We start from the raw sequence: 57671 nt of genomic DNA, 5'->3' as shown, positions 1-57671 counted from the left end.
ATGGACGGCGCTCGACGCGACCCTGGACCTTCGCTTGCCCTTTACATCACCCCATTGGGTTCTGAACTGGTGGCGCTTTTTTCGGCGCAGGCATTTGGCGGCAAGGGATGAGTTGAACTGTTATGCTGTCCGGGATCACGACGGTTCGCTCATTGCCGTCGCGCCCATGTTCATTACCCATCGTCCCGGTTTCGGCCCGTTGCGGCTGCGGGAACTACAGTTTTTCGGCGCCGACGCCTATGTGACCGAGTGGCGCGGCGTTCTCTGTCATCCCCGCCGACGGCGAGAAGTCATTGCGGCGCTCGCGGCCAAGATCCATGAAGAACGACCCGCCGATTTCGTTCAGTGGCGCGGACTTCCAGACGAACTGGATCGAAACGCCTTTCCAAACGCCCTGCCTGGAGGATTTGAAGTCGGCGATCAAATGACGACCAAGGTCTTCCATCTCGATTTGCCCACGAGTTGGGACGGCTTTCGTCAAGCCTTGCCGCGCAACATCAAGGAATCCCTGCGCAAGTGTTACAATTCATTGGCGCGCGACAATCACCGGATTCGCTTGAACGTCGTCAGTTCGGCGCAGGAAACGGACGAAGCCCTGGACAAATTCTTCCAGCTTCATTCCCGGCGGGCGGACGCATCAGGCGTGATTGACCATCCCAACGTGTTTGCAACGCCTCATGCGCGGGACTTCCTGCGCGCCGTGTGTCACGATTTCGCGCACGACAATCGGCTGCGAATCTTTCAGCTTGTCATTGGCGAGCAAGTGGTCGCCACGCGAATCGGCTTCCTGATGGACGACCAGATCTTCATGTATTTTTCCGGCTACGATCTCGATTGGGCGCGTTACAGCGTCATGACGACGACCGTAGCCGAAGCGATCAAATGGTCGATCGGCGCCGGGCTGCGCGTCTTCAATCTTTCCACCGGCGAGGATGTTTCCAAGACGCGCTGGCGCCCCGAGCGGACGGAGTTTTTTGGCGGCTACACCCTTTACGGACTCGGTTTGGGGCGGCTCGCCATCTCGGCGATCCACGCCGTCCGTTCACGCACCGCGTGAAATCGGCCATTTCATCCGCTCGAACTTCAATCATGACGACGCCGGCTCCGCGAGCATCAAGATCCGATCCCCCTCTTTCTGAAGGAGGAAGCGTCGAAGGAATTCGACGAGGTCCCATCGCGAATAACAGACGATTCCCGCGTCATTGATTCAAAAGTTTTCGGATCGTCGGGTGACGCCGGCATATGGGTCGAAATGGGATAGCCGCAGTTGCATCTGCTCCATCCCTTCCTCCCACGCGAATCCTCAAGCGGGAAGAAGGGAGAAAAGTCGCGCCTAGGGCAAATCTAATTGAGCGCAGCGCCAAAACTTATTTTGGCGCGAGCACCATGATCATCTGGCGGCCGTCGAGCGAGGGCTCCAGCTCGATCTTGGCGATGCCGAGCGTTTCGGCCTTGACGCGCTCCAACACTTTGAAGCCGAGATCCTGGTGAGCCATTTCGCGACCGCGGAAGCGCAGCACGAACTTGACCTTGTCGCCTTCCTCGAAGAAGCGTTTTACCGCCTTCATCTTGGTCTCGTAATCGTGGTCGTCAATGCCGGGACGCAGCTTGATTTCCTTGATTTCGACGACTTTCTGTTTCTTGCGGGCCTCGGCGGCCTTTTTCTGCTCGTTGAAACGATATTTGCCGTAATCGAGGATTTTGCAAACGGGAGGACTGGCGTTGGGGACGATCTCGACAAGATCGAGGCCTTCCTCCTCGGCGAGTTGCAGAGCCGCGAGCGTTTCGAGGACGCCGCGATTCAGGCCCTCCGAATCGATCAGTTGGACTTCGCGAACTCGAATTTCCCGGTTGGTGCGGGGTCCCTCCTTCTGCGGAACCGGGGGGGCTTTCATGGGACGGCGAATGGCGTGTTCTCCTCGGAAATGAACGGGTCAGTCCTGACTGGGTCGGATCGACCTACGGCAAAAGCCCCCGCGACCGAAACCACGAGGACCGAACCGGAGGCTTACATTGTGGCGATTTCGTCCAAAGTCAACGCGTTTTGCGAAACGCCCAAAAGATTTTGACCTGGATCATGCTCAAGCGTCACGTCGCGCGGAAGTGACGCGCGTATGTCGCGAGCGTCAGCGCGCTCATGCGCTCGGAGGAAAATGCGCGCGCGTGTTCGCTCGCGCGCAGCGCCATGCGTTCGCGCGCCGTCGCGCCGAGTCGCAGCGCCTCCTCCGCCGCACGGGCGAAGCCGGATGGCGAGTCCGGGGGGATGATCCAGCCGGTTCGCCTGCTGAGGTCAACCTGCGGCGTCGCCAGCACGGCTTCGACGCTCTGATCCACCGCGCTTTGCAGCACAGCTGTCGGCGCGCCGAGCGCTTGCGCCTCGACACCCAGTCGCGTTTCAGCGGCCGGCGCGGCCACCAGGGCGCTCGCGACGCAGGCGACCGCGCGCTCGCCGCCCGCCACACGCAAAACGTGGCGGTCGAGACCCAATTGCCGGGTCTCCGCTTCGAATGAACCGGATGTCAGGTCGGCGCCATCGGAATCGCGCCAGACGAAGCGAACCTCCTGCGCTTCATTTTCGAAAAAATTCTTCCGCGCCAGTTGCGCCGCCGCGACCAGGAAAAATTTTCGACGGTCGTCAGGCAGATCGAGCGCCACCACCAGGCGTTCGTGCGGGCGAACGCCCCAGCTCTCGCGCAATTTCCCGACGCGGGCGGGATCGATGTCTTGAGCCGAACAGTCGCGCAGATCGACGCCCTTCAAGCCGCGGACAAAGCGACCGGCGAGATGGGGCCAGACGGCCTCGGCTTGGCCGAGCGCCTCCTGGCTGAAGAAAATGGTCGTGTCCGCAACGAGCGCGGCCGGGCCAAAATCCTCCGCGACCAGAGGTATCCGCAATTTGCGCGCCGCGTGCAGCGCGACCGCGAAACCAGCGTCGCCGCGCAGGTGAATCAATTCGACGCCTTCACTCTCGGCCAGAGCCGCCAGCCGGCTGCGATTGAAAGTCGCCGTGAGCGGATTGCGGGCCGTGAGGTCGAACGGCAGGAAAACGCCGCCGCGCGCCTGCAACTCGCTGACCAGCGGGCCTTCTCCGCCCGCGACCAGCGCCCGCGCGCCCGCCTCGTCCAGCGCGGCCGCGGCTTCGATGCAGGCGAAAGCGTCCGGTCCGGGGTCGAGCGCGGGAATCAACTGCAGGATGGTGCGTCCAGACAGAAGCTGATGGTTGGCGATTTCCTCTTCGCCCCATGGCGTCATGAAGCCTCCCCGGCTAGACAAACGAATCATGCGCGGCAAGTCTAGCCGCCGCCAGGACGGAATGACAAATGACCCAAATCCCGTTGTCCGAAGTCCCATTGTCGCACGTCCCATCAACCAAAGTCTGGATGTCGCCGCAATTCTTCCTCCCCGGCCCCGGACAGCCGCGCCTGGCCTATCTTTCGCGGGCCGGGCTGAAGGGTCCGGGCCTGTTCTGGCTCGGGGGCTACCGCTCGGACATGCGCGGCGCCAAAGCGACATTTCTCGACGCTTTCGCGGCGGAACAGAACCGGCCCTGCCTGCGCTTCGATTATTCCGGCCACGGCGAGTCCGAAGGCGAATTCATTGACGGAACCATAGGCCAGTGGGCCGAGCAGGCCTGTCATGTCTTTCGCGCTCTGACCGCGGGGCCTCAGATCGTGATCGGCTCTTCCATGGGAGGCTGGATCGCGCTGCTGCTGGCGCGCGCGCTGGCGCGGCTGGGCGAGACGGAGCGGCTCGCGGGCATGGTTCTGGTCGCCCCGGCGCCCGACTTTTCCGAAGAACTGATCTGGCCCAATCTTCCAGAGCCGGTGCGGAAGGCCCTTGCGCGCGACGGCGTCTGGCGGGACCAACAGAACGTCTTTACCAGCGCGTTTTTCGAAGATGGCCGTCGCAACGCGGTCCTGGGCGGCGAAGTGCGCGCCTGGTGTCCCGTCCATATCCTTCAGGGCATGAGGGACGACGCCGTGCCGTGGCGCCATGCGCTAAAACTGCTGGAACATCTCGCCGCCGATCCCGCGACCCTGACTCTTATTCGCGACGGCGACCATCGCCTGTCCCGCCCGCAGGATCTGGCCTTGCTGCGCGGGGCGTTGACGCAAATAGAAAATAACGAGGCCGAATAAAGGTTTCATTAAGCTTAAAGTGCTGTCCTTATTCGAGGCGGTGACGCGGCTCCGCGCCATCGCCGAGCGTGCGATCACGGTGGCGCAGCGAGGAACGGCATGGTCAGCCAAGGCCAGTCACAACAACCGGTGCTCGAATGGAGCCTGCCCATCGTGCACGATTGTCTGCGGGAATTCTACTTCCAGCATTTCCCGCTGCGCTCGGCCGGATTCAGGCTGCTCACGGGGCTTCATTTTTCGCTATGGACGTCTTTGGTGCTCGGCGACTTTGATGCGGCCCGCGCGGACGACGCGGCGCTCGCTCAGAAGGCCGATGGCCTGAAGTTGGACTTCGACATCTGCGGCGCCGCGAATCGTTACGTCGCCGCCGAATTGCTCAATCTCTCGCTGCGCCGCTTCCGCCGCATGCCAGAGGAGGCGAAAACGAACAATCAGGCGCTCCTCGACATCCTCGTGCATTTGAACCGGAGCGCCTCCCCTTCCGCGCCGGTGACGCAAGCCTACCGACGCGCGGCGTGAATTTTTCTTGAAAAGAGCGTGACGTGTGCTGTTGACAGGCGCCGCACGCCCCCATACAAGACGCGCCGGGCCCAGGTGGCGGAATTGGTAGACGCACCAGCTTCAGGTGCTGGCGCTCGCAAGGGCGTGGAGGTTCGAGTCCTCTCCTGGGCACCACTTTACAATCTCACGTTCTCCGAGATTGTATTCAACAGTCTAAAAAATATAAGGAAAGGCCCGGCATAGCGTCCGGGCCTTTCCTTATTTGTCCTAAGGGGCGCGCTTGCAGCCGGGTATTTTGCGAATATCGCGACTGATGCCCGGAAAGGGATACCCGCATGGCCCTGACGGACGTTCAAGCCCGCAACGCCAAGCGCAACGCAAAGCCCTACAAGCTGTCGGACGGCGGCTGGCCGCTCCTCCTGGCGCCAACATTCTCGAAAGCGCATATGCTTCAGAATGTTGAGCGCCGCAATTCTCTTCGGATCTGTTTGTCCAGAGAAGCGTCAGGGTTCCCAAGACTCGTACTTCGTCCAGCGCATCTGCTCCGATGCGACCGACGATTCCGGATTTCGGCGCGTCGCCTAAATCGCCAATCCGGCTGTCTCACTTTCGTCGACGCGTTGCGGTGAAAATGCGAACCCTTTCTTGGGCGAATTATCTTTTTACGAATGGTGCATTCGGTCCGGCGGCCACACGGACCGGACCCCATCCGATCCATCGACGATTCCTCGCATTCGCCCGGCCTGCGGCCATTCGTCTCGCTTGACCCATTGTTGAGGGAAGCGTACTCGCAGCGGCGGGCCACCCCGCCCCAACGCGAGGCGCCCATCTGTGAGGATGGATATGCAAAAACCAGCCGCTCTGCCGAAAAATCCCAATTTCTCATCCGGTCCCTGCGCCAAGCGCCCGGGTTGGTCGTTTGAGGCGCTCAAGGACGCGCCGCTCGGCCGTTCGCATCGCGCCAAGGTCGGCAAGGCGAAGCTGAAGCTCGCCATCGACCTCACCCGCGAGGTCTTGCAGGTTCCCGCCGACTATCGCATAGGCATCGTGCCCGCCTCCGACACCGGCGCCGTGGAAATGGCCATGTGGTCGCTGCTCGGCCCGCGCCCCGTCGACGCCCTGGCCTGGGAAAGCTTTGGCGAGGGCTGGGTCACCGACATCGCCAAGCAACTGAAGCTCAAGGACACGCGCGTCCTCAAGGCGGGCTACGGCGAAATCTCGGATTTGGCCTCGGTGAATTTCGATCATGACGTGATCTTCACCTGGAACGGCACCACGTCCGGCGTGCGCGTCCCCAACGGCGACTGGATCGCCGCCGACCGCAAGGGCCTGACCATCGCCGATTCGACCTCCGCCGCCTTCGCGCAGCGTCTCGACTGGCAAAAACTCGACGTCGTCACCTTCTCCTGGCAGAAGGCGCTCGGCGGCGAAGGCGGCCATGGCGTGCTGATCCTGTCGCCCCGCGCGGTCGAGCGGCTGGAATCCTACACGCCCGCCTGGCCGATGCCGAAAATCTTCCGCATGACCAAGGGCGGCAAGCTGATCGAGGGCATTTTCCAGGGCGAAACCATCAACACGCCCTCCATGCTCTGCGTCGAGGACTATATCGATGCGCTGAACTGGGCCAAGGGTCTGGGCGGTCTCGACGGGCTGGTCGCGCGCGCCGACGCCAACACCAAGGTTTTGGCCGACTGGGTCGCCAAGAGCGCGTGGGCGGCCTTCCTCGCCAAAGACGCGGCGATCCGCTCCAACACCTCCGTGTGCCTGAAAGTGATCGATCCCGCGGTGACCGCGCTCTCGCTGGAGCAGCAGGCGGCCTTCGCGAAAAAGCTCGCCTCTTTGGTCGAGAAGGAAAAGGCCGGCTACGACATCGGCGCCTATCGCGACGCCCCTCCTGGCCTGCGCATCTGGTGCGGCGCGACCATCGAGGCGGCGGACGTCGCCCTGCTCACGCAATGGCTCGACTGGGCCTTTGCGACCGCCAAGGCCGAACTGTCGGCATAAGGGCGCTCCTTCCCATGACTTTCCAGCCCCGCTTTGGATGACGCCCGGAGCGGGGTTTTTTCTCACGCATTCACGACAATGAGGACTGTTCGATGGCCCCTCGCGTTTTGATTTCCGACGCCCTTTCCCCGGCTGCGCTCGCCATCTTCAAGGAGCGCGGCGTCGAGGTCGACTTCCAGCCGGCGCTCGGCAAGGACAAGGATAAACTCGCCGCGATCATCGGCGATTACGATGGTCTGGCGATTCGCTCGGCCACCAAGGTCACGCCAAAAATTCTTGAAAACGCCAAGAATTTGAAAGTGATCGGTCGCGCCGGCATTGGCGTTGACAATATCGACATTCCGGCCGCCACGGCGCGCGGCATCATCGTCATGAACACGCCTTTCGGCAATTCGATCACCACAGCCGAGCACGCGATTTCCCTGATGCTGGCGCTCGCCCGCGAAATTCCCGCCGCCGACGCTTCGACGCAAGCCGGCAAGTGGGAGAAGAACCGTTTCATGGGCGTCGAGATCACAGGAAAAGTTTTGGGCGTGATCGGCTGCGGCAATATCGGCGCGATCGTCGCCAACCGCGCGCTCGGACTGAAAATGCGTGTGATCGCCTTCGATCCCTTCCTGTCGGCGGAGCGGGCCAAGAACATTGGGGTGGAAAAAGTGGAGCTGGCCGATTTGCTGGCGCGCGCCGATTTCATCACCCTGCACACGCCCATGACGGCGCAGACGAAAAACATCCTTTCGGCCGAAAACCTCGCCAAGACAAAGAAAGGCGTGCGGATCATCAATTGCGCGCGCGGCGGTCTGGTCGATGAGGCGGCGCTGCGCGCTGCGCTGGACAGCGGCCATGTCGCCGGCGCGGCCTTCGACGTGTTCGTGGAGGAGCCGGCGAAGAGCAATGTCCTGTTCGGTCACCCGCACATGATCTGCACGCCGCATCTTGGCGCCTCCACCAATGAGGCGCAGGAAAACGTCGCCTTGCAGGTCGCGGAACAGATGGCGGATTATCTGACGCGCGGGGCCATCACCAACGCGATCAACTTCCCCAACATTACCGCCGAAGAGGCGCCCAAGCTCAAGCCGTTCATCACGCTGGCGGAAAAGCTTGGCTCCTTTGCCGGGCAGATGACCGATGCGGGCGTCAAGAAACTGACCATCACCTATGAGGGTCATGTCGGCGAGTTGAAGACCAAGGCGCTCACCGCTGCGGCGCTGGCCGGATTTCTGCGTCCGATGCTCTCGGATGTGAATGTCGTTTCGGCCCCTGCGGTCGCCCGCGAGCGCGGCATGGTGATCGACGAAACCGTGCGCGCCGCCGAAGGCGATTACGATTCGCTGCTGAGCATCTCGGTGGAAAGCGAGGGCGGCGCCTTTTCGCTCTCCGGGGCTGTTTTCAACGACGGCAAGCCGCGCATCGTCGCCATCGGCGGGATCCGCGCCGAGGCTGAATTCGCCCCGTCGATGATTTTCGTGTCCAACGCGGACAAGCCGGGCTTCATTGGCCGCTTCGCCAGTCTGCTGGGCGAGGCCGGCGTCAACATCGCCACTTTCGCTCTCGGCCGCGACGCCGAAGGCGGTTCCGCGATCGCCCTCGTCGCGGTGGACGGCGACGTGCCCGACAAGGTGTTCGCCGGCATTTCGGCGCTGCCCGGCGTCAAGCAGACGCGCGCGCTGAAATTCTAAGCTCGTCCGGGCATTTCGCCCGAGCGCCGCTCACTTGACTTCCCGCGCGGAAATCGACAGTTTCCGCGCGCTTTCTGGCGCGGCGCAGAGTCCGCGTCGCGCCTCCCGCAGGGCTAAAGGCAACAATGGCTTCCTATCTCGATTTTGAAAAACCCGTCGCCGAACTCGAAGCGCGAGTCGAAGACCTGCGCGCCTTGTCCGAGAAGAAGGACTCGCCCAATATCGGCGAAGAACTCGCCAAGCTAGAGGCCAAGGCGGCCAAAGCGCTCGCCGAGCTCTACGCCGGCCTGACGCCCTGGCAGAAGACGCAAGTGGCGCGCCATCCGCAGCGCCCGCATTGCGTCGATTACATCGCCGGCCTGATCGAGGATTTCACCCCGCTCGCCGGCGACCGCAAATTCGCCGAGGACGAAGCCATTCTCTGCGGCCTCGGGCGGTTTCGCGGTCAGTCGGTCGCAGTGATCGGCCAGGAGAAGGGTTTCGACACCAGCTCGCGCCTCAAGCACAATTTCGGCATGGTCAAGCCCGAGGGCTACCGCAAGGCCGTGCGCGTCATGGAATTGGCCGATCGGTTCGGCTTGCCCGTCGTGTCCTTCGTTGACACCGCCGGCGCCTTTCCCGGCATCGAGGCGGAAGAACGCGGCCAGGCCGAGGCCATCGCCCGCGCCACCGAAGCCGCGCTGGTGCAGGGCACGCCCAATGTGGCGACGGTGATCGGCGAAGGCGGCTCCGGCGGCGCGCTGGGCATTGCCGCCTGCAATGTCGTGCTGATGCTTGAGCATTCGATCTATACGGTCGCTTCGCCTGAAGCCTCGGCCTCGATCCTGTGGCGCGATTCCAGCCGCGCGCAGGACGCCGCGACCAGCATGAAGATCACGGCGCAGGATCTGCAAAAATTCGGCATCATCGACGGCATTGTCACCGAGCCCGTCGGCGGCGCGCACCGCGATCCCGAGGCGATCATCCGGTCCGTCGGCGACGCCGTGGCCAGCGCGCTCGCGCGTTTCGCCGAGCTTACGCCCGACGCCGTGCGCGCCGCGCGCCAGGAGAAGTTTTTGGCGATGGGCCGCAAGGTCTGATTCCCGCCGCAAAAACATGTTTGCTAGGGCCTGTCTGGCTTAAGGACTCCTTCACCACGGCGGCGAATTCCGTTCCGGCGTGGTAAGGATGGTGTAAGCTTAATGGCGATAAACCTTCTGGCGCGGGGGCGCTCGTGCGTCGCGCGCGGGGATTGGGACATGAGCGGTCAAGGATTTTTTCGTCTTCCGGGCTGGCCGGCCGTTTCGCATGGGACGGCGGTTTTGCTGGGCATGGGCGTGTTGAGCGCGCTTTCGGGCTGCAACACCGTAGGCGGCAACGATCGGGCCATGCAGGCGCTCTCCAGCGAAACAGTGGCCTTGCTGGCGGCAAAAGGCGTTACCGCCGATTCGCCCATGCTGATTCGCGCCTACAAGAAGGAATCCGAGTTCGAAGTCTGGAAGATGCGCCCGGACGGCAGCTATGTGCTGCTCAAGACCTTTCCGATTTGCCGCTGGTCGGGCCAACTCGGCCCGAAGCGCCAGGAAGGCGACCGGCAGTCGCCGGAGGGATTCTATTCGATCACCCCGGCGCAGATGAACCCGAATTCCGCCTATTATCTGTCATTCAACGTTGGCTATCCCAACGCTTACGATCGCGCCCATGGCGCCACCGGCAGCTCGGTGATGGTCCATGGCGTTTGTTCGTCAGCGGGCTGCTTTTCCATGACCGACAGGCAGATCGCCGAAATCTACGCGCTGGCGCGCGAAAGTTTCTCTGGCGGCCAACGCGCCATTCAGATGCAGGCGCTGCCATTCCATCTGACCGCGACCAATCTCGCCAAATTCCGGCTCGACCCGAACATGCCGTTCTGGAAGGAGCTGAAGAAGGGCGCGGATCATTTCGAGGCCACGCATCATGAGGTGAGCGTCGGCGTTTGTGGCGCGCGTTACGTGTTCGGCGTGAAGTCCGCCAACGGCCAGCCGCTCGATCCCGAAGCGCCCTGCCCGACCCTGGCGGCGACTGAGCCGGAGGTCGAATCACTCGTGGCCCAGCGCGAACGGGCTGACGAAGCGCAAGTCGCTGCTCTGGTGAAACAGGGCGAGCGCCCCGTGCGACTCGTCTACAAGGACGGCGCGCAGCATCCGGTCTTCGCCAACATTACTGAACATGAGGTCAGCCGTCCCGAGGACTTGACCCCGCCGGTTGAACTGGCGCTTGACGGCGGCGCAGGCGGCAAGGCGCGCGCCGCGCCCATCTCGGTCGCAAAGAAATTGGCGCAGGACCAGTCCCGCGCTCAGGAGCAGGCGCGCGCCGAACCCGACGCCCGCGCGCCGGCGCAAGAGCCGGTGGTCGCGGTGACGCAGGATTCCCTGAGCGCTTCGAAGGATAAACTTGCATCCATGTTGTCGCTAGGCGGCGCTGAAACAGCGACTGCTGGCCAGAGCGTGAAGGCGCAAGCTGTTCCCGAACCCGCAGCCGCGCCCGCTCGTTCCACGTTAGCCGCGGCGACCGCCAAGCTTGCGGCGGCGCCCAAGCCCATCTCAGCCAAACCTCCTCACGCGGTTAAGCCGCCTGAAACCGTCGCCAAGCCCCAGCCCGAGCCGAGGAAGAAATTGGCCCGAGCCGAGGCCCACGCCGAGACACGCTGAGCCGCATGGAGCCGGACGAGCAAGATCTGCGACGGCTGCTGGCGGTCACGCCCAACCTGCACTGGCGCTATTCCGGCGTGACCTCCACCATTCTGGCCCTGGCGCCCCATGTCGCGCGTCTCGGCCCGATCGCTTGCGTTGGCGCGCATCTGCCGCCGGAAACCCCGCAAATTTCCTTCCGCCAGATTTTTTCGCGGGGTTGGTCCCATCCGCCGCGCGGAAAACATCGCATCTGGCATGCGCGCCGCAATGACGAGATGATCGTCGGCCTGCTGCTGAAACATGTCTTGCGGCAACGGTGGAAGATCGTCTTCACCTGGGCCGGCCAACGCCGCCAGAGCCGCTTCACGCGCTGGATGCTGCGCCGCATCGATGGGGTGATCTCGACCTCGGAAGGGTCGGCCTCCTACCTGGAAGTCCCCTGCGTCATCATCAATCATGGCGTCGATGTCCGGCGGTTTCAGCCGCTCGCCAACCGCGCCGCCGAATGGAAGGACGCCGGCCTGCCCGGCGGCTTCGGCATTGGCGCCTTTGGCCGCATTCGCGCGCAAAAAGGCACGGATGTTCTGATCGAGGCCGCTCTGCGCCTGCTGCCGCGATATCCGGGCGCGACCCTGTTGCTGACCGGGCTGATCACGCCCGAAAACGAGACTTTCGTCGCCGGACTGAAGGAGAAGATTGCGGCAGCCGGACTGGAGAGCCGTATTCTGTTCCTTGGCGAACAGCCTCGCGAAAAAATGCCGTACTGGTTCGCGCTCGTATCGCTTTATGTCGCGCCGATGCGGTGGGAGGGTTTTGGCCTGACGCCGCTTGAGGCCATGGCCAGTGGGACCGCCGTGGTCGCCACCCGCACCGGCGCGGCGGCCCGGCTGGTGGCGGATGGCGAAACCGGCTTTCTGATTCCTCCCGGCGATGTCGAGGCGTTGGCGGCGGCGATGGAACCCTTGCTCGCCGACCCCGCAAGAGCCGCGCAAATGGGCGCGAGCGGACGGGCAAAGGCGCTGGCCAAGCATGACATCGCGCGGGAGGCCGCGAAGATCGTCGCTTTCTATGAGCAAGTCCTTGGCGTCAGCCTGTCCGGCTGCTGACCCTCATATCGGCGCGGAAATCATTCCACGACCGGATCTTCGCCGTTGATCCTGGCGATCAGCGTGGGCGAGGCCTTGAACGTAAGCACCCGGCGAGCGGTGATCTTGGCCTCGACGCCCGTTCGCGGGTTACGACCGACGCGTTCGCGCTTGGAGCGCACGGTAAAGGCGCCGAACGCGCGCAGCTTGACGGGATCGTCCCGCACCAAGGCGTCGACGATTTCGTCGAGCGTCATCTCGAAAATTTCGCGGGCTTGCGCGCGCGACAGCGTCGGGCAGGCGTTATAGACGGCGTCAAGCAATTCGACGCGAGTCACTGTCCGGCTTTCCTCGGCCGGCGCTGGAAACGCGGTCTTCGGCGACGCGGCGAATTTCTTGGAATTATATTGATCCATTGTTCCCTCCGGCCAGGACGGCGGCGGCGTCCGTTCCGGTTAATCATTGCAAAGCGCCTAACAAATCCGACCGTTATTCCGCCTGACCGCCATGCGGAAGTGGCTATGGTCACGTGCGTTAAATGACCTAAGACAATGACGTGAAATAATTGAATCGCTTCTGCGCTTGGGATTCCTTGAAGCCAAGGATCAATTTGTCACGGCAGCCTATGTGGACGGCCTCGTTGGCAACGCACTTTTCCGCTTTGAACGATCTGGTCGGCTGCGGTCATACGTCCGGCCTGTTGATACGGCGCATTTAACCGCCTCGGGCACGCCCGACAGTCCCCCGGGTGCTTTGGCTGATTTTCGATCAGGCCGCCGCAGCCACTGGACTACGATAATCCTGGCCCTTCGTCAGCATGACCCTGATCGGACGGGCGCTCTTGTTGGCGAGCGCGGCGGTGATCGGCCCCACGCCCGGCTGTGTTCTTCGTTCTGCCGGCCTGCGGAATTATGAAGCCTCAGCGCTTCGCTTGGCCTTGCTCCGCCAGCAGCTTCTTCTCCCAGGCCAGAGCCTGACGCACGATCTCTTCGAGATCGTCGTGAACCGGCGTCCAGCCCAGCGCCGCCTTGGCGCGGGCATTGTCAGCGACAATCGCGGCGGGATCGCCGGGCCTGCGCCCGGAAATCTTCACCGGGAAATCGACGCCCGAAACCTTCTTCACTGTCTCGATCACTTCCTTGACCGAATAGCCGCGCTTGTAGCCGCAGTTGCAGGTGAGGTTCTCCCCGCCCCCGCGCAAATGCTTGAGCGCGTCCATGTGGGCGCGCGCGAGATCGGTCACCTGAATATAGTCGCGCAGGCAAGTTCCGTCGGGCGTCGGATAATCCGTGCCGAACATTTCCATGCCTTTGCGCGTGCCGAGCGCGGCCTGCACGGCCACCTTGATGAGATGGGTGGCGTTCGGAAAAGACTGGCCGGCGCGCCCTTTGGGATCGGCGCCAGCGACGTTGAAATAGCGCAGCACGACATATTTCAAATCATGGGCCGCCGCCGTGTCGGCGAGCATCCATTCCACCATCAGCTTGGACCGGCCATAGGGCGAGACCGGTTTCAGCGTTTCATCCTCGGTCACGGGATTCTGCTCGGGATCGCCATAGACGGCCGCGGTCGAGGAAAAAATGAAATGTTTGACGCCGCATGAGACCGCGCAGGCCAGAAGGCTTCGGGCGGAGGCGGTATTGTTGAGATAATAGCCCAGCGGATCGACCACGGATTCCGGCACGACGATCTTGGCGGCGAAATGGATGATGGCGTCGACGCCCCGGCTGGTCAGCAGGTCTTCCACCAGCGCGGCGTCCCCGAATTCGCCGACCACCAGTTCGGCGTCGGGATGCACCGCCTGGCGGCGGCCGGTGGAGAGATTGTCGAGCACGACGACCTTTTCGCCGGCTTCCAGCAGTTCCAGCACCATGTGCGAACCAATATAGCCGGCGCCGCCGGTGACGAGAACGGTCATAGGGCAAAATCCTGGGACAAGGCGACCATGGCCGCGAAACGTCACGCTCTTAGCTGGAACCGGCGCTGAACGGAAGTGAGGATAGGACTAAAGCTTAAGACGAACCGCCCCCCCATTTCCTTAGCTTGGCCCTATTTGAAATGCTAAGAGCTTGGCCGCAATTCAGGCTCTCGATGCGGAGAGCGGCTTGCCCAAGGTAAAATCATCACTGAAGACGGACGATCCATGAAGAAGATTCGCAAAGCCGTTTTTCCCGTCGCCGGTCTCGGCACCCGCGTTCTGCCCGCGACCAAGACCGTCCCGAAAGAGATGTTGACCGTGGTCGACCGTCCGGTGCTGCAACATTGCGTCGAAGAGGCCCGCGAGGCTGGCATCGAGCATTTCATTTTCGTCACCGGCCGCAACAAGGCGGTGATCGAGGATCATTTCGATATCGCCTACGAGCTTGAAGACATGCTGCAACGGCGCAACAAGCTCAAGGAGCTTGAAGGCCTCAGGGCGGATCTCCCGGCGGCGGGCGCCACCAGCTTTACGCGACAGCAGGCGCCGCTCGGCCTCGGCCATGCGGTGTGGTGCGCGCGCGACATTGTCGGCGACGAGCCTTTCGCCGTGATTCTGCCCGACATGATCACCCTGCCCGGCGCCGGCGGCAAACGCTGCCTGCAACAATGCGTCGAGACCTATAACGCCCATGGCGGCAATGTCATCGCCGTCGAAACTGTGCCCGATGACCAGACCCATCAATATGGCGTCGTCGCCAAGGGTCAGGCGTTCGGCCAAGCGTTCGAGATCACCGGCATGGTGGAGAAGCCGCCGAAGGGGACGGCGCCCTCCAACTTCATCATTTCCGGCCGTTATATTCTGGAGCCCGAAATTTTCGACCTGCTCGGCAAGGGTGAGAGGGGCGCCGGCGGCGAGATCCAGCTCACCGATTCCATGATCGAACTGGCGAAGGCGCAAAAGTTCTTTGGCCACCATTTCGACGGCAAGACCTATGACACCGGCTCCAAGGTGGGATTCCTGGCCGCCAACGTCGCCTTCGCGCTGGCGCGACCCGACATCGAGCCGGAGTTCCGCGCCGTACTGAAGAAGATTGTCGGCATGCTTTAACGCGTGATCCGTTGATCCTGGAGGCGGACGACCTCGACCGAGGCCGCCTCCATTTTCTCCACTTCCGCGCAGGCCCCGGCGCAATCGCCTTGGGCGAAAAAATCCTCAGCGCGCTTTCCGTGAACGCGCGCCGTTGCGAAATGAAGTTGGCGCCCGTCAATCCGGTCGCTTGAAGCTTGCCTCGGACTGTCAGCGCTGCAACCGCAGTCCCACCATGACGACATTGGCGGTGTAGTCGGTCCCGGCCTGATTCGACAGCATGCGCTGATGCGTGAACGAGCCCTTCAGCACGATCGAGCGGCTCAGGTGGTATTCCGCCTGCAAACCCGTCTGGTAGAGCGTCTGGTCGATATTGACGGCCTGATAGCGCGAATCCTGAATACTGCCCGTCGCGGTCAAGGTGAGGCTGCGCAACAGCGCATGCGAGACTTCGAGACTGCCGACACGCGTGACCGCGCCCGGAGAACCCGCGAGCGTGGTCTCGTCCAGCGAGGTCGCCCCGCGCAACGTGACTTTGGTCAGCGGCGTCACCGCCCAGACCAACGACGAATCGAACAGCGCGCCGCGCAATTGCGAAAGGCGGGAATCCTGATATTTCCGCTCGCCGTAGCCAGCGTCTATGTCGCCCGTCAGCAGTCGCGTGAGCTCGAATGTCGTGCCCGCCCGCGCCAGCACCCCATCGGAATCGCGCATGTATCCGGAACTGCCGATCAACGAATCGTGGCTGCGCGTATCGACCGTCGCCTCGACGAACGGCTTTACGCCAGGCGTCAATTCGTAGGCGGCGCGCCCGGTCAGGCCATAATCGTTATAGGAATCGCGTGACAGGGGCTGTATCGAGCCATCGGCGAAACGGGCGTCCTGCCAATAATCGCGCTCGACTGAGCCGCGTAAGGTCAGTTCAAGGCGGTTGAATGTTTTGGTGACGCCGAGGCCTCCGCCGAACACGACGATAATCGGGCGCGTCGATAGCGCGGTTGACTGACCGTTATTGTTGAGGTTCGGCGAACTCGACGTTTGCGTGGTCAGGCTGAACTTGCCATCAACGTTGATCTTGAGATCGCGCGCGACGTCGATCCGGGCCAGGAACTTGCCTTGGCCATCGGGCGCGTCGGCCTGATGCGCGTTGAAATAATCATTGTAACCGAGGCGCAAGTCGCCGGTGAATGCGTGGTTCGACCAATCGGAGTCCGCCGACATCCCCAGTTCCTCGCGCGCGAAGACCGAACCGCGAATGGACCGTCCGGCGGCGAGGTTGGGATTGTCGCTGAACCCGATGTCGCTCTCGACATAAGGTTTGACGCGCAACAAGCCGGCGTCGATCCCAACCGGGGCGAAAGGCTCGTCCTCGATCTTGGGACGGGGCTTGACCGGCAGCGGCGCCAAACCCGCCGTCGTCGGCGCGGGCGCGATGTAATCCGGATCGCTCGGCAGCGCGGCGCGATCCTGCTTCCGGACGCGCCGGGCCTCGGCCGAGGTCGGATAGGGCGCAAGCGGTTGCAAGGCCGGGTAAGGCAACTTTTTCGGCGGCTTCCGGCCAGGCTTTTTGATCACCGGCTTGCCGTAATTCGCGGCGGCGCTGGGGATGCGCAACTCCACGGCGTCTGGGGAAAAACGGCCGCCGAGGTCGTCGCCGGGCAAATCTGGTTGTCCTTCCGGCTTCGTTTCCTGAAAACTGTTGTCGAGTTGGACGGCGCCCTTCACTGAGGCGGGAGCGGTCGGATCCACGCGCGAACCGACGGGCGGCGGCAGGGGGGCGGCTTCTTGCGCAAACGCTGTCGCCGCCATGCAGAGCGGCGCGGCGGCGAGCAGCGCAGCGAAAGCAGGTCGATGAACGCGGCGCGAAAAACCGAACAAGTGAACCTCGCAAGAGCGGCGCGCGATCACGCCCAGACGGCTCAAGCGTTAGGCTTTTATGGTTAAAAAAAAGATACTTTAGCTGCTCCGCTTACGTCAGCACGCCGAACCGGTGAAACCAATCGGCCATGCGCCGCCAGGCGTCCTCAGCCGCTTCCTTTCGATAGCTCGGCCGGTAATCGGCGTGGAAGCCGTGGGGCGCGCCGGGATAGACATGGAGTTCCGCGGTCTTGCCCGCCGCCGCGAGCCGCGCCCTCATCGCCTCGACTTGCGCGACTTCAATGCTCTGGTCGGCTTCGCCATAAAGTCCGAGCACCGGCGCCTTCATCTCGCCCGCGAGATCGAGCGGGCTGTTCGGCCAGAGCGATTTCCGCGCCTCCGGATCGACCAACGAGCCATAGAAGGCGACGCCGGCCTTTGGCGCGTTCGAGGCGGCGCAATATTCCCAGACCGCGCGACCGCCCCGACAGAAACCCAGGATACCCAGACGATCGACATCGCCGCCCTGCTGTTTCGCCCAGGCGACGGCCGCATCGAGATCGGACAGCAGTTCCGCGTCGGGCTTGGCGTTGACGATCGGCATCAATTGAGAAATCTCGGCGACCTCGGTCAGGTCGACTCCGGAACGGAAATAATAGTCGGGCGCAACCGCGAAAGCCCCAAGCTTGCCGAGCCGCCGGACGACGTCGCGGATATATTCGTGCAGGCCGAACACCTCCATCGCCACCAGAACAACGGGTGGACGCTCGACGCCCTTTGGGCGCGCGAAATACAGCGGCATTTCGCCGCCTTCGACGACGATCTTCCCTGATCCGACGTCGAGACCGTCGGAATCCCGTGTGAAGGGCCTCGGCGGAAACGGGGCCGGTCGCCAGAGCGTAACCAGTGGCGCCCGCCGCCACGAAGTCGCGGCGCGACAGGGAAGGAAAGCGGACAGCGGCGCCGTCTGGTGTTTTGCTCATTGGCGGCCTCCTGTCCGCGTCAATGCGCGCGTCACCCTCACGGTTTCATCCCGCATAAGCAGGATAATCGGTATAGCCGTGGAAATCGCCGCCATAGAGCGTTGCGAAATCAATCTCGGCCAGCGGCGCGCCGCGACGCAGTCGCTCCACGAGGTCCGGATTGGAAATGAACGGACGTCCGAACGCCACCAAATCGGCCGCGCCCGTCTCGACGGCGGCGAGAGCCATTTCGCGATCATAGCCATTGTTGGCGATATAGGCGCCGCCAAAAACCTTGCGCAGCGCCGCGAAATTGAATGGCGCGATGTCGCGGGGGCCGCCCGTCGCGCCCTCTACGACATGGATGTAGGCGAGGCGCCGTTTGGCGACCTGTTCGACCAGATAGCCGAACAGGGCTTGCGGATCGCTGTCGGCGACATCATTGGCCGGGCTGACCGGAGAGAAGCGAATGCCAATCTTTTCCGGCGGCAGCGCCGCGAGCATGGCGTCGACGACTTCGAGGGTCAGCCTTGCGCGGTTCTCGATCGAGCCGCCGTATTCGTCCGTGCGCTTGTTGCTGGAGTCGCGCTGGAACTGGTCGAGCAGATAGCCGTTTGCGGCGTGAATTTCGACACCGTCGAAACCGGCCTGGGAGGCGTTCTTCGCCGCCTTGACATAATCCGCGACAATGCCGGGCAATTCCTCCGCGCCGAGCGCGCGCGGTTCGGAAACCTCTACAAAGCCATTGCTCAAGAATGTCTTGGTGTTGGCGCGGATCGCCGAGGGCGCCACCGGCGCGCCGCCATTCGGCTGGAGCGAGACATGCGACACCCGGCCGACGTGCCAGAGCTGAATGAAGATGCGACCGCCGGCCTCATGCACGGCGTCTGTCACCACGCGCCAACCCGCGACCTGTTGCTCGTTCGCGATCCACGGCGTGTTGATATATCCTTGGCCCTGCTGGGAGATGGGCGAAGCCTCGGTGATGATGAGTCCCGCGCCGGCCCGTTGGCGATAATACTCGGCCATCAAAGCATTGGGCGCGTTATCGCCGGGCCTCGCCCGGTTTCGAGTCAAGGGCGCCATGACGATGCGGTTTTTCAGCGTCAACGGGCCGAGTTGGCAGGGCTGGAACAATTTGGAGCTACTGGCGACGGTCACGGCTCAATTCCTGGTTGGACGAGAACTTGACCATGACCTATGCGCGGCGCGGCGCTCCAACAACCGGCGCGGGGCGCAAGCCTGTCATTGCGAAAACGAAACCGGGCGCGGACGACGCCCCGGCCCGCCTCGTTACTCCTGCCCCTCTCCGAGCGCTGACAGATAAAGGTCGAGGATTTCCTCTTCCTCGCGACGCTTGTTTTCGTCCTGGCGGCGGATGGAGATGATCTTGCGCATGATCTTGACGTCGTAGCCGTTGCCCTTGGCTTCGGCGTAAACTTCCTTGATGTCCTCGGCGATCGCCTTCTTTTCCTCTTCGAGGCGTTCGATGCGTTCGATAAAGCTCTTGAGATGGCCGCCGTCGAGCGAGGCTGCGCTCATTGTGTTCGATCCTGATTCCGTTGAAGTGGGGTCTTCAGATGAACCAGAGCGACGTTGGCGTCAAGAACGACGGTCCGTGCTCCCAAGGCTCGGAATTCAGGTTAGGGGCTTGGCGCGGGCATTTTGATTTCAGCTTGTTCAAGCGGTCATGCGCCGCGCCAGACGCGAGAGGCTTCGGTTCGACCGGAATCCGGCGCGAGGGGTTGGCTTGCAAAGACAGTAATCGACAAATTTTGTCAGCTTTGATAGCCTCCGTCAAACTCAAGCTGAGGGAAGCGCGATGTCGGAAGCGGTCAAAAAGCCAGGTCGGGGCAAGATTTACGATTCCATCACGCAAACGGTCGGCGACACGCCACTGGTTCGGTTCGATCGCATCGCGGCCGAACGCGGCGTAAAGGCGAAGCTCGTCGCCAAGCTCGAATTCTTCAACCCGATCGCCTCGGTGAAGGACCGTATCGGCGTGGCGATGATCGACGCGCTCGAGGCGCAGGGCAAGATCGCGCCCGGCAAGACCGTCCTGATCGAGCCTACGTCGGGCAATACCGGCATCGCCCTGGCCTTTGTCGCGGCGGCGCGCGGCTACAAGCTGCAATTGGTCATGCCGGAATCCATGTCGATCGAACGCCGCAAGATGCTGGCCTTGCTTGGCGCGGAACTCGTGCTGACCCCCGCGGCGCAGGGCATGAAGGGCGCCATCGCCAAGGCGGCGGAACTGGTGGCCTCGACGCCCGGCGCAGTCACGCCCGCGCAATTCGAAAATCCGGCCAACCCCGACATTCATCGCCGCACCACGGCCGAGGAAATCTGGAACGACACGGACGGCGGCGTCGACTTCGTCATTTCCGGCGTGGGCACGGGCGGCACCATCACCGGCATTGGCGAAGTGCTGAGGGCGCGCAAGCCCGGTCTGAAGATGATCGCGGTCGAGCCGGTGGAATCGCCGGTCTTGTCCGGGGGGCAGCCGGGGCCTCACAAGATTCAGGGCATTGGCGCGGGCTTTGTGCCGGCTGTCCTCGACCGGGGCGTGATCGACGAGGTTGTGACCATCGACAGCGCCACCGCCATTGCAGTGGCGCGGCAGGTCGCCCGCATCGAGGGCGTTCCCGTCGGCATTTCTTCCGGCGCGGCGGTGGCGGCGGCCTTGCAGGTCGGCGCGCGGCCGAGTTCCGAAGGCAAGACCATCGTGATCATCATTCCGTCCTTCGCCGAGCGCTATCTTTCGACGGCTCTGTTCGAAGGGCTTTAACCTCACAAGTGTTGCAATCCCTCCCGGCTTGTTTATGCCTGAACGAAGAAGCCGGGAGAGCGATCCATGAGCTACGAGAACATTATTGTTGAAGTCCACGACGCCGTCGGTCTGATCCGTCTCAATCGACCCAAGGCATTGAACGCGCTCAACACCGCCCTGATTCAGGAATTGAACGTCGCGCTCGAGGATTTCTCCAAGGACGCGCAAATCGGCGCCCTGGTGTTGACGGGTTCGGAAAAGGCTTTCGCCGCCGGCGCGGACATCAAGGAATTGCAATCGCTGACCTATATGGACGCCTATCTTGGCGACGCCATCCGCACCTGGGAGCGACTGTCCTTCTTTCGCAAGCCGGCGATCGCGGCCGTCGCGGGCTTCGCGCTGGGGGGCGGCTGCGAACTCGCGATGATGTGCGATTTCATTCTCGCGGCGGAGAACGCCAAATTCGGCCAGCCGGAGATCAAGCTGGGCATTCTTCCCGGCGCGGGCGGCACCCAACGTCTCGCCCGCTTCGTCGGCAAGGCCAAGGCCATGGAATTGTGCCTGACCGGCCGCATGATGGACGCCCAGGAAGCCGAGCGTTGCGGTCTGGTCTCCAGAATCGTGCCATCGGAGCATTTGCTGGAGGAAGCCCTGCGCACGGCGAATCTGATCGCCTCCATGTCTCTGCCGATCGCCATGCAGATCAAGGATTGCATCAATTCCGCCTATGAAACGACCATGACGGAAGGCGTGAAATTCGAGCGCCGCAACTTCCACGCCGCCTTTGCGACGCAAGATCAGAAGGAGGGCATGGCCGCCTTCATCGAGAAACGGCGCGCGCAATTCGTCAATCGCTGACGCTTGGCCGATTCTTGCGTTGACGACTTGCCGCTTTCCTGCATATAAGCGTCCACTCTCGGCGCCTGTCATCGGCGCCGTCATGGTTTTTGAATGCGCGGCCATTGGATTGGGCCTGCATTTCTCCGAGGATAACAATGGCCAATACCAAATCGGCTAAGAAGGCCGTCCGTCAAATCGACCGCCGCACGTCGGTCAACCGCCAGCGTCGCAGCAAGATGCGAACTTTCCTTCGCAAGGTCGAGGAAGCCATTTCCTCGGGCGACCAGGGCGCCGCCAAGACGGCGCTCGCCGCCGCCGAGCCGATCCTGATGCGCGCCGCCCAGAAGGGCATTGTTCACAAGAACACGGCTTCCAGGAAGGTTTCGCGGCTGAACGCCCGCGTGAAGGCTCTGGCCGCTACGGCCTGAACCCGTCAGACATAGCCGCAAGCGCGCTTGCGGCCAATGATATCCGTCAGGAAACCCCGGCATATTTTGCCGGGGTTTCTTTTGTAAGAGGCGCGCGGTCGCGAAGAATGCAGCGTGTTGGCTGGCGATCAAATCTTGTCGGCGGCGCGGCAAACGCCTTGTGGAAAACTCGCCCGTTTGCTAATGAGCAGCACTTAACCTGCTTTCTGCCCGCTGGCCCGCGCCGGCCGTCTTGCGAGACGGGACGCATCCTCCGAGATGCGCGCTTGCGGAAGAAAGCGATCGCAACGCCAACATTATTCCGGCGCGCGCCCGAAAGGGCATTTCAGGAGAAAATATGTCCTCTGCCAACAATGCCGGTATGAACCCGTCCCGCGATGATTTTGCCGCCCTGCTCGCCGAATCCTACGGCGAAAGCGAAGCCTTCGAAGGCTCGGTGGTCAAGGGGCGCGTGGTCGCCATTGAAAAAGATGTTGCCGTCATCGACATCGGTCTCAAGACCGAAGGCCGCGTGCCGCTCAAGGAATTCACCGGCCACGGCCGCGATCCGGCCCCGGCGGTCGGCGACGAAGTCGAAGTTTACCTGGAGCGCGTCGAAAACGCGCTCGGCGAAGCCGTTATCTCCCGTGAGAAGGCGCGGCGCGAGGAAAGCTGGGTCAAGCTCGAAAAGGCCTTCGAGGCTGGCGAGAAGGTTGACGGCGTGATCTTCAACCAGGTCAAGGGCGGCTTTACCGTCGATCTTGATGGCGCGGTCGCCTTCCTGCCGCGTTCCCAGGTCGATATTCGCCCCATCCGCGATGTCACGCCCCTGCTTGGCGTGCCGCAGCCCTTCCAGATCCTGAAGATGGATCGCCGCCGCGGCAACATCGTCGTGTCGCGCCGCACCGTGCTTGAAGAGAGCCGCGCCGAGCAGCGCCACGAGATCGTCGCCAACCTCGAAGAAGGTCTGGTGATCGACGGCGTCGTCAAGAACATCACCGATTACGGCGCGTTCGTCGACCTCGGCGGCATCGACGGCCTGCTGCATGTCACCGACATCGCCTGGCGCCGCGTCAACCATCCGTCCGAAGTGCTCAACATCGGCCAGACGGTCAAGGTCAAGATCATCAAGATCAACCACGAGACCCACCGCATCTCCCTGGGCATGAAGCAGCTTCAGGACGATCCGTGGCAGGGCATCGAGGCCAAATATCCGATCAACGCCCGCTTCCATGGCCGCGTGACCAACATCACCGACTACGGCGCGTTCGTCGAGCTGGAGCCGGGCATTGAAGGCCTGATTCACGTTTCGGAAATGTCCTGGACCAAGAAGAACGTCCATCCCGGCAAGATCGTCTCGACCAGCCAGGAAGTCGATGTGCAGGTGCTGGAAGTCGATTCCGTCAAGCGCCGCATTTCGCTCGGCCTCAAGCAGACCTTGCAGAACCCTTGGGAGGCCTTCGCCGAGAAGCACCCGGTTGGGTCCGATGTCGAGGGCGAAGTCAAGAACAAGACCGAATTCGGTCTGTTCATCGGCCTTGATGGCGATGTCGATGGCATGGTCCATCTGTCGGACCTCGACTGGAACCGTCCGGGCGAGCAGGCCATCGAGGACTACAAGAAGGGCGAGGTCGTCCACGCCCGCGTTCTCGACGTCGATGTCGAGAAGGAGCGCATTTCGCTCGGCATCAAGCAGCTCGGCGGCGATCCCTTCGCTTCCGCGCCGGTTGGCGAAGAGGGCGAGGTCAAGAAGGGCGCGGTCGTGACCTGCGAAATTCTTGAGGTCAAGGACGGCGGTCTTGAAGTCAAGATCATCAGCACCGACCTTCAGGCCTTCATCAAGCGCAATGAACTCGCGCGCGATCGCGCCGACCAGCGCCCCGAACGCTTCGCGGTCGGCGAAAAGGTTGACGCGCGCGTCACCCTGTTCGACCGAAAGGCGCGCAAGATCTCCGTTTCGATCAAGGCGCTCGAAGTGGCCGAAGAGAAGGAAGCCATCGCGCAATATGGCTCCGCCGACTCCGGCGCCTCGCTCGGCGACATTCTCGGCGCGGCGCTCAAGGCGCGCGAGACCAAGTAATCTCAATTCGAGATTGAAAATGAATGGCCCTGTGCGTTTTTTCGCACAGGGCTTTTTCATGTGGCCTGCGGGCCGCGACGTTGAGCTTTTGCGTTCGAGCGCCTAAATGAGACGACAAGGGAGCGCATCCATGACTCAAACGTCGCCTGTCGAAACTGTCCTCGATCGCCGGCAGTTGCGCCGCAAATTGACGCGCTGGCGCTTGGTGGCCGTGGGCTTGGCGGTCATCGCGATTCTGGTGGCGGTCGGACGTTTTGGCGGCGACGTCGGGAGCCTGACTCCGCACATTGCCCGTATCGAAATCAGCGGTTTGATCACCGGCGACCGTGACACCTTGAAACTCATCAAGTCCATTGATGAGTCGAAGGCGACCGCCGTCCTTGTCCAGGTCTCAAGTCCCGGCGGCACTGTGACCGGTTCGGAACACATTTTTGACGAGTTGCGACGAATCGCTCAGAAAAGACCGGTTGTCGCGGTCGTCGACACCATGGCGGCTTCGGGCGGCTATATTGTCGCGCTCGGCGCCGACCATATCGTGGCAGACGGCAATTCGCTGATCGGATCCATCGGCGTGCTGTTTCAGATCCCGAACGTTTCCAAATTGCTGGACACCGTCGGCGTCAAGGTCGAGACGATCAAATCCTCGCCACTCAAGGCCGCGCCCAACGGGCTGGAGCCAACCAGCGACGCGGCCCGCGCCGCCATCGACGCCTTGGTTGTCGACAGCTATTCGTGGTTCAAGACCGTGGTCAAGGAGCGGCGGACCCTCAACGACGCTCAGTTGGCGGCCGTTTCCGACGGTCGGGTCTTCACCGGGCGGCAAGGCATGGATTTGAAGCTTATCGACGAATTCGGCGGCGAACGCGAAGCCGTGGCTTGGCTGGAGCGAGAGCGCGGCGTCGCCAAGGGGCTTCCCGTAAAGGAATACAAGAAGAGCACGGTCGGCAAGCCGTTCAACCTCTTCAGCGCGGCCGCGAGCATCGCCGGTTTGGCCGGCGGCGAACATTTCGAGCGGCTCGCGTCGCAAATCGAGAATGTGCAGGGGCAGGCGGGACTTGACGGGCTATTGGCGATTTGGCACGTTGGCCGCGACCAATAGAGATGATTGCGCGACGCTGAAATGCTGACTGGTCATTATCGGGATAAATTCCGTGATTAAATCCGAACTCGTTCAACGCATTGCGGATCGCAATCCGCACCTTTACCTTCGCGATGTCGAGAATATCGTCAACGCGATTCTCGACGAAGTGACCGACGCGCTCGCGCGTGGAGATCGGGTGGAATTGCGCGGCTTCGGAGCATTCTCCGTGAAGAAGCGCGATGCCCGAATCGGTCGAAATCCCAGAACCGGCGACCATGTCGAAGTCGATGAGAAGTTCGTGCCGTTTTTCAAGACCGGCAAGGAACTGCGCGAAAGACTGAATGATTCGCCTAACGATTGATGCGTTGTAGTTGGAGAATTGGCGATGCGTGCGGTCTTCCGTTTTCTTTTTCTCGCGCCCTTCGCTCTTTTGTTGTTGGGTTTTTCTGTGGCCAACCGGCAAACGGTCACGGTTTTCATTGATCCGTTCAATCTGACCGACATCACCCTGCCAACCTTTGTCATTCCGCTCTATATTCTGGTTGTCGGGGCGATAATGATTGGCGTTGTCGTCGGCGGATCGTCAACTTGGCTGCGCCAGGGGCGGCACCGCAAGGCGGCGCGTGAAGCCGCCCGCAAATCAGCGGCTCTCAAGGCCGAAAACGATGCGCTCCGCAGTCAGGTGTCCGCTGGCGCGCCGGTCGCTGGGTCTGGCCTGCCGGTTTCGCGTCCGACCGCCTGACCTAATGCCGCTGACTGTCAAGATTTGCGGCTTAACGACGCAAGAGTCGGTGCGCGCGGCTGTCGATGGCGGCGCCGAGATGGTGGGGTTCGTTTTTTTCGCGAAGAGTCCGCGAAATCTGGCGTTGCATAAGGCGCGCGAGCTGTCGGCGCTGCTTGCGGGACGGGCGCAAAAGGTTGCGCTCGTCGTTGATCCCGAAGATGTTCAAATCGAGGAAATCGTCCAGGAGTTGAGGCCGGATTGGCTTCAGTTGCACGGCGCCGAATCGCCCGAGCGCGTCGCCGATCTCCGCAAAAAATTCGGCATTCCGATTCTCAAAGCGATCGGCGTCGCCGAGCCGGAGGATCTGGCGCGGGCGGACGCCTATTCAGGCGTCGCCGACCGCTTGTTGCTGGACGCCAAACCTCCGAAAGGCGGAGGCCTGCCGGGCGGGAACGGTCTGGCGTTCGACTGGACGTTGGCCAAGGGTTTTTCGGCGCGCACGGGTTCGGCAAATTGGCTGCTCTCGGGCGGGCTAAGTCCGGATAATGTCGGCCAAGCCATCGGTCTGACCGGAGCGCCCGGAGTCGATGTGTCTTCCGGGGTCGAAGACAGCCCTGGCAAAAAGTCCGTCGAGAAGATTCGCGCTTTCATCGCCGCCGTGCGGCATGCGCAAGATCAACTTGGCCTTGCGACCAGAAGCGTTTAAGACAGCCGCTTCAATCGAGCAGAGCGCCATGACCGTCCTTCCATCCAATTCGCTGCGGCAAGGCCCCGATGAGCGGGGTCATTTTGGCATATTCGGCGGGCGGTTCGTCGCCGAAACGCTTATGCCCCTGATTTTGGCCCTGGAAGAGGCCTACGAAGCTGCGCGGCGGGATCCCGCCTATCATGCCGAACTCGGCAACCTGCTCACGCATTACGTCGGGCGTCCCAGCCCGCTCTACTTCGCGGAGCGAATGACCGAACATCTCGGCGGCGCAAAGATCTACTTCAAGCGCGAGGAACTCAATCACACCGGCGCGCACAAGATCAACAATGTGCTGGGACAGATCCTGCTGGCCCGGCGCATGGGCAAGTCGCGCATCATCGCCGAGACCGGCGCGGGCCAGCATGGCGTCGCCACCGCGACGGCCTGCGCGCGCTTCGGCCTGGAATGCATCGTCTATATGGGCGCCGTCGATGTGGAGCGGCAGAAACCCAATGTGTTCCGCATGGAAATGCTCGGCGCCAAGGTCGTGCCGGTTCAATCGGGCGCGCGCACCCTCAAGGACGCCATGAACGAGGCGCTGCGCGACTGGGTCACCAATGTCGACAACACCTTTTACTGCATCGGCACGGCGGCGGGGCCGCACCCTTACCCGGCGATGGTCCGCGATTTTCAATGCATCATCGGCGAGGAGACCCGGGAGCAGATGCTAAACCTTGAGGGCCGGCTCCCGGACAGCGCCTTCGCCTGTATCGGTGGCGGCTCGAACGCCATTGGCCTGTTCCACCCCTTCCTCGATGAGCCGTCGGTCGAGCTTTACGGCGTCGAGGCCGCCGGGCATGGCCTTGAGGTCGAGAACGGGCATGCGGCTTCGCTGGCCGGCGGTCGGCCGGGCGTGCTGCATGGCAACCGGACCTATCTGTTGATGGACGACGATGGCCAGATCCTCGAAGGACATTCGATCTCGGCCGGGCTGGACTATCCCGGCATCGGCCCGGAACACGCGTGGTTGAAGGAAAATGGCCGCGTGACTTATCTGTCCGCGACCGACAAGGAAGCGCTCGACGCCTTCCAGCTCTGCGCGCGTCTCGAAGGAATCATACCGGCGCTTGAGCCCGCCCACGCATTGGCGAGGATTATCGAAATCGCGCCGAAAAAGTCCAGGGATCACCTGATGGTGCTTGGCCTTTCCGGACGCGGCGACAAGGACATTTTCGCCGTCGCCGAACATCTCGGCGGGATGTAAGCGGTCGCTGCGTCACCCGCGCCCATTTTCAATGCCCACGCACTATGATAACCGGCAAGGCCATGACCTCTCGCATCGAAACACGATTTGCGCAGTGCCGCGCCCAACAGCGCGCCGCTCTTGTCACTTTCATCATGGCCGGCGATCCCGACGCCGCGATTTCCCTCGATATCCTTAAGGCGCTGCCGAAGTCCGGCGCCGACCTCATCGAGGTGGGCATGCCGTTTTCGGATCCGATGGCCGACGGCCCCGCCATTCAGGCGGCGGGTTTGCGCGCGATGCACGCGGGCATGACGCTCAACGGGGTGTTGCGGCAGGTTGGTGAGTTTCGCCGGCACGATGCGGACACCCCCATCGTGCTGATGGGCTATTACAATCCGATCTATGTCCATGGCGTCGAGAAATTCCTGATCGAGGCGAAAGCCGCTGGCGTGGATGGGCTGATCGTGGTCGATCTGCCGCCGGAGGAAGATGAGGAATTGTGCCTTCCCGCCTTGCGCGCCGGCTTGAATTTCATCCGACTGGCGACGCCGACGACGGACGATAACCGCTTGCCGGCCGTGCTCGCGAACACCTCCGGGTTTGTCTATTACGTTTCGGTCACCGGCGTCACCGGAGCGAGTCGCCCGGATTATTCCAAGGTCGCGACGGCCGTGCGGCGGATTAAAGCCCACACGCCGCTGCCGGTCGCGGTCGGGTTCGGGGTCAAGGATGCGGCGGCGGCGGCGGAAATCGCCTTGAACGCGGACGCTGTCGTGGTCGGCTCCGCCATCATCGACGCGCTGGCGCGCACGCTGGATTCGGACAAACGTGGCGGCCCCGCAACCGTTGCGGCCGTAAGCAAACTGGTGACCGAACTCGCCGCCGGCGTCGCCTCGGCGCGGCGCTGATTCAGGAGACGATGCAATGAACTGGATTTCCAACGTCGTCCCGCCGAAAATCCGCTCGATCCTCAAGCGTGAAACGCCCGAAAACCTCTGGGTCAAATGCCCGGAGAGCGGCGAACTGGTGTTTCACAAGGATCTGGAAGCCAATCTCTTTGTGGTGCCCGGGTCTGGCTATCACATGCGCATACCGGCGAAGGCGCGGCTTGACGCCTTGTTCGACGACGGCGTTTACGAGAGCTTGCCCTCGCCCGAAGCGCCCATTGATCCGCTGAAATTTCGCGACGTCAAACGCTACACCGATCGCCTGAAGGATTACCGGTTGAAAACCGGCGCCTATGACGCCATCCGGCTCGCCGCCGGCGACTTGCAGGGCCTGGAAGTCACCGTCGCCGTGCAGGATTTCGACTTTCTGGGCGGGTCGCTCGGCATGGCCGCCGGCGAAGCCATCGTCTCCGGCATGCTGCGGGCGGTCGAGCATCGGACGCCCTTCATCATCTTCACCGCCTCCGGCGGCGCGCGCATGCAGGAGGGCATGTTCTCGCTGATGCAGATGCCCCGGACCACGGTGGCGGTGCAGCGGCTCAAGGAAGCCAGGCTGCCCTATATCGTCGTGCTCACCAATCCGACCACCGGCGGCGTCACCGCCTCCTACGCCATGCTCGGCGACCTCCATCTCGCCGAACCCGGCGCCGTGATCGGCTTCGCCGGCGCCCGCGTGATCGAACAAACCATCCGCGAGCGCCTGCCCGAGGGCTTCCAGCGCTCCGAATATCTGCTCAAGCACGGCATGGTCGACATGGTCGTGTCCCGCGCGGACATGCGCGACACGCTGGGCCGCATTTGCCGGTTGTTGACCAAGGCGCCCGCCGCGGCGGCCTGATGTCTCCGTCCGACCCGATTCTCGCGCGCCTGCTGGATCTGCATCCCAAGAAGATCGATCTTGCGCTCGATCGCATGTATCGTTTGCTGGCGGCTCTGGGCGACCCGCAAAAGCGACTGCCGCCGACCATTCATGTGGCGGGAACCAACGGCAAAGGCTCGACCATCGCCTTCATGCGGGCGATTCTGGAGGCGGCCGGGCTTGGCGTTCATGTCTATACCTCGCCTCACCTCGTGCGTTTCAACGAGCGCATCCGGCTGGCCGACCGCTCCGGCGGCAAGCTTGTGTCGGACACGGCCCTGACCGAGGCGTTCGACGCGGTGGAAACCGCCAACGGCCGCTCGCCCATTACTTTTTTCGAAGCGACCACGGCGGCCGCCCTAAAACTGTTTTCGCAACATCCGGCGGATGTACTTCTGCTTGAAGTTGGCCTTGGCGGTCGGCTTGACGCCACCAATGTCATCGACAAGCCAGCTTGCGCGGTGATCACGCCGATCTCAAGCGATCATGTCGAATTCCTGGGACACAGCCTGGAGGCGATCGCGCGGGAGAAGGCCGGCATTCTCAAGCGGGGCGCTCCGGCTGTCTTTTCCAATCAGGATGACGGCGTGCGGGGGACGCTTGAACGCGAGGCGGCGCGCCTGGAGGTGACGCCCACAATCCATGGCCAGGACTATCTGTGTTGGCGCGAGGGCGACCGTCTGATCTACCAGGATGAGAGCGGTCTTCTGGACTTGCCCTTGCCGCGACTGCCCGGCGCGCATCAGACGACCAACGCGGGCGCCGCTATCGCGGCCGTGCGCGCCGTTTTCCCGCACACGCCGATCCAAGCCTTCGAACGGGGCATGTTGGACGCCACATGGCCCGCGCGTCTGCAAAACCTTGGCGGAGGTCGGCTTGCCGCTTTGTTGCCTGAGGGTACCGAGGTCTGGCTCGACGGCGGCCATAACGAAGCCGGCGCGCGCGTGCTTGCCCAGGCGATGACGGAGCGCAATTCCGTGACGCCGCTTCCGCTCGTGCTGGTCTATAGCGCGCTCAAGTCGAAGGACGCGGAGGGATTTCTTCGACATTTTGCGGGCCTGGCCGCGCAGGTGATTGCCGTGCCGATCCATGGCGATCAGGCGTCATGGTCGCCGGAGGAGTTGGTGGGCCTCGCGGCACGGCTGGGGCTGAACACGCGGGCGGAGGTTGACGTGGTCAGCGCATTGCGGACCCTGGCCGCCGGCGATTGGCGGCCCGCCCCGCGCGTCCTGATCGCCGGATCGCTTTACCTCAGCGGGGAAGTGCTGGCCGCCAACGGGACGCCGCCGACCTGATCACCCGCCGCTGTTGTCAGCCATCAATCCGCGCCGAAAGGTTTCAAGTTCGTCGCCGAGCACGGTGATATGCGCCAGCACGTCCTTGCGCAAACGTTCGGCGCTCGCCGGAAATTCCTCAAGAGCCCGCAAGAACACGGCGCGGGATATCCTGAGTACGGAAGAGCTCTGCCGCGCGATCGCCGTGACCGGTCGTTTGGTCGGGACGATCAGCGCGGTTTCACCCAGCAAATCGCCTTCCTTCAAAGTCTGGACAGGCGGAGCGCCATCGCCGCCATCGAGCGTGACGGTTCCCGCCAGCAGCAGATAGCCGCAATCGGCGATATCTCCCTGTCTGAACAGGATATCGCCGGCGCGCAACTGGCGGGTTTCCGCCGCGAAAGCGATGAGCCGCAGGGCGCCGGGATCGAGTTTCGCAAATACGGACAGGCGACTGAGACGTTCAATGATGTCTTCGGAGGACATGAAAGGCCCTGTTCATGGTGAGAGGCGATAGCCCCCGATATCCGTGATGAGAATTTTCGCGCTGGTGGGATCGACTTCGATCTTCTGCCGCAACCGATAGATATGCGTCTCCAGCGTATGGGTGGTGACATTGGCGTTGTAGCCCCAGACTTCGCGCAGCAATTCGTCGCGCGAGACGACGCCGCCCTTGGCCCGGTTGAGATATTGCAGGATCGATGTTTCTTTTTCGGTCAGTTTCAGTTTCGCGCCGGTCTTTGCGACCAGCAGCTTGGAGCCGGGGTGGAACGTATAGGACGAAATCTGGAAACTGGCGTCGTCGCTGTACTCGTGCTGGCGCATATGCGCGCGGATGCGCGCCAGCAGGATGGAGAAACGAAAGGGTTTGCTGACATAGTCGTTGGCGCCGGAATCGAGGCCTCGAACGACGTCGTGCTCGGAATCGTGACCCGTCAGCAAAATGACGGGCTTCTGAAATCCCGCCGCGCGCAATTGCTTGATGACGTCGCGTCCATCTCCGTCCGGCAGGCCAATGTCCATGATGATGAGATCGATCGGATGTTCGTTTATGACAGCGAGACCGGACTTCACATCCGAGGCTTCAAAGGCGTGGAACTCGCTGTGAATGCTCAGTTGTTCAAGCAATGAGAGCCGCAAATGCGCATCATCGTCAACGATCAAGATCGAACGGACTTGCGACATGAAAAATCCTGTGTTCGGCTTGGATCAAGCTTGAAGTTCCGCCAGCACGAACGGGCGAACCTGTGATCGATCAAAAATCTACGCTTTCATGTCCGCGCCGTCAAAATGGTGTATTGCGGCGCGACGCCAGTTCTCCACGAAAAATCGACATTGTTTTTGTTCGGCGACTTGCGGGTTCCCCCAAGGAAAGCTCCAGGGGCCTGTTGAAGATCGGCTCCAATGTCGTCCCTTGCGCCCTCGGCCGGAGCGGAATCGGAGTCAAGCGCCGCGAGGGCGACGGCGTGACGCCGGTCGGGCGGTTTCAAATCGTCGGTTGGCTGAGGCGCGCTGACCGATGGCGCGGCGGTTCGGGAGGCGCGCGCGCCCTCTCCCGTTGCGACGGATGGTGCGACGATCCCGGCTCGCGAAACTACAACCGACCCGTTCGCCTGCCGAGTCGCGTCAGCGCGGAAAATCTTTGGCGCGACGACCATCTCTATGACGTCGTCGGCATTTTGGATTTCAACTTGAAGCCGCGCGTCCTCGGGCGCGGCAGCGCGATCTTCTTTCACCTCGCCCACGAAACCCTGCGAGCGACCGCCGGCTGCATAGCTTTGCGGCCGGCCGACATGAGGCGCGTTCAACATCGGCTCACCGACAGCCCGATCATTTCGATCGGGCCGGACAGCAGGCCTCAGCGGGAGCCGAAAATGGCGGAGCCGACGCGAATGTGGGTGGCGCCAAGCTGGATCGCCTGTTCGAAATCGGCGCTCATGCCCATTGAGAGTTTTTCAAGCCCCAAATCCCGCGCGAGTCGATGCAACAGCGCGAAATGCGGCGTCACCGGGCGATCGAACGGCGGAATGCACATCAGGCCTTCGATGTTCAGTCCGAGATCGTGACGGCAGGCATTGAGCAGAGCCGGCAAGTCCTCGACTGATACCCCGGCCTTCTGGCTTTCCGCGCCGGTATTGACTTGGATGAAACAGGGCAACAGCTTGTTTTTCTTGCGCGAATGTTCCGCGATGGCGGCGGCGATCTTCAGGCGGTCGATTGTCTGAATCCTGTCGAAGACGTCGATGGCCAGTTCGACCTTGTTGGACTGCAAGGGGCCGATCAGATGCAATTCGACATCTGGAAACTCCGCGCGCAGGGCGGGCCATTTGGTCGCCGCCTCCTGGACGCGATTTTCGCCAAAAACCCGCTGGCCCGCGCGCAAGGCGGGCAGGATCGCCTCGGCGTCAAAATTTTTCGAGACGCAGACCAGACTGACGTCGCCGAGATCGCGCTGGAAATCCACGCAGGCGCGCGCGATGGAATGCCGCACCTTTTCCAACCTGCCGGGAACCTCTTCCACTGTCACGATATCACCCAATTTCCGGCTCCGATTTCCTGGCTATTGCCTAGGCGGAAACTAGGCGGAACTCGACCGGATGCCAATCCGCCATGCGCCGCGCGCATTGCGCATCCTAAAGCCAAATCAATTGACCCGCACGACGAAATCATGCTCATTGCGCCGGCCTGGACCCGTTTTGAAGAGCCGAAGTTCGATGCGCGCTGACCGTTACAATCCCTACGAATCCGAGCCGAAGTGGCAAAAAGATTGGTCGGACAAACAGACTTTCCTGACGCGCAACGATGACAACAGGCCGAAATATTATGTCCTGGAGATGTTCCCCTATCCATCGGGTCGCATCCACATGGGACATGTGCGCAACTACGCCATGGGCGATGTCGTCGCCCGCGTCATGCGCGCGCGCGGCTATAATGTGCTGCACCCCATGGGCTGGGACGCCTTCGGCATGCCTGCGGAAAACGCCGCGCGCCTGAACCGCTCGCATCCCGGCGAATGGACCTACGCCAATATCGCCGCCATGCGCAAACAATTGCAGAGCATGGGGCTGTCCATCGACTGGTCGCGCGAGGTCGCCACCTGCGATCCCAGCTATTACAAGCATCAGCAGGCCATGTTCCTGGACATGCTCGCCAAGGGCCTGATCTACCGCAAGAACGCCAAGGTCAACTGGGATCCGGTCGATCAAACGGTGCTCGCGAACGAACAGGTGATCGACGGGCGCGGCTGGCGCTCGGGCGCGCTGGTCGAACAGCGCGAACTGACGCAATGGTTCTTCAAGATCACCGAATTCGCCGAGGATCTGCTGACCTCGCTCGACGGGCTCGACCGCTGGCCGGAAAAAGTCCGGTTGATGCAGAAAAACTGGATCGGCCGCTCCGAAGGCGCGCTGGTGAAATTCGACGTGGCCGGCGCCCGAGCGGTCAAGACCATCGAGGTGTTCACCACCCGTCCGGACACCCTGTTTGGCGCGCGCTTCCTCGCTCTGTCGCCCGACCATCCCTTCGCCGCCGCCCTGGCGCGCGACAATGCGGAACTGACGGCCTTCATCGAGGAATGCCGCCGCGTCGGCACCTCGAGCGCGGCGCTCGAAACGGCGGAAAAGAAGGGTTTTGACACGGGCGTCCGGGTCAGGCACCCGTTCGACCCGGAATGGACCCTGCCGGTCTATGTCGCCAATTTCGTGCTGATGGACTACGGAACGGGCGCAATTTTCGGCTGCCCGGCCCATGACCAGCGCGACCTGGATTTCGCCCGCAAATACGATCTGGGCTGGACGGTCGTCGTTCGTCCCGAGGACGCCGACGCGGCAAAATTCGCCGTCGACGACATTGCCTATGATGGCGACGGCCTTATGGTCAACTCGCGCTTTCTCGATGGCATGACCCCCGCGCAAGCACGCGAGGAAGTGGTTCGCCGTCTTGAGGCGGAAACTGTGGAAGGCGCGCCGCGCGCCCAACGAAAAGTCAATTTCAAGCTGCGCGACTGGGGCATTTCGCGCCAGCGCTATTGGGGCTGCCCGATCCCGATCATCCATTGCGAGGCTTGCGGCGTCGTGCCCGCGCCGCGCGAGAGTCTGCCGATCCAGTTGCCCGCCGACGTCACATTCGACCAGCCCGGCAATCCGCTCGACCGCCACCCCAGCTGGCGCAACACCACCTGTCCGAAATGCGGCAAGCCGGCGCTTCGCGAAACCGACACGATGGACACGTTCGTCGATTCGTCGTGGTATTTCGCGCGCTTCACCGATCCGTGGAACGTCAACGCCCCGACCGACAAGGCGGTGGTCGATCGTTGGCTGCCGGTCGATCAATATATTGGCGGCATCGAGCACGCCATTCTGCATCTGCTCTATGCGCGCTTCTTCACCCGCGCCATGCGCGCCACCGGCCATGTCGGCCTGAGCGAGCCTTTCGCCGGCCTGTTCACGCAGGGCATGGTGGTGCACGAGACCTATCGCTCGGCCGACGGCGCCTGGATGTCGCCCGCCGAGATTCGCTTCGAGGCGGAGGGGCCGGCGCGGCGCGCCTTTGCTCTGAGCGACGGACGGCCAGTGGACATTGGCTCCATCGAAAAGATGTCCAAGTCGAAGCGCAACACGGTCGATCCCGACGACATCATCGCCACCTATGGCGCCGATACGGCGCGCTGGTTCATGCTGTCCGATTCGCCGCCGGACCGCGATGTGATCTGGACCGAGGACGGGGTGCAGGCGGCCAGCAAATTCGTGCAGAGGCTGTGGCGTCTGGTCGGAGACATCGCCGACATTTCCGCCGGCGTGGCGGAGGTCGCCTGTTTTGGCGCTGAGGCGAACCGCATTCGCAAGGTGGCCCATGCCACCCTGGTCAAGGCGGAGGATGACCTCGCCCGACTGCGCTTCAATCGCTGCGTCGCCCATATTTACGATCTCGCCAACCAGTTGGGCGGATTGCTCGCGGGCATTGAAGCGCCGCCGGAGGGCGACGATGTCCGCTGCGCGTTCCGGGAGGCCGGCCGCATTCTGGTGCAGCTTTTCGCCCCGATGATGCCGCATCTGGGCGAGGAATGCTGGAGCGAGCTGGGCGGCGACAGGCTGGTGGCGGAAACGCCTTGGCCGGTCGCGGATCGTTCTCTTATTGTCGAGGATATGATAACGCTACCTGTGCAGGTGAATGGAAAGAAACGCGCCGAACTGACCATCGGCCGTGACGCCGGCCAAACGGAGATCGAAGCCGCCACTCTGGCGCTGGAGGCCGTTCAGCGCGCCTGCGAGGAACGAACGCCCAGAAAGATCATCGTAATCCCGCAGAGGATCATCAATGTCGTCGTCTAATCGCGAAAAAGCCAGGGTTGGGATCGCTGCGGCGGTTTCTTTGGGCTCCGCTCTGCTGCTCGGCGGTTGCGTTCAGCCGCTGTACATGACGACGACAGCCGGCGGCGGCGCCGTCGGCGACGAATTGCAGGCGATCAGGGTGGAGCCGATCCCCGACCGCCTCGGCCATTATGTGACCACTGAGCTGGTGTCGCAGTTGAACGGCTCCGGATCGGTGGTTACGCCGAAATATCGGCTGGTGGTCACGCTCAGCGAACGGATGTCGACGCCGATCATCAACACCTTCACCGGTCAAGCGGAAGCTGGAGCCGTCAGCGTCGACGCCGCCTACCAGTTGTTCCCGCTGACGGGAGCGACAGATAAGCCTCTGGCGGTCGGCAGCGTCTCGCAATTCGTGTCTTATGATCGGACGTCGCAGCGCTTGAGCAACGTGCGGGCGGCGCGCGACGCTGAAATCCGCAACGCCCGGACCATCGCCGAGCAGATTCGCACCAGAGTCGCGATCGCCCTGGCGAAATGAACTGTCATGGTCGCGATCCCCATCAGCGAGGCCGATGATTTTCTCGCCGCGCCGGCGGATCGCTTCTGCATCGTCCTGCTTCATGGCCCGGACCGCGGACTTGTGTCTGAACGGTCGCTACAGGCCAGCCGGAGTTTTCTCGGGGAGGGCGCTCCAGGCCAGAAGATTTATTTGTCCGGGGACGGCATTGCCTCCGATCCTCTCGTTCTCGTCGATGAAGCCAACTCCATCGACATGTTCCAGCGATCCAATCGCGTGATCTGCATCAATGTCGGCGGGAAGTCACTCCTGCCCGCTCTGGAGATGATCGCCAAGGCGCCTCCGCAAAATTGCCTGATCGTCCTGGAGGGCGGGGATCTTCGCCGCGATGCGCCGCTGCGCAAGTGGGCGGAGGCGCAATCCTTGGTCGCCGCCGTCGAATGCCGGCCAGATGACGCGAGGAGCCTGCTGCGCTTGCTTGAAAAGGAACTGGCGACAGCCCGGCGCGCCATCGAACCCAGCGCGCGCGACGCCTTGCTGGGCGTCCTGGGCGAAGACCGGATCGCGACACGCAACGAGATCGAAAAGCTGCTGCTGTTTACATCAGGTCAGGACACGATCCAGCTCTCGGACGTTCAAGCGGTCTGCTACGATCCAAATTTGTCGCAAATTGACGCCGTCGTGGATGGCTTCTTCTCGCGTGGCCGGCAGGACATGCTCGACCTTTTGCTCAACACCCATCTGTCTGGCGCAGACCCGACCGTGATGCTGCTTGCGATGATGCGGCACGCGCTCGCCTTGCAGAGGAGCGCCGGCGCGGTCGAGAGCGGCGGCAATCCCAATGACGCGCTGCAAGCCTTGTTGCGAAGCACGGGAGGCTTCAGTCGGAAAGCGGAACTGATGCGTCAGTTGAAAAGCGTCAGGGCCGAGGACGCCATCGAATTGGTCAGAACCTTGCATCGCTTTACCAAGGCGACCCGCGAAAACGCCACCCTCGTGAGCGCGCGCTTGATCCGTCTTCTGCTGTCACGACCTAACAGGCATCGGGACAGGACCGGCGACTCTCGTTGAGTCCGACTGCTTTTCTCGAAATTCCGATTACTCGAAATTCCGATTACCTGGGCGCGCGTTTCGCCAGAATGCGCTGCAAGGTCCGGCGGTGCATGTTCAATCGCCGCGCGGTCTCCGAGACATTGCGATCGCAAAGCTCGAATATCCGCTGAATGTGTTCCCAGCGAACCCGTTCAGCCGACATGGGATTTGCGGGCGCCTCGCCGGCCGAGTTCGAGTTCGAGTTGATCAGGGCCGCGAAGATCTCGTCGCCATCCGTCGGTTTTGAGAGATAATCGAAGGCGCCCAGCTTGACCGCGAGAACGGCGGAAGAAATGTTGCCGTAGCCCGTCAGAATGATGCCGCGCGCTTCCGGTCGCCGCGCGTTCAATTCGCCGATGACATCCAGTCCGTTGCCGTCGCCAAGGCGCATGTCGATGATCGCAAAGGCCGGTGGGGCCGATTGCACCGCGCTCATGCCCTCCGCGACCGTCTCGGCGCAAGTGACCAAAAAGCCTCGCGCCGTCATCGCCTTCGCCAAGCGATTGAGGAACGGCTTGTCGTCATCGACGATCAGCAGCGTCTTGTCTTTTTCAAACAGAAGCGCCGCTTCGGTGGCTTCGGTCTTGCACACGCTGTCCACGGCTTCGGTCATTCCTTTTTCGGACTGAGGCATTCGATCCGTCACCCCTAGCCTAAATTCAAGCGCATTGCCTAAGCCTGAGATCGACCAAAGAATTTGATCTATGTCAAGTCAAACACTCGGCTTTTCAAACCGAGCCCGGCTCCATGTCAACGAGATGCGCGCCCCGCCGTTTTTGCCGTTTGAAAAGAGGACCTCCGCTCCGGCTCTCTCAAGTAAAGTTTTCGCGATGAATACACCCAGGCCCAAGCCGGCCCGGTCCTTGACATTTCCGCCTCTCCTGGCGGGCCGCACCAGATAGGGCTCGCCGAGTTGATCGATCAACTCACCCGGAAAGCCCGGCCCGTCGTCGGAGATGACGATCGCCACCCTTTCGCGATCCCAGTTTGCATCGATTACCACGGATGTGCGCGCGAAATCAGTCGCATTATCAACAAAATTGCCGATACCGTAAATAATCGCGGGGCTACAGTCGGAATGCGGTTCGGCGCCGTCCCCGTTCATCTCGATCTTGATCTTCGCCGCGCCCTGCTGATACGGGGAGGCGATCTGTTCAAGCAGCAAACCGAGCCTCGTCCGCGAAAAGGGCTCGTCATCGTCTTCCTCAAGCGACGTCAGCTTGCCGAGAATATCGCGACACCGTCGCGCTTCCTGCTCCAGCAGACCCAGATCCTCCTTGATGTCCTCGGGAACGTCGGCGCGGTTCAGTTCATGGGTGACCAGCGAAATCGTCGCCAGGGGCGTCCCGAGTTCGTGCGCGGCGGCGGCCGCGAGTCCGTCGAGTCTGGACAGATGGTTTTCGCGTTCGAGGACGAGTTCGGCCGCGGCCAGGGCCTGGCTGAGCGCGCGATATTCATTCGCCACCCGCGAGACGTAAACGGAAATAAACAGGCACGACACGATGATCGCCGCCCACAAGCCATCCTGATAAAGCTGGGGCAGTGAAAAGCTCTCGCCGCCGCGCCATGGCAGGGGTTGATGCGCCATGCACAACAGGGTCACGCAGGCCGCCGAAACCAGGACGACGCTCGCGATGTGATTGATCCGCAACGATACGGCGGAAATGGTCACGGGCGCCAGAATGAGGATGGCAAAAGGATTCTGCAAACCGCCCGTTACGTAAAGCAGCGCACTCAACTGAAGCACGTCGAAAATCAGAAAGCAGGACGCGCTGAATTCCGAAAGCCGCAAATGGCGCGGCGCGAGCAGCGTCGTCAGCAAATTGACGGCGCCCAGCACGGCCACCAATCCCAGGCAGGACGCCAGATTGAGTGAGAACCCCAGGACGAAGTCAGTCACGAGGATCGTCGCGGTCTGGCCCGCGACGGCGAGCCAGCGCAACTTGACCAAAGTGTCCATGCGCATATGACGCGCATTATGTCCGAACTGGACGCCATCGCTCGGAAGCTGCATTTTCGCCCCCCCGAAGTTAAAACCACGCAATATTCTGTGAGGCATTGGCGAACTCGGACTTACTCCTTGGCGCGTACCGCGCGTTTGCGATCATTGGGATCGAGTATGGCTTTGCGTAAGCGGATCGACTTCGGCGTGACTTCGACCAGTTCGTCGTCCTCGATATAGGCCAGGGATCTTTCGAGCGTCATGCGAATCGGGGTCGTCAGCTTGACCGCTTCGTCCTTGCCCGCCGCGCGAACATTGGTCAGTTTCTTGCCCTTGAGGACGTTGACCTCAAGATCGTTGTCGCGGGTGTGCTGTCCGATGACCATGCCGGCATAGACCTTCCAGCCCGGCTCGATCATCATGGGGCCGCGATCTTCGAGGTTCCACATCGCGTAAGCCACGGCTTCGCCAGCGTCATTGGAGATGAGAACGCCGTTGCGTCGGCCCTGGATGTCGCCCTTATACGGCGCGTAAGCGTGGAACAGGCGGTTCATGATCGCCGTGCCGCGCGTATCGGTCAGCAATTCGCCCTGGTACCCGATCAGGCCGCGCGTCGGCGCGTGGAACACCAGACGCAGACGATTGCCGCCGGAAGGGCGCATTTCGATCATATCGGCCTTGCGCTCGGACATTTTCTGCACGACGACGCCCGAAAACTCCTCGTCGACGTCGATCACGACTTCCTCGATCGGCTCAAGGCGGTCGCCGTTCTCGTCCTTCTGGAAAACGACGCGCGGACGCGAGATGCCCAGTTCGAAGCCTTCGCGACGCATGTTCTCGATCAAAATCGCCAATTGCAATTCGCCGCGACCGGAAACGACCAGGGAGTCCGAACCCGGCGAATCCTCGACGCGCAGTGCCACATTGCCTTCGGCCTCCTTCATGAGGCGGTCGCGAATGACGCGGCTGGTCACCTTGTCGCCCTCGGTGCCCGCCAGCGGCGAATCGTTGACCATGAACGTCATCGACAGGGTCGGGGGATCGATCGGCTGGGCCTGCAACGGCTCCGTCACTTCGGGAGCGACCAGCGTGTCCGCGACGTTGAATTTCGCCAGACCGGCGATGGCGACAATGTCGCCCGCGTCGGCCTCGTCGATGGGCTGGCGCTCAATGCCGCGGAAGGCGAGGATTTTGGACACGCGGCCGGTTTCAACCAGATTGCCCTGCCGGTCCAGAACCTTGACCGCCTGATTGGTCTTGACGCTGCCGGCGAAGATGCGACCGGTGATGATCCGGCCAAGATAGGGATTGGCTTCGATCAGCGTGCCGAGCATGCGCAGAGCGCCATCCTCGACCGGGGGCGGCGAAACGTGCTGGAGCACGAGGTCGAACAGCGGCCCCATGCCATCCTGAGGCCCGTCGGGGGAGTCGGCCATCCAGCCGTTCTTGCCGGACCCGTAGAGAATGGGGAAATCGAGTTGTTCGTCGGTGGCGTCGAGCGCGGCGAACAGGTCGAAAACCTCGTTGATGACCTCGCTGGCGCGCGCGTCGGGCTTATCGACCTTGTTGATGGCGACGATGGGTTTCAAACCGATTTTCAGCGCCTTGCCCACCACGAACTTGGTCTGGGGCATCGGCCCTTCGGCGGCGTCCACGAGAACGATGGCGCCGTCCACCATCGACAGGATGCGCTCGACCTCGCCGCCGAAATCGGCGTGGCCGGGCGTGTCCACGATGTTGATCCGCGTGTCCTTCCAGACCACCGATGTCGCCTTGGCGAGAATGGTGATACCGCGTTCCTTTTCGATATCGTTCGAATCCATCACACGCTCGGCCACGCGCTGGTTGTCGCGAAACGCGCCGGACTGGCGGAGCAATTGATCGACCAGCGTGGTCTTGCCATGGTCGACGTGGGCGATGATGGCGATGTTGCGGAGATTCATGGGGGCCTTGAGATATGGTTCGAGCGGTCTTCACGGATTGGGCGGCACGCGCCGCACCATCGCGGCGATGTCATTCTCGCCAATAATGACGCGGCGATGACGAATTGCGACGGGGAAACGAGACGGGAAGTTGCGCTTGCTCTAAACGAAAAACCGGATAATTGCAAAACAACGGTTTCACGCGCGGCCGACCGCGTCCATGACGATTCGGCGACGATCCTTGATCGCCAGTCGGGCCTGCTCCACGGCCAGGGTCAAACCCGCCAGTTGATGCCCGTCCAGCTTCGGGATGCGTCCGCTCGCGAGCGTGCGGGTCAGGATTTCGTCGATTTGCAGTTCAAGCAGGCGCAAACACTCCAAATCTTCCGCCTCGCGCGCGCTCTTGAGAATTTCGAGCGATTGTTCCAGAAGATGATCGAACTGTTCGTAACCTTTCACGGTGACGCGACTGATCAAGGTCGCGCCGAGCGAAGCCAACACGCTCGCAACCATCGCGCCAATATAGATCGCATCGCTGTAGCGCTCGAAAAACGTCTCTTCCTCATTGTCGATGAAGGCGGCCGCGCCCGGATGGGTCGGCAAGGCCTCGCCCTTGTCCGTGTCGGGCGTTTCCATGGCGTTGGCCACGGGGTTCCTGGAGGCCACGGCCGTCCGGTGAGCGAGCGTCTGGCGCACCAGATCGCCCACCACAGAATTGGCGAGGTCATTGTCCGCGACAAGGCGCAATGTCACGCCGATGGTCTCGACATTTTCGGCGGGAATCGACGGTCCGCCGCCGAAGGCGCCGCGCAAAAGCGACGTCGCTTCGACGCCGGGATTCTTCTTGGCCATGGCGGCCGCGTCGCCGATGGCGAGGAACGATGGGGGGCCCTCTTGTGAGACGGTTCGAACCACTTGAATCATTTGCGGGGAGTCGAAACGTCCGAAGGCGAGCACGGCGTCGACCTCTTTCCGGGCGAGCGATTCGGCGAGGTCGGCCGTTTCCAGGCATTTGCGGGGCAGGGTTTGTGGCGGGAGCGCGTATTGCGCCTCGACCGCGTCCAGCAGCGCGCCCGCGCCTTCATTGGCGAGGTCCACAGAGAGGGAGGCCACGCGCTTGCCCTTCAGGTCCGCGATATTGGTCACGTTAGAGCCTGACGGAACCATGACGACCAGAATCTGATGTTCCAGGATCAGCGCCGTCGCGGCGTTCGGCGGCTGATTTGCATCCGACCTGATCACGGCGAGATCGACGCCGCGGTCCTCCATCGCCTTCGCCGCCGCGCGCGCATCGGCGACCGGCGTCAGACGGAAACGCACATCGGCATGGTCTCGCGTGAACTCCTGATTCAAGGCCGCGAGCAGTTTCTGGGACTCGCCGCCTTTCGCAACGGCGACGCGCAAAACCGTCGGCCTCTCGTAAAAATAGAGGCCGGCGACAATGATCGCGATCAACAAGGCGCCGATTGGAAACGCCAGTGAAAGGAAGCGCCGCATCTTCCGTCCTTCCGGAGGCGAAAAGCTCGCGGCGCAAACTTTAGACAGTGACGCTGAGGAAAGTCAGGACGTCTTCCGGTCTCGCTTCGCCAAGGTTCTCAATCGTAGCGCGTTGAGCTTGATGAAGCCAGCGGCGTCGCGATGGTCATAGGCGACCGCCCCCTCCTCGAACGTCACGAGTTCCTGGTCATAGAGCGAATAGGGACTCTCGCGGCCGACCACGGCGGCGCCGCCCTTGTAGAGTTTCACGCGGACGCGGCCGGTGACCTTCTCCTGGCTCTTGTCGATCAGGACTTGCAGCATCTCCCGCTCGGGCGAGAACCAGAAGCCGTTGTAGATCAGCTCGGCATATTTGGGCATCAACTCATCCTTCAGATGAGCCGCGCCACGGTCGAGCGTGACCGATTCAATGCCGCGATGCGCGAAATAGAGGATCGTGCCGCCGGGCGTCTCGTACATGCCGCGCGATTTCATGCCGACGAAGCGATTCTCGACCAGATCGAGGCGGCCGATGCCATTGTCGCGGCCGAGTTCGTTGAGGCGCGTCAGCAATTTCGCCGGCGACAGCTTCTCGCCATCAATGCCGACGGCGTCGCCCTTCTCGAACTCGATCCAGATATAGGTCGGCTTGTCCGGCGCGTCTTCCGGGGACACAGTGCGGGAATAGACGTAATCCGGCGTCTCCTGCGCCGGGTCTTCCAGCACCTTTCCTTCCGACGACGTGTGCAACAGATTGGCGTCGGTGGAAAACGGCGATTCGCCCCTCTTGTCCTTGGCGATGGGGATTTGGTGCTTTTCGGCGAATTCGATCAAGGCGGTGCGGGAGGCCATGTCCCACTCGCGCCAGGGCGCGATGACGGTGATATCAGGCTCCAGCGCATAATAGGACAGTTCGAAACGAACTTGGTCATTGCCCTTTCCGGTCGCGCCATGGCAGACGGCGTCGGCGCCGACTTTTCGCGCGATTTCGATCTGCCGCTTGGAAATCAGCGGACGGGCGATCGACGTGCCCAGCAGGTAAAGACCCTCATATTGCGCGTTGGCGCGAAACATCGGGAAGACATAATCGCGCACGAATTCCTCGCGCAGGTCCTCGATGAAGATGTTTTCCGGTTTGATGCCGAGCAATTCGGCCTTTTTCCGCGCCGGCTCCAGTTCTTCGCCCTGGCCGAGATCCGCCGTGAAGGTCACGACTTCGCAGCCATAGGTGGTCTGGAGCCATTTGAGGATGATGGACGTGTCGAGACCGCCGGAATAGGCGAGAACGACCTTCTTGATTTCTTTCGCTTTGGACATTTTGGGACTCGCGGGAAATTTTGGCGCGACTATAGGCGCGCCGCCGCGCGGCGCAACCTTTCGACGAAGTTTTGCGGCAAAGTTTGGGGCTCAGACTTCCGCGTTGAAGGCGGCGAGCGCCGCCATGTTGACGATATCGGAATCCTTGCCGCCCAATTGAACGATCTGCACGGATTTGTCGAAACCCACCAGCATCGGCCCGATCACCATCGCGCCGCCCAGCTCCAACAGCATTTTGGTGGCGATGGAGGCGGCGTGGAAGGCCGGCATGATCAGAACATTGGCCGTATCGGTGAGGCGGCAGAACGGATAGAGCGACATCATCTCCTTGTTCAGCGCCACATCGGCCGCCATTTCGCCGTCATATTCGAAATCGACGTGACGCTGGTCGAGGATGCGCACGGCTTCCTTCACACGCAGGGTGCGGTCGCCCGGCGGATGACCGAAGGTGGAGAAGGCCAGCATGGCGACGCGCGGCTCATAGCCGAGTCGTCGCGCGAAGCCGGCTGCCTCGATGGCGATGTCGGCCAGATCCTGCGCTTCGGGCATTTCGGTGATGGCGGTGTCGGCGAGAATGACCGGCCGACCGCGCGCCAGGACCAGCGACACGCCAATCAGCCTATGGCCGGGCTTGTGATCGATCACGCGCGAAACTTCTTCCAGGGTGATGGAGAAATTGCGCGTCACGCCGGTCACCATCGCGTCGGCGTCGCCGGCGGCGACCATCGAGGCCGCGTAGTGGTTGCGGTCGTTGTTGATGATGCGCTGGCAGTCGCGAAACAGGAAGCCCTTGCGCTGCAAGCGCTCGTAAAGCATTTGCGCGTAAACGTCGTTGCGGTGGGAAATGCGGGCATTGTGAATTTCGATGAGCTTGTCGTCGAGTTCGACGCCAATGCGCTCGGCGACTTCGTTGATCCGCTCAACGCGTCCGACCAGAATGGCCGAGCCGAGCCCCTGATTCACGAAAGCGATCGCGGCGCGGATGACCTGCTCCTCCTCGCCTTCCGCGAACACCACGCGCTTGGGGCTGCGTTTCACACGATCCATGATGCCCTGCATCACGCCGGCGACGGGGTCGCGTCGCGCCGACAATTGCGCGCGATAGGCGCCCATGTCGACGATCGGATGGCGGGCGACGCCGGACTCCATCGCGGCTTGCGCGACCGCCGACGGCACGATCGAAATCAGCCGGGGGTCGAACGGCGCGGGAATGAGATATTCGCGGCCAAAGCGCGGCCGGGCGCCCTGGTAGGCGCGCGCGACATCGTCGGGCACGTCTTCGCGGGCGAGTTGCGCCAGCGCATGAACCGCCGCGATCTTCATTTCCAGGTTGATGGTCGAGGCCCGAACGTCAAGCGCCCCGCGAAAAATATAGGGAAAGCCGAGAACGTTGTTGACCTGATTCGGATAGTCCGAGCGCCCGGTCGCGACGATGGCGTCGGGCCGAACGGCCTGCGCGTCCTCCGGCGTGATTTCGGGATCGGGGTTGGCCATGGCGAAGATGATGGGGTCGGGCGCCATCGTCTTGACCATGTCCTGCGTCAGCGCGCCCTTGGCGGACAGACCGAAGAAAATGTCGGCGCCTTGCACGGCCTCGGCGAGGGTCCGCTTGTCGGTGGCCACCGCATGGGCGGATTTCCACTGGTTCATGCCCTCGACGCGGCCGCGATAGACAACGCCTTTCGTGTCGCACAGCGTGACATTTTCAGGCGCGAAGCCCATGGCCTTGATGAGATCCAGACAGGCGATGCCCGCCGCGCCAGCGCCATTGCAGACCAGCTTGGTCTTCTTGATGTCGCGTCCCGTCAGATAAATGGCGTTGATCATGCCGGCGGCGGCGATGATCGCCGTCCCGTGCTGATCGTCATGGAACACGGGAATATCCATCAATTCGCGGAGCCGCTCTTCGATGATGAAGCACTCGGGCGCCTTGATGTCCTCAAGGTTGATCCCCCCGAAGGTGGGGCCGAGAAAGCGCACGGAATTGATGAATTCCTCGACGTCCTCGGTTCCGACTTCAAGATCGATGGAATCGACGTCGGCGAATCGCTTGAACAGGATGGATTTGCCTTCCATCACCGGTTTTGATGCGAGAGCGCCAAGGTTCCCGAGGCCGAGAATGGCGGTGCCATTGGTGATGACCGCGACCAGATTGCCCTTGATGGTGTAATCGTAAGCGCGTGAGGGGTCTTCGGCGATGGCCTTGACCGGCACGGCGACGCCTGGCGAATAGGCCAGCGCCAGATCGCGCTGGGTCGCCATCGGCTTGGTGGGCATGATCTGAAATTTGCCGGGACGCCCCTTGGAATGGAACTGCAACGCTTCCTGATCGGTAAAGGTCGGGCGTTTGGCGCGGCTCGGCTTGATTTCGGACATTCTGTGTTCTCTGTTGGCCTGCGGGGAGGGGCGACCTTAGCCGCGCGATGCGAAATGACAAGGAGTCGTTTGGACAATGGCCGGGACTTTCGCGGTCCGACCTGCCGCGAAACTGAAAAAGTCATTGGAAAAGGTTGCGCGCGCGTGTGCGGGCCGCCGCGCTTTGCTAGGTTCCCCCCGAGAGGGGACTCCATGCCGAGCAAGAACGAAACCGCGGATGTGATCGACGAGGCCCTTGACGGCGGCAAGGCCGCCAAAGCTTCGGCTCCCGGCGCGGAAAACCGCGTCACGCCAATGATGGCGCAATATCTCGAAATCAAGCGCGACCATCAAGATTGCCTGCTGTTCTATCGCATGGGCGATTTCTACGAGCTGTTTTTCGAAGACGCCAAACTCGCCTCGCAAACGCTCGGCATTGTCCTGACCAAGCGCGGCAAACACCTCGGCGAGGATATCCCCATGTGTGGCGTGCCGATCGAGCGGTCGGACGATTATTTGCACAAGCTGATCGCCTCCGGCCATCGCGTCGCCGTCTGCGAACAGACCGAGGATCCCGCCGAGGCGCGCAAGAGGGGCAACAAATCGGTCGTCAAGCGCGGCGTCATCCGACTGGTCACGCCGGGAACCCTGACCGAGGAGCGTTTGCTGGAGCCGGGACGCGCCAACCTGCTGGTCGCGCTGGTTCGACAAAGGGATCAGGACGAGAAATCCCTGTTCGGTCTCGCGGCCGTCGATATTTCGACCGGCGCCTTTGATGTTTATGTCACCGAGTTCGGCGCGCTTGGGGCGCTGCTCGCGCGGCTTGAGCCTCGGGAGATTGTCGCGTCCGAAACGCTCCTGGCGGACGCCGCCCTGCTCGGCCGCCTGCAAGACGGCGGCGCCGCGATAACGCCCCTGAACGAAAAGGCTTTCTTCGGCCGGGCGGCGGAGAAGAAACTGCTCGACTATTATCATTTGGGCACGCTGGACGGTCTGGGTCCGCTGAGCCATCTCGAGATCAACGCCGCCGGCCTGTGTCTGGCCTATATCGAGCAAACCCAGTTTGCCGCCAAGCCCCGGCTCAATCGGCCCAGCCGCGTCGAGACCCGCGCCACCCTGGAGATTGACGCCGCAACGCGCGTCAATCTCGAACTGACGCGCAGCCAATCCGGCCAGCGTCAGGGCTCTCTGCTGTCGGCGCTGGATCGCACCGTCACCTCGGCCGGGGCCAGGACTCTGGCGGAATGGCTCGCCGCGCCGCTGCGCGACATCGAGAAAATCGCGCTGCGGCAGGACGCCATAGCGTTTTTCGTTGATGATCCGCTGTTGCGCGCGGAACTGCGCAAGATTTTGCGCGCGGCGCCAGATATGGCGCGCGCCCTGGGGCGTCTTGCCCTCGATCGCGGCGGTCCGCGCGATCTCGCGGCGCTGCGCGATGGCATGTTCACCGCGAAACAGTGCGGCGCCGTTCTGGCGGAAAAAAAACCGCCCTTCCTGCTTGCCAAGGCGGTGGAATTTCTTGCCGACCTCGATACCGCCTTGCCGCAGTTGCTCGGCGCCGCGCTTGCGGACGATCTCCCGCTCGACCGCCGCGGCGGAAACTTCATCAGCGCCGCTTTCGACCAGCAACTCGACGAAGCCCGCGCCCTGCGCGACGAAAGCCGCCGCATCATCGCCGCCTTGCAGGGGCGCTATTGCGAAAAGGCTGAAACTCGCCAACTCAAGATCAAGCACAACAATTTCCTCGGCTATTTCATCGAGGTCAATCAGGCGCAGGGCGAAAAACTTCTGAAAGCCCCCTTCAACGCCGATTTCATCCATCGCCAGACCATGGCGGACGCCATGCGTTTCTCGACGACCGAACTGTCGCAACTCGAAAGCCGCATCACCAATGCGGCGGACGAGGCGCTGGCGATCGAGAGCCGCATTTTCGGCGAACTGGTCGCGCAGGCCCTCGACAAGTCCGCCGAGTTGGAAGCCACCGCCAGCGCCTTGGCGGGGCTCGACGTGCTGACGGCGCTGGCCGAAGCCGCCAGCGAAGCCGGCTGGAGCCGCCCACGGGTTGACAACAGCCTCGCCTTCCAGATCGAAGCGGGCCGCCATCCGGTGGTCGAGGCGGCGCTGCGGGCGCGCGGCGAACCCTTCGTGCCCAATGATTGCGACCTCAGCGGGATCATGGGCGCAAAAGGCAAGGACATCGGCGGCAAGCTCGCCGTGATCACCGGCCCCAATATGGCGGGCAAATCGACCTTTCTGCGCCAGAACGCCCTGATCGCCATTCTCGCCCAAATTGGCTCGTTCGTTCCCGCGAAAACCGCGCATATCGGCGTGGTCGACCGCCTGTTTTCCCGCGTCGGCGCATCGGACGATCTGGCGCGGGGCCGGTCCACCTTCATGGTCGAAATGGTTGAGACCGCCGCGATTTTGAACCAGGCGACAGAGAAATCCCTCGTCATTCTCGACGAGATCGGCAGGGGCACCGCCACCTATGACGGCCTGTCCATCGCCTGGGCCGTGATGGAGCATTTGCACGAGGTCAATCGCGCCCGCGCGCTGTTCGCCACGCATTTTCATGAATTGACGCATTTGCGCCAAAAGCTGTCCCGCCTCGTCAATCTCTGCATGCGCGTGTCCGACTGGCGCGGCGACGTCGTCTTCCTGCATGAAGTCGCGCAGGGTTCGGCGGATCGCTCCTATGGCGTGCAAGTGGCGAGTCTGGCCGGATTACCCACCACGGTGGTCGAACGCGCGCGGAAAATTCTGGCGGAGCTGGAGTTGAACGACCTCCGCACCCCCGTGGAAAGACTGGTGGCCGACTTGCCGCTATTCGCGGCGCCGCTTCAGGCGCCGGAGCCGAAACACAAGGACGCGCTGCGGGACGCTTTGGCCGAAATCGATCCCGACGACATGACGCCACGTCAGGCGCTTGAAGCGCTGTTCAATCTCAAACGCGTGGCGGCGCACGATTGATTCGCGCCGGGCGTCGGTCAGGTCAGATTTACAACCATGTGGCGTAAGGTTAACCTTAGGCTCGTGGAGGCGTCCCATGGTCGTTCGTGTTTCAACGGTTGCTTTTGAAGGCATTGAAGCGCGGCCGGTCGATGTTCAGGTCATGATCTCGAACGGCACGGTGGTGTTCAACGTGGTCGGCCTGGGCGACAAGGCGGTGGCCGAATCGCGCGAACGCGTCCGCTCCGCTTTGGTGGCGTCGGGCCTGTCGCTGCCCGCCAAGCGAATCACCGTCAATCTCGCGCCGGCAGACCTGCCCAAGGAGGGCAGCCATTACGATCTGCCCATCGCCCTGGGCGTAATGGTGGCCATGGGCGCCTTGCCCTCCGACGCGCTTGACGGTTTCACCGTACTGGGCGAGTTGGCGCTGGACGGCGCCATTACGCCCGTTTCAGGCGTTCTTCCCGCCGCCGTCGCCGCCAGCGCCAGAGGCCTGGGCCTGATCTGCCCCGCCGAATGTGGACCTGAAGCGGCCTGGGCCTCGGAAGACATATCCATCCTCGCGCCGCGCAACCTCATCCAGATCGCCAACCATTTTCATGGGTCACAAGTGCTGTCGCGGCCGATTCCGGCGGTGAAGTCGCTGAGTGGTCCCCAGCCAGATCTTCGCGATATCAAGGGACAGGAAAGCGCGAAACGCGCGCTGGAGATCGCCGCCGCCGGCGGCCACAATCTCCTTTTCAACGGACCGCCTGGCGCCGGCAAGAGCATGCTGGCGGCGCGCCTGCCATCGATCCTGCCGCCGCTGACGCCCGGAGAACTGCTCGAAGTCTCGATGATCCACTCGGTCGCCGGCAATATCGCGGGCGGACAACTCACGGATCGCCGGCCCTTTCGCGCGCCGCATCATTCGGCGTCCATGGCGGCGCTGGTGGGAGGCGGCACGCACGCCAGACCGGGAGAGGCCTCGCTGGCGCATCATGGCGTGCTGTTCCTCGACGAACTCCCGGAGTTCCAGGCTCCGGCGCTGGACGCCTTGCGGCAGCCTCTGGAAAGCGGCGAGATCGCGATCTCCCGGGCCAACCGGCGCTGTGTCTATCCCGCGCGTTTCCAATTGATCGCGGCCATGAATCCCTGCCGCTGCGGTCTGGCGAACGAACCGGGCCATCGCTGCCAGAAGGGATCGCCGCAACGCTGTTCGGCGCTCTATCAGAACCGGCTGTCCGGCCCGTTCCTGGATCGCATCGACCTGCATCTTGAAGTGCCAGCGATCCGGGCGTCCGATCTGATCTTGCCTCCGGCGGAGGAGGGGTCCGAGCAGGTCGCCGCGCGCGTCGCTCAAGCGCGGGATATCCAGCGATACCGTTATAAAGCGCTCGGTTACGACCACGTCGCCTGCAACGCCATGGCGACCGCGTCGATCATCGAGCAGACCATCAAGCTCGATGACGCCGGCGGCAAGCTCATACGCGACGCGTCGGATCGCCTGCGTCTTTCCGCGCGCGGGTTTCATCGGGTGTTGAAGCTTGCGAGAACGATCGCGGACCTGCAAGGCGCGCCCGATGTCTTGCGCGCGCACCTCGGCGAAGCCTTGTCCTATCGCCCGATGGTCGACCGCGCGTCGGCGGCGGCCTAGCTTCGGTAAGCCAATCTTCAGAAAAAACGTTTAGGACATTGAGCGAGGGCAGACAGCCAGGTGGCAGGGTATGCTCTTTGCAACGCCCATGGATGTCCTGACCGCGCTCTTTTTCTTCATTGCCATTTCATGCGTTGTACTCCCCGCCTTCCTTGCAAGGGAAGTCCGGCGCCTCAAAACTCGCGTCCACTCGGCGGAGCAGCGCCTTGAAAGCAGTCAGGATGAAGTCTGGGAGTTGAAGTCGGCGGCTGCGGCCCGCGACAAGGCCGAAGCCGCGAGCGAAGCCAAATCGCGTTTCCTGGCGACCGTCAGCCACGAATTCAGGACGCCCCTCAACGGAATTCTCGGCTTGGCCGAATTGCTGGCGGCGACGCCGTTGAACGCCGAGCAACGCTCTTACCTCGCCGCGATCCGCGCGTCGGGCGATGCGCTCTCATCCCTGATCAATGAGATCCTCGACTTCTCGCGGCTGGAGGCTGGAAAGCTTGAGCTGAAGCAAAGCGAATTCGATCTGCCCGCCCTGATCGAAGGCGCCGTGGAACTGCTGTCGCCTCGGGCGCAAGGCAAGGGCATCGAGATTTGCAGCCTTATCGACAAGGATCTGCCCCGTCTGGTGATCGGCGATTCCGGCCGGTTGAGGCAAGTTCTCATCAATCTTGTTGGCAATGCCGTTAAATTCACAGAGGTGGGCGGCGTGGCGGTCGAGGCGGCGCCGGGTTGCGAAGACAGGTTGCGCTTTTCGGTGTTCGACACCGGTCCAGGCATACCGGAGTCGCGAAGAAGAGCCATTTTTCATGATTTTGAACAGGCTGACGGCTCTTCGACCCGGCGTCATGAGGGAACCGGCCTGGGGCTCGCGATTTCGCGCCGCATCGTCCAGCATATGGGCGGAAAACTGTGGCTCGAAGACTCCGGGCCTCGCGGTTCGCGGTTCTGCTTCGAAATTCCCTTGCAAGGTACGACAACGCCTTGGGTGCGCGAGATAGAACCGCGATTGGTCGATCGGCAAATCCTGATCGTCGGAGACGCGCCTTTCGGCTGCGACTACCTCGCCAGACGCCTTTCCGATGCGGGCGCCCACACAAGTGTCGTGCGTGAACAGGGGCAAGCGGCGGCAAGGCTGAGTTCGGGAGACTACACGCCGGATTTTGTCATTGTCGATTGTTCGCTCGGCGAAAGCGCCATTGGCGAACTCTCCAACCTGTCCCGCAAATTTCCCCGCTGCAAGAGCGTGCTCTTGTTTTCGCCGTTCGAGCGTCGCGCGTTTGGCGAGGCCATGCTGAACAATTTCGACGGCTGGCTGGTGAAGCCGGTCAGGCTGGAATCGGTCGGCGCGAAACTTTTCTACTGCACCAGTCGCAAGAATGAAGAAAAAGAGCACGGTGACGTGGAGCGTGAGGAACCCAGCCTCTCGGGCCGACGCTTCCTGCTCGCCGAAGACAATGACGTCAACGCCCTGCTCGTCGAACGCCAGCTTGGTAAACTCGGCGCGATTGTCACGCGCGCCCACGACGGGATTGAAGCCGTCAGGCTTGTCGAAGAAAGTTTCGCGGGGACGGCGCCGCCTTTCGCGGCCATCCTCATGGATATTCGCATGCCCAATCTCGACGGCTTGTCTGCGGCCAGAGGAATCCGCGCGCTCGAACAGTCACGGATGCGCAAGCCCGTGTCGATCGTCGCCCTGACCGCGAATGCGTTCGACGATGACCGGGAAGCCGCCCTCCTTGCGGGCATGCAGGGTTTTCTCACCAAGCCGGTCGATCTCGCGGCGCTGGTCCAGACCCTCAATGAGATCGACGGGCAAGGTTAGGCAGCGCCGCGAAATTCGTGCTCCATTTACGGCGTCTTGTTCTGTCGAGGCGCGATCGCTGACACCAACGGCCTTCCCGTCTGACTCGCGTGGGATTCTCAAGCTGGATCTGATCAGATTCCATCGGCCCGGGGAGCATTCGCGCCATGGCGGGCACGCTGAAGATCAGGATCGGCTTTTCCGCTTCCGAGTTGCGGCGTCTTGCCGCCAGTTCGAACGAAGCCAACCAGAGCCCGCCGCTTTTGTCTCTTGCTGCGGCCTCGGATGGAACGGAACGTATGGCGTTTGAGTACCGCGTCAGCGGATGCTCGGCCAACCTGTTTCGCACGAGCGCGACAAGGGCGGCGAGGTCTGCGGGAGAAAGGAAGCTGGCGCGAAGTCATGCTCCCAGCCGAATCGATTCCTCGCAGTTCGATAACTGACTTTTGGAAATCTCAATAAGCCCGGGTGCATTTCACTTTTCCACATGATTTGTCCTGGCATGTGGTTAACTGTTTGTTAAACGGACGCACTCATCCGCTGTGGTAAAACGGGACTCGTTTTTCACAACCGAATGCCTGTTGGTTTCTTTTCGGATGGCCAATCGGGACTGTGTGTCGAGTTCCAGAGGCCTTCGAGCAATGCGTAGCTAAGAATCTGATTTACCTATATGTTTTTTTTGCCTGCGGACGATTCCCAGAATCTCCGGCCGGATCCTCGGGTGTTGTCTCTTGTGGATATTTTGTGTGTAAGTCTGAACATTACAAAATCGCCGATAGAAAACGAAAAAGAGTCCGAAATAGATTCTTGTTTTCTTAATTATGCAAAATTTTCGACTGCGATCGCCTCAGTTAGCTGTCCATCTGACTTTTTTTTCGATCATGCGCCAAAAACGCTTGTAGCTGACGGCCAGTGCCGGTATACACCCGCCACTGGCGCTTTCGCGGTGACACGCGTTAACCCCAAGCCAGTATAGGGGCCATAGCTCAGTTGGGAGAGCGCTTCAATGGCATTGAAGAGGTCGTCGGTTCGATTCCGTCTGGCTCCACCAAATCAAAGAAATTTGGATACGTTTGTCCCGCAAGGTTGATACCTTGCGGGAAATCGAATAGATATCAGCGCTCCCGCCTTATGGAGACGCAACCTCGTCCTCGTCCCCGGTACGTTTGAAATTCCGATCAAGCGTTAGGACAGCAGAGAAGTTGCGTCGATTCCTGAAATCCACGAAATAGAGATGACGATCGCATGCGCGAGATTAAACTTCACTCGTTAAAGGCAAAATCACCAACTGAACTTCTTGCTTTTGCCGAAGAACACGAGGTTGAGAATGCCTCAATCATGCGAAAACAGGAGTTGATGTTCGCGATCCTAAAACAGTTAGCCTTGCGCGAGATCGAAATTGTTGGAGAAGGCGTCGTCGAGGTTCTTTCGGACGGTTTTGGATTCTTGCGATCATCTGACGCAAACTACCTAGCTGGCCCAGACGACATTTATATTTCGCCATCGCAAATTCGGCGTTTTGGCCTGAGGACGGGCGATACCGTCGAAGGCTTGATTCGCAGCCCGAAGGAGGGAGAACGCTACTTTGCACTGCTGAAAGTCAATTCTATCAATTTTGAAGATCCTGAAAAAGTGCGGCACAAGGTTCATTTTGACAATCTTACGCCACTCTATCCGAACGAGCGGTTGCGTCTGGAACTGGAAGATCCGACAAGAAAGGATTTATCCGCTAGAATTATCGATATTGTCGCCCCGATTGGAAAAGGGCAGAGAGCTTTGATTGTCGCGCCGCCGCGAACGGGAAAAACTGTTATTCTTCAGAATATCGCGCAATCTATCACAACCAATCATCCCGAATGTTATTTGATAGTCTTATTGATCGACGAACGTCCAGAAGAAGTTACGGATATGCAGCGGTCGGTTAAAGGTGAGGTTATTTCATCTACGTTTGATGAACCAGCTGTGCGGCATGTTCAAGTCGCGGAAATGGTGATCGAAAAAGCCAAGCGACTCGTTGAACACCGGCGCGACGTTGTCATTCTTTTAGATTCCATCACCCGCTTAGGTCGCGCATATAATACTGTCGTTCCTTCATCAGGAAAGGTTTTGACGGGCGGCGTCGACGCGAATGCGCTACAGCGCCCAAAACGTTTTTTTGGAGCCGCGCGGAATATTGAAGAGGGCGGTTCTCTGACGATCATCGCTACCGCTTTGATTGAGACTGGGTCAAGAATGGATGAAGTGATTTTTGAAGAATTCAAAGGAACAGGCAATTCCGAAATCATTCTAGATCGTAAGGTTGCTGACAAGCGTGTGTTCCCTGCAATCGACATCACGAGGTCTGGAACCCGTAAGGAAGAGCTACTAGTCGCGACGGACGTGCTTAAAAAAACTTATGTTCTCCGTCGAATTCTTAACCCCATGGGGACGGTGGATGCGGCTGAGTTTTTGCTCGGTAAACTTCGGGAAACGCCGAAGGGAAATAGCGCTTTTTTTGAATCAATGAATACCTGAAGAATGATAGATGTTGCAGACGGGCGATGTTTCACGTGAAACATCGCCTATCCTTTGTGTGTCGAGCATGATCAGCACGTTGAAAATGCAAGTCCTTTGCCTCGCCTGATGACCACAACGCGTTAGCAAAGCGCAAGGCCGTCGTCCCGAAGTTTCTTAACAGCGCGTTGACGAAGTCAATCTTGGCTGATTCCCTCACATAATCGGGAATCGTGCTGGATTATTTCGATGTCGATGAAGCGGGACGCCGGGGTTCAGAATAACCTTACCTCCACATGGGCGGATATGCCGCTTTCTTCCGACCACGCTTTCTACGATCGGCTGAACAAACTCTTGAGCGACGCTAATTTTGATACCTTCGTAGAGGCGGCGTGCTAGCCGTTTTACGCGGTGACGATGGGCGCGCCCTCTCTGCCACCGGGCCGCTATTTTCGCAGGCATATGTTCCGATATTTCGTAAGCGTTGTTCCTGCGCCATTCACTCCGCCGGATCGAAATTTCAGCGAGTGAGCGCCTCAATACTCCTGTTGGACCATCGGTTGGCGAGTCGCTCCACGGTCTGTTTCATCCAGGCGCAGAGGTCGCCGCCGTTCATCTTGCACGTCTGACGCATGGTGGAGATTGCGGCCCACGTCTGCCCGCCGGCGGCGGAACCGGCGAATGGTGAGTTCTTTCTCTTAATTGCCTGGGTCTGATTGCCCCCTCGACAATGTTGTAGTCCAGTTCGACATGGTTATCCTCAAGAAAGTGTCACGGTCGCGATGGAGCCAGCAGACCCGCCGTTGGCGTGGAGGCCGAAGAATCTGCGGCGCAGATGCGGACAACATCCGGGCAGGCGGAGGCCGTTGGACTGCGGGGGGGGGGCGCTTGTGATATCCAACGTAACCATGCATTGCAGGATGCCGCGATAATGGCCCAGGTGGCGCGTCGCGCAGTTGCTGGCTCGGCTGCATTCATGGCGGTAGGCGACCATCGGCGGCACTGCGCCACCGAACGGATAATCATCCGATGCATAGGCCTACAACCACGCCGTTCTCGTCTTCTCAGCACCGGGTTTCAACGTCGGCAGCGTCGTTTCGTCGGAAAAAAATCCGCTCGCCCTCGCTCATCCACCGAGAGCACGATGCGTTTCCCTGGAAACGCATCGTGCTCTAGCGGCGTCGGCCAACCGGTGGGCGTCGAGATGGTCTTTTGAGACATCGACGCCGATGGTATCATTCTGCATCTTCTCCGCGCCTCTGCTTGTCATCCGGGGCTCTCGCCCGGGTATCCGTTCAGGCCAAAGGAAAAGACGAGGGCGATCAAACTCTAGCTCGACCCGCAAAACGGTCGGCATTATCCCGATCCGACCCCGGCCGCTGGGAGAGCGCTGTTCCCCTCTCCCAGCGGTCCTTCTTTTGCCTCAACGGCGCGGAAAGTCATAAGACAAGCATGATGCGTTTATACGGAAGCGTAACCTGAGTTTTGGAAGTAATTTGGGCATTCATCTGGCTTAAACATTTCCAAAAGGGCTCCGGCGCGCCGCTAGGTCGTTTCGACGGTTCGCTCTGCGGCGGCGCGCATCAAGTGTTTGAGTTTGGAGAAGACCTGTTCGATCGGGTTGAGGTCTGGACTGTAGCGTGGCAGGAAGACGAGGCGCACGCCGGCGGCGCGAATGGCTTCGCGCCCCGCTTTGCTCTTGTGGTTGCGGAGATTGTCGAGGATGACGATATCGCCCGCGGTTAGCGTTGGAGCCAGAACCTCAACAACATATCGATCGAAGGCGGCGGCGTTGATGGGTCCATCAAGGACGAACGGCACCTCCATGCGATCGCAGCGCAAGGCGCCGAGAAAGGTCATGGTCTTCCAATGGCCGAAGGGGACGAGCGCTTTCAGACAGAGGTCGCGTGGACCCCAACCGCGCAACGGCGCCTCGCTGGAACGTATCCCTCCGCCGTGGGCCGCAGGGATCGGCGTTTGAGGCTATACAGCGGGGTGCAGGACGCCATCGGACTTGAACGTCTTTATGGCTTCGGCGAGAGTGAGGCCACGATTAAGGCAATGCAACTG

At 61.7% G+C, this 57671-nt stretch carries 47 protein-coding genes, 2 tRNA genes and 3 pseudogenes; 32 read left to right on the top strand and 20 right to left on the bottom strand.

Annotation, left to right across the window (positions count from 1 at the left end):
• Positions 1–214 precede the first annotated feature (214 nt).
• Complete coding sequence (locus CCR94_RS24975; RefSeq protein WP_158254652.1) at positions 215–445, bottom strand: hypothetical protein; 231 nt, start codon at positions 443–445, stop codon at positions 215–217.
• On the opposite strand from CCR94_RS24975, the gene CCR94_RS06770 reads away from it, so the two are divergent.
• Entirely contained in the window at positions 425–1057 is a 633-nt protein-coding gene (locus CCR94_RS06770; protein WP_158254651.1) for a GNAT family N-acetyltransferase, read from the top strand. The two genes, CCR94_RS24975 and CCR94_RS06770, sit on opposite strands and share 21 nt — an antisense overlap.
• A gap of 310 nt (positions 1058–1367) precedes the next feature.
• Here CCR94_RS06770 and infC read toward each other — a convergent pair whose 3' ends face one another.
• The gene (gene infC / locus CCR94_RS06765; protein WP_104507121.1) at positions 1368–1895 is read right to left on the bottom strand and encodes a translation initiation factor IF-3; all 528 of its coding nucleotides are present in this window, start codon (positions 1893–1895) and stop codon (positions 1368–1370) included.
• Between the two features lie 193 nt (positions 1896–2088).
• Complete coding sequence (locus CCR94_RS06760) at positions 2089–3252, bottom strand: glycosyltransferase family protein (protein WP_104507120.1); 1164 nt, start codon at positions 3250–3252, stop codon at positions 2089–2091.
• A gap of 128 nt (positions 3253–3380) precedes the next feature.
• Between CCR94_RS06760 and CCR94_RS06755 the strand changes: the two genes are divergently transcribed.
• The 8 genes from CCR94_RS06755 (at position 3381) to CCR94_RS06720 (ending at position 12080) form a co-directional block, all read left to right on the top strand.
• Positions 3381–4139, top strand: a complete 759-nt coding sequence (locus CCR94_RS06755; RefSeq protein WP_104507119.1) for an alpha/beta hydrolase — start codon at positions 3381–3383, stop codon at positions 4137–4139.
• A gap of 99 nt (positions 4140–4238) precedes the next feature.
• Positions 4239–4658: a hypothetical protein gene (locus CCR94_RS06750; RefSeq protein WP_104507118.1), complete on the top strand. Its 420-nt coding sequence runs from the start codon at positions 4239–4241 to the stop codon at positions 4656–4658.
• 69 nt (positions 4659–4727) lie between these two features.
• Positions 4728–4814 (top strand) — tRNA-Leu (locus tag CCR94_RS06745).
• A 663-nt stretch (positions 4815–5477) separates the two neighbouring features.
• Positions 5478–6644 (top strand): phosphoserine transaminase, encoded by a 1167-nt coding sequence (locus CCR94_RS06740; protein WP_104507117.1) that lies wholly within the window; start codon positions 5478–5480, stop codon positions 6642–6644.
• A 92-nt stretch (positions 6645–6736) separates the two neighbouring features.
• Complete coding sequence (gene serA, locus CCR94_RS06735) at positions 6737–8323, top strand: phosphoglycerate dehydrogenase (RefSeq protein WP_104507116.1); 1587 nt, start codon at positions 6737–6739, stop codon at positions 8321–8323.
• Between the two features lie 125 nt (positions 8324–8448).
• Entirely contained in the window at positions 8449–9402 is a 954-nt protein-coding gene (locus CCR94_RS06730; RefSeq protein WP_104507115.1) for an acetyl-CoA carboxylase carboxyltransferase subunit alpha, read from the top strand.
• Between the two features lie 159 nt (positions 9403–9561).
• Positions 9562–10992, top strand: coding sequence for a L,D-transpeptidase family protein (locus CCR94_RS06725; protein WP_184421576.1), 1431 nt, complete (start codon positions 9562–9564; stop codon positions 10990–10992).
• A 5-nt stretch (positions 10993–10997) separates the two neighbouring features.
• On the top strand, positions 10998–12080 hold the full coding sequence (locus CCR94_RS06720; RefSeq protein ID WP_104507114.1) for a glycosyltransferase family 4 protein: 1083 nt from the start codon (positions 10998–11000) through the stop codon (positions 12078–12080).
• Positions 12081–12100: 20 nt separating this feature from the next.
• On the opposite strand, the gene CCR94_RS06715 is transcribed toward CCR94_RS06720, so the two are convergent.
• Together CCR94_RS06715 and galE are read right to left on the bottom strand one after the other, a co-directional pair.
• The gene (locus CCR94_RS06715; RefSeq protein WP_104507113.1) at positions 12101–12475 is read right to left on the bottom strand and encodes an integration host factor subunit alpha; all 375 of its coding nucleotides are present in this window, start codon (positions 12473–12475) and stop codon (positions 12101–12103) included.
• A 503-nt stretch (positions 12476–12978) separates the two neighbouring features.
• Complete coding sequence (galE, locus tag CCR94_RS06710; protein ID WP_104507112.1) at positions 12979–13977, bottom strand: UDP-glucose 4-epimerase GalE; 999 nt, start codon at positions 13975–13977, stop codon at positions 12979–12981.
• 225 nt (positions 13978–14202) lie between these two features.
• Here galE and CCR94_RS06705 point away from each other — a divergent pair, with 225 nt between their 5' ends.
• Positions 14203–15087: a UTP--glucose-1-phosphate uridylyltransferase gene (locus CCR94_RS06705; RefSeq protein ID WP_104507111.1), complete on the top strand. Its 885-nt coding sequence runs from the start codon at positions 14203–14205 to the stop codon at positions 15085–15087.
• A 189-nt stretch (positions 15088–15276) separates the two neighbouring features.
• Here the strand turns inward: CCR94_RS06705 and CCR94_RS06700 are convergent, their stop codons facing one another.
• The 4 genes and pseudogenes from CCR94_RS06700 to CCR94_RS06685 form a co-directional block, all read right to left on the bottom strand.
• The gene (locus CCR94_RS06700) at positions 15277–16989 is read right to left on the bottom strand and encodes an outer membrane beta-barrel protein (RefSeq protein ID WP_104507110.1); all 1713 of its coding nucleotides are present in this window, start codon (positions 16987–16989) and stop codon (positions 15277–15279) included.
• Positions 16990–17035: 46 nt separating this feature from the next.
• Positions 17036–17906, bottom strand: a pseudogene (locus CCR94_RS06695) (dienelactone hydrolase family protein).
• A 45-nt stretch (positions 17907–17951) separates the two neighbouring features.
• Positions 17952–19046, bottom strand: a complete 1095-nt coding sequence (locus CCR94_RS06690) for an alkene reductase (protein ID WP_104507109.1) — start codon at positions 19044–19046, stop codon at positions 17952–17954.
• 132 nt (positions 19047–19178) lie between these two features.
• A complete protein-coding gene (locus tag CCR94_RS06685) occupies positions 19179–19427 on the bottom strand; it encodes a DUF2312 domain-containing protein (RefSeq protein ID WP_104507108.1) in 249 nt (82 codons plus the stop codon).
• Positions 19428–19707: 280 nt separating this feature from the next.
• Between CCR94_RS06685 and cysK the strand changes: the two genes are divergently transcribed.
• The 12 genes from cysK to CCR94_RS06625 all read left to right on the top strand — a co-directional run bounded on the left by cysK (position 19708) and on the right by CCR94_RS06625 (position 30822).
• The gene (cysK, locus tag CCR94_RS06680; protein WP_104507107.1) at positions 19708–20673 is read left to right on the top strand and encodes a cysteine synthase A; all 966 of its coding nucleotides are present in this window, start codon (positions 19708–19710) and stop codon (positions 20671–20673) included.
• Positions 20674–20739: 66 nt separating this feature from the next.
• Positions 20740–21513: an enoyl-CoA hydratase gene (locus CCR94_RS06675; RefSeq protein WP_104507106.1), complete on the top strand. Its 774-nt coding sequence runs from the start codon at positions 20740–20742 to the stop codon at positions 21511–21513.
• A gap of 137 nt (positions 21514–21650) precedes the next feature.
• Positions 21651–21923, top strand: coding sequence for a 30S ribosomal protein S20 (rpsT, locus tag CCR94_RS06670; RefSeq protein ID WP_104507105.1), 273 nt, complete (start codon positions 21651–21653; stop codon positions 21921–21923).
• A gap of 337 nt (positions 21924–22260) precedes the next feature.
• Positions 22261–23982, top strand: a complete 1722-nt coding sequence (rpsA, locus tag CCR94_RS06665) for a 30S ribosomal protein S1 (RefSeq protein ID WP_104507104.1) — start codon at positions 22261–22263, stop codon at positions 23980–23982.
• 130 nt (positions 23983–24112) lie between these two features.
• Positions 24113–25081, top strand: coding sequence for a signal peptide peptidase SppA (gene sppA, locus CCR94_RS06660; RefSeq protein ID WP_104507103.1), 969 nt, complete (start codon positions 24113–24115; stop codon positions 25079–25081).
• Between the two features lie 52 nt (positions 25082–25133).
• Positions 25134–25424, top strand: a complete 291-nt coding sequence (ihfB, locus tag CCR94_RS06655; protein ID WP_104507102.1) for an integration host factor subunit beta — start codon at positions 25134–25136, stop codon at positions 25422–25424.
• A gap of 24 nt (positions 25425–25448) precedes the next feature.
• Positions 25449–25805 carry a LapA family protein gene (locus tag CCR94_RS06650; RefSeq protein WP_104507101.1) on the top strand — a complete coding sequence of 119 codons (357 nt, stop codon included), beginning with the start codon at positions 25449–25451 and terminating at the stop codon, positions 25803–25805.
• A 4-nt stretch (positions 25806–25809) separates the two neighbouring features.
• Positions 25810–26493, top strand: a complete 684-nt coding sequence (locus tag CCR94_RS06645; protein WP_104507100.1) for a phosphoribosylanthranilate isomerase — start codon at positions 25810–25812, stop codon at positions 26491–26493.
• 28 nt (positions 26494–26521) lie between these two features.
• The gene (gene trpB, locus CCR94_RS06640) at positions 26522–27739 is read left to right on the top strand and encodes a tryptophan synthase subunit beta (protein ID WP_104507099.1); all 1218 of its coding nucleotides are present in this window, start codon (positions 26522–26524) and stop codon (positions 27737–27739) included.
• 62 nt (positions 27740–27801) lie between these two features.
• Positions 27802–28629: a tryptophan synthase subunit alpha gene (gene trpA / locus CCR94_RS06635; RefSeq protein ID WP_104507098.1), complete on the top strand. Its 828-nt coding sequence runs from the start codon at positions 27802–27804 to the stop codon at positions 28627–28629.
• Between the two features lie 16 nt (positions 28630–28645).
• Positions 28646–29506 carry an acetyl-CoA carboxylase, carboxyltransferase subunit beta gene (gene accD, locus CCR94_RS06630; protein WP_104507097.1) on the top strand — a complete coding sequence of 287 codons (861 nt, stop codon included), beginning with the start codon at positions 28646–28648 and terminating at the stop codon, positions 29504–29506.
• Positions 29506–30822 (top strand): bifunctional folylpolyglutamate synthase/dihydrofolate synthase, encoded by a 1317-nt coding sequence (locus tag CCR94_RS06625; protein ID WP_104507183.1) that lies wholly within the window; start codon positions 29506–29508, stop codon positions 30820–30822. Before accD ends, CCR94_RS06625 begins: the two co-directional genes overlap by 1 nt.
• Here CCR94_RS06625 and CCR94_RS06620 read toward each other — a convergent pair whose 3' ends face one another.
• Together CCR94_RS06620 and CCR94_RS06615 are read right to left on the bottom strand one after the other, a co-directional pair.
• Positions 30823–31287 carry a cyclic nucleotide-binding domain-containing protein gene (locus CCR94_RS06620; RefSeq protein ID WP_104507096.1) on the bottom strand — a complete coding sequence of 155 codons (465 nt, stop codon included), beginning with the start codon at positions 31285–31287 and terminating at the stop codon, positions 30823–30825. It lies immediately after the preceding gene.
• A gap of 12 nt (positions 31288–31299) precedes the next feature.
• On the bottom strand, positions 31300–31986 hold the full coding sequence (locus CCR94_RS06615) for a response regulator transcription factor (RefSeq protein WP_104507095.1): 687 nt from the start codon (positions 31984–31986) through the stop codon (positions 31300–31302).
• A 62-nt stretch (positions 31987–32048) separates the two neighbouring features.
• On the opposite strand from CCR94_RS06615, the pseudogene CCR94_RS26325 reads away from it, so the two are divergent.
• Positions 32049–32612 (top strand): annotated as a pseudogene (locus CCR94_RS26325) (L,D-transpeptidase family protein); the annotation flags it as partial.
• A gap of 47 nt (positions 32613–32659) precedes the next feature.
• Here the strand turns inward: CCR94_RS26325 and CCR94_RS06605 are convergent.
• Positions 32660–33340: a YggS family pyridoxal phosphate-dependent enzyme gene (locus tag CCR94_RS06605; RefSeq protein WP_210302414.1), complete on the bottom strand. Its 681-nt coding sequence runs from the start codon at positions 33338–33340 to the stop codon at positions 32660–32662.
• A gap of 175 nt (positions 33341–33515) precedes the next feature.
• Between CCR94_RS06605 and leuS the strand changes: the two genes are divergently transcribed.
• Genes leuS through holA form a run of 3 tightly spaced genes read left to right on the top strand, consistent with a single transcriptional unit; the run spans position 33516 to position 37701 of the window.
• The gene (gene leuS, locus CCR94_RS06600) at positions 33516–36131 is read left to right on the top strand and encodes a leucine--tRNA ligase (protein ID WP_104507093.1); all 2616 of its coding nucleotides are present in this window, start codon (positions 33516–33518) and stop codon (positions 36129–36131) included.
• A complete protein-coding gene (gene lptE, locus CCR94_RS06595; RefSeq protein WP_104507092.1) occupies positions 36118–36651 on the top strand; it encodes an LPS assembly lipoprotein LptE in 534 nt (177 codons plus the stop codon). Before leuS ends, lptE begins: the two co-directional genes overlap by 14 nt.
• Positions 36652–36657: 6 nt before the next feature.
• The gene (holA, locus tag CCR94_RS06590) at positions 36658–37701 is read left to right on the top strand and encodes a DNA polymerase III subunit delta (RefSeq protein WP_104507091.1); all 1044 of its coding nucleotides are present in this window, start codon (positions 36658–36660) and stop codon (positions 37699–37701) included.
• Positions 37702–37744: 43 nt separating this feature from the next.
• Here holA and CCR94_RS06585 read toward each other — a convergent pair whose 3' ends face one another.
• The 6 genes from CCR94_RS06585 to CCR94_RS06560 form a co-directional block, all read right to left on the bottom strand.
• Positions 37745–38335, bottom strand: a complete 591-nt coding sequence (locus tag CCR94_RS06585) for an ActR/PrrA/RegA family redox response regulator transcription factor (protein ID WP_170068939.1) — start codon at positions 38333–38335, stop codon at positions 37745–37747.
• Positions 38336–38434: 99 nt separating this feature from the next.
• On the bottom strand, positions 38435–39736 hold the full coding sequence (locus CCR94_RS06580; RefSeq protein ID WP_104507089.1) for an ActS/PrrB/RegB family redox-sensitive histidine kinase: 1302 nt from the start codon (positions 39734–39736) through the stop codon (positions 38435–38437).
• 59 nt (positions 39737–39795) lie between these two features.
• On the bottom strand, positions 39796–41607 hold the full coding sequence (gene typA / locus CCR94_RS06575) for a translational GTPase TypA (protein WP_104507088.1): 1812 nt from the start codon (positions 41605–41607) through the stop codon (positions 39796–39798).
• A gap of 177 nt (positions 41608–41784) precedes the next feature.
• Positions 41785–43083 (bottom strand): TAXI family TRAP transporter solute-binding subunit, encoded by a 1299-nt coding sequence (locus CCR94_RS06570; protein ID WP_104507087.1) that lies wholly within the window; start codon positions 43081–43083, stop codon positions 41785–41787.
• Between the two features lie 63 nt (positions 43084–43146).
• Positions 43147–44379 (bottom strand): argininosuccinate synthase, encoded by a 1233-nt coding sequence (locus tag CCR94_RS06565; RefSeq protein ID WP_104507086.1) that lies wholly within the window; start codon positions 44377–44379, stop codon positions 43147–43149.
• A gap of 90 nt (positions 44380–44469) precedes the next feature.
• Entirely contained in the window at positions 44470–46755 is a 2286-nt protein-coding gene (locus tag CCR94_RS06560) for an NADP-dependent malic enzyme (RefSeq protein ID WP_104507085.1), read from the bottom strand.
• Between the two features lie 192 nt (positions 46756–46947).
• On the opposite strand from CCR94_RS06560, the gene mutS reads away from it, so the two are divergent.
• The 6 genes from mutS to rho all read left to right on the top strand — a co-directional run bounded on the left by mutS (position 46948) and on the right by rho (position 55622).
• On the top strand, positions 46948–49704 hold the full coding sequence (gene mutS / locus CCR94_RS06555) for a DNA mismatch repair protein MutS (RefSeq protein WP_425332317.1): 2757 nt from the start codon (positions 46948–46950) through the stop codon (positions 49702–49704).
• A 76-nt stretch (positions 49705–49780) separates the two neighbouring features.
• Complete coding sequence (locus CCR94_RS06550; protein WP_104507084.1) at positions 49781–51319, top strand: YifB family Mg chelatase-like AAA ATPase; 1539 nt, start codon at positions 49781–49783, stop codon at positions 51317–51319.
• Between the two features lie 235 nt (positions 51320–51554).
• Entirely contained in the window at positions 51555–53129 is a 1575-nt protein-coding gene (locus CCR94_RS06545; RefSeq protein ID WP_158254650.1) for an ATP-binding protein, read from the top strand.
• Between the two features lie 146 nt (positions 53130–53275).
• Positions 53276–53551 carry a hypothetical protein gene (locus CCR94_RS24450; protein ID WP_146089878.1) on the top strand — a complete coding sequence of 92 codons (276 nt, stop codon included), beginning with the start codon at positions 53276–53278 and terminating at the stop codon, positions 53549–53551.
• 532 nt (positions 53552–54083) lie between these two features.
• Positions 54084–54159: transfer RNA gene (locus CCR94_RS06540), tRNA-Ala, on the top strand.
• A 194-nt stretch (positions 54160–54353) separates the two neighbouring features.
• Entirely contained in the window at positions 54354–55622 is a 1269-nt protein-coding gene (gene rho / locus CCR94_RS06535) for a transcription termination factor Rho (protein WP_104507082.1), read from the top strand.
• Positions 55623–56361: 739 nt separating this feature from the next.
• Here the strand turns inward: rho and CCR94_RS26565 are convergent.
• Entirely contained in the window at positions 56362–56595 is a 234-nt protein-coding gene (locus CCR94_RS26565; protein WP_146089877.1) for an IS66 family transposase, read from the bottom strand.
• A gap of 467 nt (positions 56596–57062) precedes the next feature.
• Positions 57063–57548 (bottom strand): annotated as a pseudogene (locus CCR94_RS06530) (IS630 family transposase); the annotation flags it as partial.
• Between the last annotated feature and the right edge of the window lie 123 nt (positions 57549–57671).

This window comes from Rhodoblastus sphagnicola (genome assembly GCF_002937075.1).
GTDB classification, from domain to species: Bacteria; Pseudomonadota; Alphaproteobacteria; order Rhizobiales; family Beijerinckiaceae; genus Rhodoblastus; species Rhodoblastus sphagnicola.
The sequence above is the reverse complement of the archived record's forward strand: the minus strand, read 5'-3'. Positions and strand labels throughout refer to the sequence as shown.

Coding starts and splice junctions, on each gene's coding strand:
- CCR94_RS06720 (WP_104507114.1), top strand. CDS start 10,998: ATGGAGCCGGACGAGCAAGATCTGCGACGGCTGCTGGCGGTCACGCCC.
- CCR94_RS06705 (WP_104507111.1), top strand. CDS start 14,203: ATGAAGAAGATTCGCAAAGCCGTTTTTCCCGTCGCCGGTCTCGGCACC.
- serA (WP_104507116.1), top strand. CDS start 6,737: ATGGCCCCTCGCGTTTTGATTTCCGACGCCCTTTCCCCGGCTGCGCTC.
- mutS (WP_425332317.1), top strand. CDS start 46,948: ATGCCGAGCAAGAACGAAACCGCGGATGTGATCGACGAGGCCCTTGAC.
- sppA (WP_104507103.1), top strand. CDS start 24,113: ATGACTCAAACGTCGCCTGTCGAAACTGTCCTCGATCGCCGGCAGTTG.
- CCR94_RS06620 (WP_104507096.1), bottom strand. CDS start 31,287: ATGTCCTCCGAAGACATCATTGAACGTCTCAGTCGCCTGTCCGTATTT.
- rho (WP_104507082.1), top strand. CDS start 54,354: ATGCGCGAGATTAAACTTCACTCGTTAAAGGCAAAATCACCAACTGAA.
- CCR94_RS06645 (WP_104507100.1), top strand. CDS start 25,810: ATGCCGCTGACTGTCAAGATTTGCGGCTTAACGACGCAAGAGTCGGTG.
- typA (WP_104507088.1), bottom strand. CDS start 41,607: ATGAATCTCCGCAACATCGCCATCATCGCCCACGTCGACCATGGCAAG.
- rpsT (WP_104507105.1), top strand. CDS start 21,651: ATGGCCAATACCAAATCGGCTAAGAAGGCCGTCCGTCAAATCGACCGC.
- CCR94_RS06730 (WP_104507115.1), top strand. CDS start 8,449: ATGGCTTCCTATCTCGATTTTGAAAAACCCGTCGCCGAACTCGAAGCG.
- holA (WP_104507091.1), top strand. CDS start 36,658: ATGGTCGCGATCCCCATCAGCGAGGCCGATGATTTTCTCGCCGCGCCG.
- galE (WP_104507112.1), bottom strand. CDS start 13,977: ATGACCGTTCTCGTCACCGGCGGCGCCGGCTATATTGGTTCGCACATG.
- rpsA (WP_104507104.1), top strand. CDS start 22,261: ATGTCCTCTGCCAACAATGCCGGTATGAACCCGTCCCGCGATGATTTT.
- leuS (WP_104507093.1), top strand. CDS start 33,516: ATGCGCGCTGACCGTTACAATCCCTACGAATCCGAGCCGAAGTGGCAA.
- CCR94_RS06750 (WP_104507118.1), top strand. CDS start 4,239: ATGGTCAGCCAAGGCCAGTCACAACAACCGGTGCTCGAATGGAGCCTG.
- CCR94_RS06770 (WP_158254651.1), top strand. CDS start 425: ATGACGACCAAGGTCTTCCATCTCGATTTGCCCACGAGTTGGGACGGC.
- CCR94_RS06715 (WP_104507113.1), bottom strand. CDS start 12,475: ATGGATCAATATAATTCCAAGAAATTCGCCGCGTCGCCGAAGACCGCG.
- CCR94_RS06560 (WP_104507085.1), bottom strand. CDS start 46,755: ATGTCCGAAATCAAGCCGAGCCGCGCCAAACGCCCGACCTTTACCGAT.
- trpA (WP_104507098.1), top strand. CDS start 27,802: ATGACCTCTCGCATCGAAACACGATTTGCGCAGTGCCGCGCCCAACAG.
- CCR94_RS06565 (WP_104507086.1), bottom strand. CDS start 44,379: ATGTCCAAAGCGAAAGAAATCAAGAAGGTCGTTCTCGCCTATTCCGGC.
- CCR94_RS06615 (WP_104507095.1), bottom strand. CDS start 31,986: ATGTCGCAAGTCCGTTCGATCTTGATCGTTGACGATGATGCGCATTTG.
- CCR94_RS06585 (WP_170068939.1), bottom strand. CDS start 38,335: ATGACCGAAGCCGTGGACAGCGTGTGCAAGACCGAAGCCACCGAAGCG.
- CCR94_RS06760 (WP_104507120.1), bottom strand. CDS start 3,252: ATGACGCCATGGGGCGAAGAGGAAATCGCCAACCATCAGCTTCTGTCT.
- CCR94_RS26565 (WP_146089877.1), bottom strand. CDS start 56,595: ATGGTCGCCTACCGCCATGAATGCAGCCGAGCCAGCAACTGCGCGACG.
- accD (WP_104507097.1), top strand. CDS start 28,646: ATGAACTGGATTTCCAACGTCGTCCCGCCGAAAATCCGCTCGATCCTC.
- CCR94_RS06740 (WP_104507117.1), top strand. CDS start 5,478: ATGGATATGCAAAAACCAGCCGCTCTGCCGAAAAATCCCAATTTCTCA.
- lptE (WP_104507092.1), top strand. CDS start 36,118: ATGTCGTCGTCTAATCGCGAAAAAGCCAGGGTTGGGATCGCTGCGGCG.
- CCR94_RS24975 (WP_158254652.1), bottom strand. CDS start 445: ATGGAAGACCTTGGTCGTCATTTGATCGCCGACTTCAAATCCTCCAGG.
- cysK (WP_104507107.1), top strand. CDS start 19,708: ATGTCGGAAGCGGTCAAAAAGCCAGGTCGGGGCAAGATTTACGATTCC.
- CCR94_RS06580 (WP_104507089.1), bottom strand. CDS start 39,736: ATGCAGCTTCCGAGCGATGGCGTCCAGTTCGGACATAATGCGCGTCAT.
- CCR94_RS06550 (WP_104507084.1), top strand. CDS start 49,781: ATGGTCGTTCGTGTTTCAACGGTTGCTTTTGAAGGCATTGAAGCGCGG.
- infC (WP_104507121.1), bottom strand. CDS start 1,895: ATGAAAGCCCCCCCGGTTCCGCAGAAGGAGGGACCCCGCACCAACCGG.
- CCR94_RS06675 (WP_104507106.1), top strand. CDS start 20,740: ATGAGCTACGAGAACATTATTGTTGAAGTCCACGACGCCGTCGGTCTG.
- CCR94_RS06725 (WP_184421576.1), top strand. CDS start 9,562: ATGAGCGGTCAAGGATTTTTTCGTCTTCCGGGCTGGCCGGCCGTTTCG.
- CCR94_RS06625 (WP_104507183.1), top strand. CDS start 29,506: ATGTCTCCGTCCGACCCGATTCTCGCGCGCCTGCTGGATCTGCATCCC.
- CCR94_RS06755 (WP_104507119.1), top strand. CDS start 3,381: ATGTCGCCGCAATTCTTCCTCCCCGGCCCCGGACAGCCGCGCCTGGCC.
- CCR94_RS06650 (WP_104507101.1), top strand. CDS start 25,449: ATGCGTGCGGTCTTCCGTTTTCTTTTTCTCGCGCCCTTCGCTCTTTTG.
- trpB (WP_104507099.1), top strand. CDS start 26,522: ATGACCGTCCTTCCATCCAATTCGCTGCGGCAAGGCCCCGATGAGCGG.
- CCR94_RS24450 (WP_146089878.1), top strand. CDS start 53,276: ATGGCGGGCACGCTGAAGATCAGGATCGGCTTTTCCGCTTCCGAGTTG.
- CCR94_RS06685 (WP_104507108.1), bottom strand. CDS start 19,427: ATGAGCGCAGCCTCGCTCGACGGCGGCCATCTCAAGAGCTTTATCGAA.
- CCR94_RS06570 (WP_104507087.1), bottom strand. CDS start 43,083: ATGCGGCGCTTCCTTTCACTGGCGTTTCCAATCGGCGCCTTGTTGATC.